The organism is Pedococcus sp. NPDC057267 (assembly GCF_042668795.1).
Lineage (GTDB): Bacteria > Actinomycetota > Actinomycetes > Actinomycetales > Dermatophilaceae > Pedococcus.
The window spans coordinates 1-43,282 of sequence record NZ_JBHUYG010000026.1 but is presented as its reverse complement, the minus strand read 5'-3'; the positions used below and the strand labels follow the sequence as shown (position 1 = coordinate 43,282).

Annotated in this window: 41 protein-coding genes; 14 read left to right on the top strand and 27 right to left on the bottom strand. The window is 73.1% G+C overall.

Features of this window, described 5'->3' with window-relative positions; translation table 11 throughout:
• The first annotated feature begins 29 nt into the window (after positions 1-29).
• Entirely contained in the window at positions 30-650 is a 621-nt protein-coding gene (locus ACFUC1_RS08065) for an L-threonylcarbamoyladenylate synthase (RefSeq protein ID WP_379118439.1), read from the top strand.
• 7 nt (positions 651-657) lie between these two features.
• Complete coding sequence (locus tag ACFUC1_RS08060) at positions 658-1,098, top strand: DUF5655 domain-containing protein (RefSeq protein ID WP_379118437.1); 441 nt, start codon at positions 658-660, stop codon at positions 1,096-1,098.
• On the opposite strand, the gene ACFUC1_RS08055 is transcribed toward ACFUC1_RS08060, so the two are convergent.
• From ACFUC1_RS08055 to ACFUC1_RS08045, 3 genes are read right to left on the bottom strand one after another with little or no spacing between them, the layout of a single operon-like run.
• A complete protein-coding gene (locus tag ACFUC1_RS08055; protein ID WP_379118435.1) occupies positions 1,095-1,949 on the bottom strand; it encodes a DUF72 domain-containing protein in 855 nt (284 codons plus the stop codon). The two genes, ACFUC1_RS08060 and ACFUC1_RS08055, sit on opposite strands and share 4 nt — an antisense overlap.
• Before the next feature lie 5 nt (positions 1,950-1,954).
• On the bottom strand, positions 1,955-2,797 hold the full coding sequence (locus ACFUC1_RS08050; RefSeq protein WP_379118433.1) for an aldo/keto reductase: 843 nt from the start codon (positions 2,795-2,797) through the stop codon (positions 1,955-1,957).
• Positions 2,798-2,819: 22 nt separating this feature from the next.
• A complete protein-coding gene (locus ACFUC1_RS08045) occupies positions 2,820-3,806 on the bottom strand; it encodes a MerR family transcriptional regulator (protein WP_379118431.1) in 987 nt (328 codons plus the stop codon).
• A gap of 218 nt (positions 3,807-4,024) precedes the next feature.
• Here ACFUC1_RS08045 and ACFUC1_RS08040 point away from each other — a divergent pair, with 218 nt between their 5' ends.
• Complete coding sequence (locus ACFUC1_RS08040; RefSeq protein WP_379118429.1) at positions 4,025-4,315, top strand: WhiB family transcriptional regulator; 291 nt, start codon at positions 4,025-4,027, stop codon at positions 4,313-4,315.
• Between the two features lie 16 nt (positions 4,316-4,331).
• Here the strand turns inward: ACFUC1_RS08040 and ACFUC1_RS08035 are convergent, their stop codons facing one another.
• A complete protein-coding gene (locus ACFUC1_RS08035) occupies positions 4,332-5,513 on the bottom strand; it encodes a methyltransferase domain-containing protein (RefSeq protein WP_379118427.1) in 1,182 nt (393 codons plus the stop codon).
• Between the two features lie 136 nt (positions 5,514-5,649).
• On the opposite strand from ACFUC1_RS08035, the gene ACFUC1_RS08030 reads away from it, so the two are divergent.
• The gene (locus tag ACFUC1_RS08030) at positions 5,650-5,949 is read left to right on the top strand and encodes a hypothetical protein (protein WP_379118425.1); all 300 of its coding nucleotides are present in this window, start codon (positions 5,650-5,652) and stop codon (positions 5,947-5,949) included.
• Positions 5,950-5,973: 24 nt separating this feature from the next.
• Here ACFUC1_RS08030 and ACFUC1_RS08025 read toward each other — a convergent pair whose 3' ends face one another.
• Together ACFUC1_RS08025 and ACFUC1_RS08020 are read right to left on the bottom strand one after the other, a co-directional pair.
• Entirely contained in the window at positions 5,974-6,309 is a 336-nt protein-coding gene (locus ACFUC1_RS08025) for a single-stranded DNA-binding protein (protein ID WP_379118423.1), read from the bottom strand.
• 136 nt (positions 6,310-6,445) lie between these two features.
• Positions 6,446-8,146, bottom strand: coding sequence for an HAD family acid phosphatase (locus ACFUC1_RS08020; protein ID WP_379118421.1), 1,701 nt, complete (start codon positions 8,144-8,146; stop codon positions 6,446-6,448).
• Positions 8,147-8,250: 104 nt separating this feature from the next.
• On the opposite strand from ACFUC1_RS08020, the gene ACFUC1_RS08015 reads away from it, so the two are divergent.
• The 4 genes from ACFUC1_RS08015 to ACFUC1_RS08000 all read left to right on the top strand — a co-directional run bounded on the left by ACFUC1_RS08015 (position 8,251) and on the right by ACFUC1_RS08000 (position 12,453).
• Positions 8,251-8,778 carry a GNAT family N-acetyltransferase gene (locus ACFUC1_RS08015; protein ID WP_379118419.1) on the top strand — a complete coding sequence of 176 codons (528 nt, stop codon included), beginning with the start codon at positions 8,251-8,253 and terminating at the stop codon, positions 8,776-8,778.
• A 333-nt stretch (positions 8,779-9,111) separates the two neighbouring features.
• A complete protein-coding gene (locus tag ACFUC1_RS08010; protein WP_379118417.1) occupies positions 9,112-10,293 on the top strand; it encodes a D-alanyl-D-alanine carboxypeptidase family protein in 1,182 nt (393 codons plus the stop codon).
• A gap of 79 nt (positions 10,294-10,372) precedes the next feature.
• Entirely contained in the window at positions 10,373-11,935 is a 1,563-nt protein-coding gene (locus tag ACFUC1_RS08005; protein ID WP_379118415.1) for an MFS transporter, read from the top strand.
• Positions 11,936-12,093: 158 nt separating this feature from the next.
• Entirely contained in the window at positions 12,094-12,453 is a 360-nt protein-coding gene (locus ACFUC1_RS08000; RefSeq protein ID WP_316008812.1) for an RNA polymerase-binding protein RbpA, read from the top strand.
• A gap of 75 nt (positions 12,454-12,528) precedes the next feature.
• Here the strand turns inward: ACFUC1_RS08000 and ACFUC1_RS07995 are convergent, their stop codons facing one another.
• The 6 genes from ACFUC1_RS07995 to ACFUC1_RS07970 form a co-directional block, all read right to left on the bottom strand.
• On the bottom strand, positions 12,529-13,011 hold the full coding sequence (locus ACFUC1_RS07995) for an FxsA family protein (RefSeq protein WP_379118413.1): 483 nt from the start codon (positions 13,009-13,011) through the stop codon (positions 12,529-12,531).
• A complete protein-coding gene (locus ACFUC1_RS07990) occupies positions 12,996-13,769 on the bottom strand; it encodes a polyprenol monophosphomannose synthase (protein WP_379118411.1) in 774 nt (257 codons plus the stop codon). Before ACFUC1_RS07990 ends, ACFUC1_RS07995 begins: the two co-directional genes overlap by 16 nt.
• Positions 13,762-15,402 carry an apolipoprotein N-acyltransferase gene (lnt, locus tag ACFUC1_RS07985; protein ID WP_379118409.1) on the bottom strand — a complete coding sequence of 547 codons (1,641 nt, stop codon included), beginning with the start codon at positions 15,400-15,402 and terminating at the stop codon, positions 13,762-13,764. Before lnt ends, ACFUC1_RS07990 begins: the two co-directional genes overlap by 8 nt.
• Before the next feature lie 431 nt (positions 15,403-15,833).
• Positions 15,834-16,229: a hotdog domain-containing protein gene (locus ACFUC1_RS07980; RefSeq protein WP_379118407.1), complete on the bottom strand. Its 396-nt coding sequence runs from the start codon at positions 16,227-16,229 to the stop codon at positions 15,834-15,836.
• The gene (locus tag ACFUC1_RS07975) at positions 16,226-17,005 is read right to left on the bottom strand and encodes an OAM dimerization domain-containing protein (RefSeq protein WP_379118405.1); all 780 of its coding nucleotides are present in this window, start codon (positions 17,003-17,005) and stop codon (positions 16,226-16,228) included. Before ACFUC1_RS07975 ends, ACFUC1_RS07980 begins: the two co-directional genes overlap by 4 nt.
• Positions 17,002-18,600 carry a lysine 5,6-aminomutase subunit alpha gene (locus ACFUC1_RS07970; protein WP_379118403.1) on the bottom strand — a complete coding sequence of 533 codons (1,599 nt, stop codon included), beginning with the start codon at positions 18,598-18,600 and terminating at the stop codon, positions 17,002-17,004. Before ACFUC1_RS07970 ends, ACFUC1_RS07975 begins: the two co-directional genes overlap by 4 nt.
• Positions 18,601-18,753: 153 nt before the next feature.
• Between ACFUC1_RS07970 and ACFUC1_RS07965 the strand changes: the two genes are divergently transcribed.
• The gene (locus ACFUC1_RS07965; RefSeq protein ID WP_379118401.1) at positions 18,754-19,176 is read left to right on the top strand and encodes a ChaB family protein; all 423 of its coding nucleotides are present in this window, start codon (positions 18,754-18,756) and stop codon (positions 19,174-19,176) included.
• On the opposite strand, the gene ACFUC1_RS07960 is transcribed toward ACFUC1_RS07965, so the two are convergent.
• From ACFUC1_RS07960 to ACFUC1_RS07935, 6 genes are all read right to left on the bottom strand, one after another.
• A complete protein-coding gene (locus ACFUC1_RS07960; RefSeq protein WP_379118399.1) occupies positions 19,173-20,063 on the bottom strand; it encodes a Gfo/Idh/MocA family protein in 891 nt (296 codons plus the stop codon). The genes ACFUC1_RS07965 and ACFUC1_RS07960 overlap by 4 nt on opposite strands.
• A 4-nt stretch (positions 20,064-20,067) precedes the next feature.
• On the bottom strand, positions 20,068-21,723 hold the full coding sequence (locus tag ACFUC1_RS07955) for an amidohydrolase (RefSeq protein ID WP_379118397.1): 1,656 nt from the start codon (positions 21,721-21,723) through the stop codon (positions 20,068-20,070).
• A 24-nt stretch (positions 21,724-21,747) separates the two neighbouring features.
• Positions 21,748-22,950, bottom strand: coding sequence for an acetate/propionate family kinase (locus tag ACFUC1_RS07950; protein WP_379118395.1), 1,203 nt, complete (start codon positions 22,948-22,950; stop codon positions 21,748-21,750).
• Positions 22,950-25,019, bottom strand: a complete 2,070-nt coding sequence (pta, locus tag ACFUC1_RS07945) for a phosphate acetyltransferase (protein WP_379118393.1) — start codon at positions 25,017-25,019, stop codon at positions 22,950-22,952. Before pta ends, ACFUC1_RS07950 begins: the two co-directional genes overlap by 1 nt.
• A 10-nt stretch (positions 25,020-25,029) precedes the next feature.
• Complete coding sequence (locus tag ACFUC1_RS07940; protein WP_379118391.1) at positions 25,030-27,504, bottom strand: phosphoketolase; 2,475 nt, start codon at positions 27,502-27,504, stop codon at positions 25,030-25,032.
• A gap of 75 nt (positions 27,505-27,579) precedes the next feature.
• On the bottom strand, positions 27,580-28,632 hold the full coding sequence (locus ACFUC1_RS07935; protein WP_379118389.1) for an L-erythro-3,5-diaminohexanoate dehydrogenase: 1,053 nt from the start codon (positions 28,630-28,632) through the stop codon (positions 27,580-27,582).
• A gap of 86 nt (positions 28,633-28,718) precedes the next feature.
• Here ACFUC1_RS07935 and ACFUC1_RS07930 point away from each other — a divergent pair, with 86 nt between their 5' ends.
• From ACFUC1_RS07930 to ybaK, 3 genes are all read left to right on the top strand, one after another.
• Positions 28,719-30,155 carry a KamA family radical SAM protein gene (locus tag ACFUC1_RS07930; protein WP_379118387.1) on the top strand — a complete coding sequence of 479 codons (1,437 nt, stop codon included), beginning with the start codon at positions 28,719-28,721 and terminating at the stop codon, positions 30,153-30,155.
• Positions 30,156-30,331: 176 nt separating this feature from the next.
• On the top strand, positions 30,332-30,928 hold the full coding sequence (locus tag ACFUC1_RS07925) for a biotin transporter BioY (protein ID WP_379118385.1): 597 nt from the start codon (positions 30,332-30,334) through the stop codon (positions 30,926-30,928).
• A 22-nt stretch (positions 30,929-30,950) separates the two neighbouring features.
• Complete coding sequence (gene ybaK / locus ACFUC1_RS07920; protein WP_379118383.1) at positions 30,951-31,439, top strand: Cys-tRNA(Pro) deacylase; 489 nt, start codon at positions 30,951-30,953, stop codon at positions 31,437-31,439.
• An 88-nt stretch (positions 31,440-31,527) separates the two neighbouring features.
• On the opposite strand, the gene ACFUC1_RS07915 is transcribed toward ybaK, so the two are convergent.
• Positions 31,528-31,950 carry an Lrp/AsnC family transcriptional regulator gene (locus tag ACFUC1_RS07915; RefSeq protein WP_379118381.1) on the bottom strand — a complete coding sequence of 141 codons (423 nt, stop codon included), beginning with the start codon at positions 31,948-31,950 and terminating at the stop codon, positions 31,528-31,530.
• Between the two features lie 38 nt (positions 31,951-31,988).
• Between ACFUC1_RS07915 and ACFUC1_RS07910 the strand changes: the two genes are divergently transcribed.
• Positions 31,989-32,930 (top strand): 5'-3' exonuclease H3TH domain-containing protein, encoded by a 942-nt coding sequence (locus ACFUC1_RS07910; protein WP_379118379.1) that lies wholly within the window; start codon positions 31,989-31,991, stop codon positions 32,928-32,930.
• Here ACFUC1_RS07910 and ACFUC1_RS07905 read toward each other — a convergent pair.
• The 8 genes from ACFUC1_RS07905 to ACFUC1_RS07870 form a co-directional block, all read right to left on the bottom strand.
• Positions 32,910-34,478 (bottom strand): MFS transporter, encoded by a 1,569-nt coding sequence (locus ACFUC1_RS07905; protein WP_379118377.1) that lies wholly within the window; start codon positions 34,476-34,478, stop codon positions 32,910-32,912. The genes ACFUC1_RS07910 and ACFUC1_RS07905 overlap by 21 nt on opposite strands.
• Positions 34,479-34,745: 267 nt before the next feature.
• Positions 34,746-37,634, bottom strand: a complete 2,889-nt coding sequence (locus tag ACFUC1_RS07900) for a DEAD/DEAH box helicase (RefSeq protein WP_379118375.1) — start codon at positions 37,632-37,634, stop codon at positions 34,746-34,748.
• A 9-nt stretch (positions 37,635-37,643) separates the two neighbouring features.
• Positions 37,644-38,561: a diacylglycerol/lipid kinase family protein gene (locus ACFUC1_RS07895; RefSeq protein WP_379118373.1), complete on the bottom strand. Its 918-nt coding sequence runs from the start codon at positions 38,559-38,561 to the stop codon at positions 37,644-37,646.
• Positions 38,562-38,570: 9 nt separating this feature from the next.
• Complete coding sequence (gene tatC, locus ACFUC1_RS07890) at positions 38,571-39,377, bottom strand: twin-arginine translocase subunit TatC (protein ID WP_379118371.1); 807 nt, start codon at positions 39,375-39,377, stop codon at positions 38,571-38,573.
• Between the two features lie 29 nt (positions 39,378-39,406).
• Positions 39,407-39,700 carry a Sec-independent protein translocase subunit TatA gene (gene tatA / locus ACFUC1_RS07885; protein ID WP_379118369.1) on the bottom strand — a complete coding sequence of 98 codons (294 nt, stop codon included), beginning with the start codon at positions 39,698-39,700 and terminating at the stop codon, positions 39,407-39,409.
• A 133-nt stretch (positions 39,701-39,833) separates the two neighbouring features.
• Positions 39,834-40,145: a hypothetical protein gene (locus tag ACFUC1_RS07880; RefSeq protein ID WP_379118367.1), complete on the bottom strand. Its 312-nt coding sequence runs from the start codon at positions 40,143-40,145 to the stop codon at positions 39,834-39,836.
• Positions 40,146-40,155: 10 nt separating this feature from the next.
• Positions 40,156-41,163, bottom strand: coding sequence for a helix-turn-helix transcriptional regulator (locus ACFUC1_RS07875; protein ID WP_379118365.1), 1,008 nt, complete (start codon positions 41,161-41,163; stop codon positions 40,156-40,158).
• The gene (locus tag ACFUC1_RS07870) at positions 41,160-42,146 is read right to left on the bottom strand and encodes a helix-turn-helix transcriptional regulator (RefSeq protein ID WP_379118364.1); all 987 of its coding nucleotides are present in this window, start codon (positions 42,144-42,146) and stop codon (positions 41,160-41,162) included. The genes ACFUC1_RS07875 and ACFUC1_RS07870 overlap by 4 nt, the downstream gene beginning before the upstream one ends.
• 53 nt (positions 42,147-42,199) lie before the next feature.
• On the opposite strand from ACFUC1_RS07870, the gene ACFUC1_RS07865 reads away from it, so the two are divergent.
• The coding region (locus ACFUC1_RS07865) for a DUF3866 family protein (protein WP_379118362.1) at positions 42,200-43,282 on the top strand (1,083 nt) is incomplete at its 3' end.

The window sequence follows — 43,282 nt, the reverse complement described above, 5'->3', positions numbered from 1 at the left end:
GCCCGGCACCGCGGCATACAGTTTCGGCCATGGCCCGCTACCTCGACGTCCACCCGGTCGACCCCCAGCCCCGGGCCATCGGGCAGGCGGTCGCCCTGATCCGCGAGGGCGGCCTCGTGGCGTACCCGACGGACTCCGGCTACGCGCTCGGCTGCGCCCTGGGCAACCAGGAGGGCAAGGAGCGGATCCTGCGCATCCGCCACCTCGACGAGCGGCACCACTTCACGCTCGTGTGCCGCGACTTCGCCCAGCTGGGGCAGCTCGCGCACATCGACAACGCGGTGTTCCGGGCGGTCAAGGCTGCGACGCCGGGGCCGTACACCTTCATCCTGCCCGGCACCAAGGAGGTGCCCCGCCGGCTGCTGCACCCCAAGAAGAAGACGGTCGGCGTGCGCATCCCCGACTCACGGGTCGTGCAGGCGCTGCTCGACGAGCTGGGGGAGCCGCTGCTGTCCAGCACCCTGATCCTGCCCGGGCACGAGGAGCCGATGACGGAGGGCTGGGTCGTCAAGGACGAGCTCGACCACCTCGTCGACGCGGTCATCGACTCGGGGGAGTGCGGCACCGAGCCGACCACCGTCGTCGACTACTCCGACGGGACGCCGGTCGTCACCCGGGTCGGCGCGGGGGACCCCACCCCGTTCGAGTGAGCCCGTCGTGGCGAAGTCACGTGCGCAGGAGCTCCCCGGAGGGGCCGAGGAGCTGTTCGCCGGTCATCCCGAGTCGCTCGAGGTGTACCGGGCCGTGCGCGGCGCGGTCGAGGAGCTGGGCGGCGCGCGCGAGCGGGTGACCCGCAGCCAGGTGGCGTGGGCCCGGCGCCGAGGCTTCGCGTACGCCTGGCGGCCGGGCCAGTACGTCCGCAGCACAGTGCCCCTGGTGCTCTCCGTGGCGCTGCCGCGACAGCTGACCCATCCCAGGGTGAAGGAGGTGGCGCACCCCTCGCCGGGGACCTGGATGCACCACCTGGAGCTGTCCGGCGCCGGTGATGTCGACGAGGAGGTGGTGGACCTCTTGCGGCAGGCCGCGGAGGCGGCCGGCCCGCAACAGCCGGGCGCCGCCTCGCCCGCCGCTCCCGGAGCACCGGAGACCGGGGCCTAGGGGGTGGGAGCCGCCGCCGTGGCGCGGTCGCCGAGCAGGTCGATGAGGCGCACCGCGTCGTAGGGCGCACGACCGTCTGCGTCGTTGTCGAAGTAGACGTAGGCGTCCTCACCCGAGGCCGTCCACCGGTGCAGCCGCTCGGCCCAGGACTCCAGCGTGGCGTCGGAGTACCCGCCTCCGTAGAGACGTCTCTCCCCGTGCAGCCGCACGTAGTGGAACGACGCCGTCCCGTCGCCGATGGTGGGGAACCGCCCGGCGGTGTCGGCGTGCACCATGGCCACGTCCTCGTCCCGCAGCAGCGCCCGCGCCTCGTCGGTGTCGAAGGAGGCGTGGCGTGGCTCGAGGGCGTGCCGCACGGGACGGTGCGTCCCGGGCTTGGTGAGGACCCGGTCATCGGTGAGCTTGTCGTCGTGCCGCCGGGCGAGGGCGGCCATGGCCGTCGTCGTGCGGGGGAGCAGGTCGAGGAAGTCCCGGACCAGCGTGGCGTCGAACTCCACCCACTCGGGGAGCTGCCACAGGATCGGGCCCAGGCTCGGCCCGAGCGCCAGCGGCCCCGAGGCGAAGAAGTTCGCCAGCCCCGTCTCCACCCCGCGCAGCCGTTTGAGGTGCGTGACGAAGCGCCCGCCCTTGACCGCCAGCGGGTAGCCGTCGGGCACAGCGCTGCGCCACGCGGCATACGTGCTGGGGCGGCGCAGCGAGTAGAACGAGGCGTTGACCTCGATCGACGTGACCCGTCCGGCGAGGTAGGCCAGCTCGTCGCGCTGGCGCAGGCCCTCGGGGTAGAAGTCGCCGCGCCACCGCGGGTACAGCCACCCGGACGTCCCCACCCAGGCCTGCCCCTGCCGGTCCACCGGCGCTACATCTCCTCGTGCGTGTCGGGGTCGCCGCCGAAGCGTCGCCCGTCGGCCCGCTCGAGGGCGCTGATCGCACCCACCTCGGCCTCGGTGAGCTCGAACCCGAGCACGTCGAGGTTCTCCGCCTGGCGCGCCGGCGTCCCCGACTTCGGCAGCGGCATCGAGCCGAGCTGGACGTGCCAACGCAGCACCACCTGCGCCGGGCTCACGCCGTGGGCCCGGGCCGCCTCGGCGACCGCCGGCTCGTGGAACGGCGTGGGGTTCTTGCCCAGCGGGCTCCAGGCCTGGGTGCGGATCCCCAGCTCCTCGTGGGTCGCCCGCAGCTGCTGCTGGGGGAAGTACGGGTGCAGCTCGACCTGGTTCAGCGCCGGTACGACGCCGGTGTCGTCGATGATGCGCTGGAGGTGCGCCCGGGTGAAGTTGCTGACGCCGATGGTGCGGACCAGGCCGTCGCGCTGGGCCTGGACGAGTGCCTGCCAGGCCTGCGGGTAGAGGTCCCGGCTGGGGTTGGGCCAGTGGATGAGTGCGACGTCGATCTGCTCGACCCCGAGGCGCTGGGCGGAGTCCGCGAGGGAGCGCAGCGCCAGGTCCTTGGCGTGGAACCGGCCGGGCACCTTGGTCGCCAGCCGCACCTCCTCGCGCGGGATGCCGCTGCGGCGCAGGGCCTCACCGACCTCGGCCTCGTTCTCGTAGTTCACCGCGCTGTCGAGGTAGCGGTAGCCGGCCTCGATCGCGCTCGTCATCGCCGCGATGCCCTCCTCCCCGCGCAGGGGGTAGGTGCCGAAGCCGATGAGGGGCACCGTGGTGCCGTCGTTGAGCTGGTAGGTGAGGTCCTGGGTCGCCATGGACACACCGTACGAGCACCGGTCAGGAACGCGACCCGGGAGGGTGCACCAGCAGGCTCGCGGCGGTGGCGAGGTCGTTCGCCCGGGCCACGGTTACGTGCGGCGAGACCGGGGGAGTGTTGTCGGGCCAGCCCGGGCCGCCGATGACGAGGAGCATCGGGTGGTCGATGACGTTGAGCGTCTGCCAGATCGGCTCGTTGCTCGCCCGGGACAGCGACGCCCACAGGAACACCCGGTCCGGGCGCCGGGTGCGCATCACCGAGCTCAGGGCGTGCGTGGGCATGCGCGGCCCGAGGTAGGAGACGCCGAGGCCCTGGCGGGCGAGCTCTGCCTGCAGCGCGAGGAGCGGCAGGTAGTGCTGCTCCTCGTCCGCGCTGGCCAGGATGACGTCCTGGTGGACCCGCTGGGGGCGGCTGGCCGCGATGACGGCCCGCAGCTCGGTGACGAGCATCTCGCTGGCCAGGTGCTCGGACTCCACGCCGAGCGTCCCGCTGCCCCACTGCTCCCCGATCTCGCGCATGGCCGGTGCGAAGACGTCGGTCCACGCGCTCACCAGGTCACGCTCGCGCAGCGTGGACTGGTACAGGCGCGACAGCGACTCGGGGTCGAGCGCCAGCGCCGCGCTGGTGATCGCCGCGACGCGCCCGCGGTCGCCGCCCACGTCGACCGGGTGGTCCTCGGCGGTCTCGATCTGCAGGCGCGTGGTGTCCATGGCGGACGCGACCCGGGCAGCGGACTGCGCCGGGACGCCCTTGTCGATGAAGCGGGACATGACCCGCACCCGGCGGATGTCCTCCTCGGAGTAGCGCCGGTGACCACCAGCGGTGCGCTGGGACGGGCCGACGCCGTAGCGCCGGTCCCACGTGCGCAACGTGGCCGTGGGGATGCCGAGACGGTCGGCCACCCGACCCACCGACCAGTCCAGGTCGGTGGAGGTCGTCGTGTCGGCGGTCGGTTCCGACGCCGGGCGCACGACGGCGTCCGGGTTGCGGTCGGTTCCGGAGGTCACGCGGTACCACTCCTCACAGTTGGCGACCGGTGTCCCTGTCGACGGGTTCCTGTCACCGTCTGCATGGTTCTCCGGGCATGCCCCACTCTAGAACTTATTCGAGGGTCTTGCATAGTGAAGCGGTTTTGCATAAGTTGCTGACACACACCTGAACAGGTTGTGCCAAGATTTTTCCGCACCGACGAAGTTCTCCACCAGCGAACAGGACGGGACACCCAATGGACGTGGGCAACATCAAGCGGCTGCCGAAGCCCCTCATGGACAACTACGACTGGCAGCTGGAGGGGGCGTGCCGGAGCAGCAGCCCGGACCAGTTCTTCTTCGGTGAGGCCGAGCGTGGCAAGCGCCGGATGGCCCGGGAGGCGGCGGCCAAGGCGCTGTGCGCCACGTGCCCGGTCGTGCAGGCGTGCCTGTCGCACGCGCTCAAGGTGCGCGAGCCGTACGGCGTCTGGGGTGGGACCACCCCGGAGGAGCGCGAGGTCATGGTGCGCCGCCAGGCTGCGGTCTGAGCGTCCGGTCACGGACTCACACCCGCTCGAGCAGGACCGCCACCTCGTGGTGGGAGCTCTGCGGGAACATGTCGAAGAGCCGTGCCGAGCGCACGCGCAGGGACGGCATGGCGGCAAGGTCGCGCGAGAGTGTCGTGACGTTGCAGCTGGAGTAGACGACGTGGCGCAGGTCGGGGGAGCGCTCGATCCGCCACGCGAGGTCGGCCCCGATGCCCCGCCGCGGGGGGTTGACGACGAGGACCTCGGGGGAGCCCGGTGTGGTTCCCGCCGGCTCGGAGGGTGTGGAAGCGTCCCGGGCCGGCCCGAGGTCCTGCGTCGCGTCACCCGTCTCGAAGACCGCGATCCCGGGCGCGGCGCCCATCTCCCGCGCGGTGCGGTTGGCGCTGTCGACGGCGGCGGGGGAGACCTCGACCCCGCGGACCGAGCCGACGGCGCCGGCGCGCAGGGCGTGCAGCGCGAAGCCGCCGACCCCGCAGTACAGGTCCCACAGGACCGTGGCGCGCAGGGTGGACACCCAGTCCGTCACCTGGCGGTACAGGCCGGTGGCGACCGTCGTGTTGGTCTGGAAGAAGCTCTGGGGGCGCAGGTGGAGTCCCACGCCGTCCACCCGCATCGTCAGCGAGTCGGCCTGGGTGAGGACGACCTCCTCGGGGCCCTCGAGCACGGCCTTGTGCTCCGGGAGCAGGTTGGCGGTGACGACCGTGGTCCCGGGGAGCGTCGTGCGCAGGTCGTCGAGCGCCTCGCGCAGGCGGGGGAGCTGCCCAGGTGAGCGCAGCACGAAACGGACCATGAGCTCGTCGTCGGGGGAGGCCGTCACCAGGATGTTCTTGAGCTCGCCCGAGCGGCGGCCCACGTCGTACGGCGTCAGGCCGCTGCGGGCGACGACACCCGGTAGCGCCCGGACGGCGGCGGCGAGCGCTGGTTCGTAGAGCCCGCACCGCGTGAGGTCCGCGACACCGCCGCGGCCGTCGAGGATGCCCAGCTCAGGGGCGCCACGGCGCCCGCCGACGACGAGCTTGGCCTTGTTGCGGAAGCCGGACTCCGGCCCGGAGAACGGTTCGAGCCACAGCGCCCCGTCGACGAGTGCGGCCAGTGCCGACCGCACGGACGCGTCCTTGTCGGCGAGCTGCACGGCATACGGGACGCCCATGGACGTGCACGAGCGGCACACCCCGGCATCGAAGTAGTCGCACTGCACCGGAGCAGGGTAGTGGCGACCCCGGCGGTCGTCGGAGCACCCGCTCTCCGAAACGCCGAAATGACATAATGTCGATTATCGGCGCGATATCTCCGTGAACCGTGCACCTTCCCGGCAGGCGCCTAGGCTCGTCACCGTGATCCGCAACCTCGTGCTCATCAGGATGGCTCCCGACGCAGCGGACGCCGACTGGGCGCTGCTGCGTGCCGGGCTCGACGGCGTCGCCTCACTCCGGATGCCGGGCCAGGTGTCGGTGCACGTCGGCCTGGACCTCGGGCTGCGGGCCGGCGGCTGGTCCGCCGCGATCAGCAACGACTGGGCCGACGCCGACGCCTACCGGGCCTACGACGTGGACCACGAGCACATCCGGTATCGCGCCATGATCGTGCAGGCTGCCGCAGAGGTGGCCCGGGTGCAGCTGTCGATCGACGGCTGAGTGCCCGGGGCCGCGCTCGTCGGCTCAGCGGCGGACGCGGCGCAGGGTCGTCGCCTCCACCTCGTACCGGCTGACGGCTCCGGACCCGGCGCGGAAGAACCGTCGCCGCAGCGCGCCCTCGACCTCGACCACGTCGCCGTCGGCCAGGCCGCGCGCGGTCCGGCGCACCCGGGTCGTCCAGCACGCGACGTCGATCGTGTCGACGCTGGCTGCCGCCTTCCGTGGCGCCCGACCCGTCCTCGGGACGACGAGGCGCAGCGACACCACCTCGTCCCCGCTGGGCAGCTCACGCTCCTGGCTGCCGCCGCTCACCCGGCCCACGAGGCGCACCTCGTTGGCCCACTCCCCTGTCTCGATCATGTGTTCGATGGTCCCGTCCGGGCCCGGGACGACACCAGCCGCGGCCGGATCCCCTGTGGACGGGGACCGGCCGCGGCTGGGCCTGTGGACGACTGCTTGGGTCCGTGGACGACTGCTCGAGGCAGCCGGCCGGGGGTCAGGGCAGGTAGTACATCGGGTTCGGCAGCTTGACCGTGCGGTCGGCGTGCCCGCCGATGAGGTCGCTGAACTGGTCGCCGAAGTTGGCCACGACGTCGTACCCGAGGTCGTCCTCGACGTGCTTGCGGACGGTCGACTTGTACTCGATCGTCGTGCAGCTCGGGTACGCCACGCAGTCCGACGTCGTCACCCAGGACGGCGGGGTCGAGCCGCTGACCCACTTGGTGAAGTAGGTCTCCGGCGTGAAGCCCTGGTAGCCGACCTTGGCGAGGTTCGCCAGGGTCGCGTCCTTCTGGGTGTCGTTGCGACCCGTGAGGCCGACGAGGGTGCAGCCGGCCTGAGCGGCCGCGTTGACGAGGTCGACCATGCCGGGCGTCGCCGGGAACCTGCCCTCGTTCACCCAGGGCGCCTGGGCGGCCGGGGTGAAGACGAAGTGCATGTCACCGACCTCCATGTTGTAGCCCCACAGGGTGGTGTCGTCGGCGTCGAGCACGACCGCCGGCTTGCGGCCCTCCTGCGCCTCGGTGGCGCAGGTCTGCAGCAGCCGGGTGCGCTGCTGCTTCTCGATCGTGGCCATCTCGGAGATGTAGCGCGAGGAGGTCGTGGCCGCCGTGCCGGTGCCCTTGGGGTCCCCGTAGTACGCGTAGACGGTCTTCTTGACCGAGTCGATGTTGGGGATGCCCTCACCACCCTGGGTCAGGCCGCTCGAGCCGTCCGGCTCCATGGTGAAGTGCGTCCGCGGTGCGAGCCACGGCTCCTTGACGCCGGGCAGGTCGGGCGACGGCAGGTAGTAGGTCGGGTTCGGCAGCTTGAGCCAGTGGTCGGCGTAGCCGCCCTGGAGGTCGGAGAACTGGTCGCCGACGTTGAGGGCGATGTCGTACCCGAGGTCCTGCTCGATGTGCTTGCGCGTGCCCGCCTTGTACTCGACGGTCGTGCACGTCGTCACGGCCGCGCAGGTGAGGTAGGCCGGCGGCGTCGTGCCGGAGTTGAACTTCGTGAAGTAGCGGTCCGCGGTGAATGCCGTGTACCCGACCTTCGCGAGGTTGCCGAGCGTGTGTGCCTTCTGGCTGTCGCTGCGCCCGGTGAGGCCGAAGACGGTGAAGCCCATGGCCTGGGCGTCGTTGACGAAGTCGACCATGCCTGGCACGGCGGGCATCTTCTCCCCGTCGATCCAGGGCTGCTGGGCCTGGGGGGTGAAGACGAACTTCATGTCCCCCACCTCCATCTGGTACGTCCACAGCGTCGTGTCGTCGGCGTCGAAGACGATGGCCGGCTTCTCGTGGTGGCGCTTGGCATCGGCGAGCAGGCGGGGCAGCTGCTGGCGCTCCCGGGCGAGGATGCCCGCCATCTCGCGCACGTACGGCGAGTCGGTCGGGTTCGCGGCACCGGTGCCCTTGGGGTCGCCGTAGTAGGCGTAGATGGTCTTCTTGACCGAGTCGATGTTGGGGATGCCCTCACCGCTCGTCGTGTAGCCACTGGACCCGTCGTCCTTCATGGTGAAGTGGGTCCGGGGTGAGAGCCGCTGGTCCCGCCGGTCCTGCTGGCCGTGGTGGTCGTCGGTGCCGTGGGCGCTGGCGGGGGCCGCCACGCAGACAGCGGCTGCGGTGAGTGCCAGGGTCGCGACGCCGGCGACCACCGCCCCTCGCCGGGTGCGGGGTGCGGTCGGGCCGACCCCTTCGTGGTGGATGGGTCGACTCATGTCACGAGCTCCTGACGGTCGTGCGGAGAGGGTGAACGCGGGAGGCTACGCAACCCCCTGACGTGCGCGGAAGTGACATCTGTCATGGGTGGCACACTCGCCCCATGGCACCCGCTCCCCCGCTCCCCTCCCCTGCCGGCGACCTCCTGCGTCCCCTGAGGGAGGAGGACGTCCCGGCCGTGCTGCACCTCAACGCCACGCACGTCGAGCTGCTGTCCCCCCTCGACGAGGCGAGGCTGCAGCGGCTGGTCGGGTGGAGCGAGCGCGCCGACGTCATCACGGCCGACGAGCAGGTGGCCGGGTTCGTCCTCACCTTCGGCCCGGGCAGCGCCTACGACTCGGAGAACTACCGCTGGTTCGCGCAGCGCTACGGCGACGGCTTCCTCTACCTCGACCGGATCGTCGTCGACGACAGGTTCCGCCGCCGCGGCCTGGCCTCGCAGGTCTACGACCTCGTGGAGGCGCGGGCGGCGGACTCCGGACGGCTGGCGCTCGAGGTGAACGTCGACCCGCCGAACGAGCCGTCCCTGGCGTTCCACCGGGCACGCGGCTTCGTCGAGGTCGGGACCCTTGGGCCGCGGGGCCACCAGGTCGCGCTGATGGTCAAGGAGCTCGCGCCCGGGCAGGAGTGACCGACCGGTCGACCCCCACTCGACCAAACGCAGGAGACGCGATCCGTGCAGGTCGGGCTAGGGTCCTGCACGATGGCAGTTCGTCCGCCGGCGGGTCCGGCGGCGGGGGTGGAGACAGGACGAGTCGTGGCGCGGTTGGGTGGACGCGCCGGCCTCGCGGCAGCAGCACTTGCGGCCGTGGCGCTGGCAGGGGTGGGACCGGCACACGCCGTGCCGGCAGCCTCATCGACACCGTTGGTCACACCAGCCACACCCACCACTGCTCCGCCCGGTCCCACGACGGGACCGAGCGGGGCGACCGGCACCGTGTCGACGCCGGGGTCGGGGCCGACGGTGGGGACGGGTGGCGTCAGCGGGAGGGCCGGAGCGACCCCCGGCGCCGCGGGCGAACGGACCCTCAGCGCCGCCGACGTCGCGGCCCAGGTCGCGAGGGCGGACGCACTGACCGCGGACCTCGGCCGCAGCAACGCCGGCATCGCGGCGGCGGCCGAGAAGCTGTCGCGCCTGGCGGTCCAGGCCAACGCCCTGCTGCAGCAGTACTCCGAGGCCAGCACGCAGGAGCGCGCCGCCCGCGCGGAATCCGCGCGGGACGTCGCGCTGTACCAGCGCCTGAGCAGCCAGATGGGCGAGGACCGCCGGGCCCTCGCGCAGTGGGCCTACCTCGCGTATGCCGGTACCGGCGGCACGATCACGGACGTGGGCGCGCTGCTCGACACCCTGGGCAAGCCGCCGGCCGAGGCCAGCGACAGCGCCGCGCAGCTGTCGTACCTGAGCGACCTGAGGGCGGGGGCGTTCGCGCGCGTACAGGACCAGACCGAGCTGCAGCGGTCGGCAGCCGTGCGTGCGGTCGAGGCCAGCACGCGGGCCACCGAGGCCGCCGCAGCCGCGAAGGCCGCCAAGGACCAGCTCGACGTGGTCATCGCCGAGCAGAGGTCGCAGCTCGAGACCACGAGGGCCCTGCACGCGGAGCAGGTCTCGACGGCAGGGCCCGTCGCCGGCCTGCTCCTGGGCAGCGGCGACCCGGTCGCGGTCGAGGCGTTCCGGCGCCTGCGCAAGGCCCTGGTCGTCCCCGGGGTGTCGGCGGACGGCTCGGTGAAGCCATGCAGCACCAACGAGACCGACTACCCCAACGGGCAGATCCCCGCGGCCGGCCTGTGCCCGCTCGTGGGTGACCCCAGCCAGAGCCTGCGACCGAGCGCGGCCGCGGCCTTCAACCAGATGAGCCTCGCGTACCAGAAGGACACCGGGAAGCCGCTGTGCATCACGGACTCCTACCGCTCGTACGCCGAGCAGGTGGCGGTCAAGGCAAGTCGCGGCAAGTGGGCGGCCGAGCCCGGTACGAGCGAGCACGGTCGCGGTCTCGCGGTCGACCTGTGCGGCGGGGTCGAGGACTTCGGCAACCCCGCCCACCTGTGGATGGTGCAGAACGCACCCCTCTACGGCTGGTTCCACCCGAACTGGGCCGAGCCGCAGGGCGCGTTGCCCGAGCCGTGGCACTGGGAGTTCGCCGGCTGACCCCGGGGAGCGACGCGCCCCCCGGGGTTTGGGTACCAATACGCATGGTCGCGCCGACCCGCTGTGCCACCCTTCACGCATGACGACACAGGCGTCCGCCCCGGACGCGCTCTACGCGGACACCGACCGGTACAAGCGCCCCTGGTACTGGTACGACTGGGCCAACTCCGCGTTCGTCACCACGGTCGGCACGGTGCTGTTCGGGCCGTACCTGACCACCGTCGCGAAGAAGGCTGCCTGCCCCGACCAGGACACCGACCTCAGGTGCGCCGTGAACCTGCACGTCGTCCCCGCTGCCGCCCACCTGCCGGGCTGGGTCTGGCGGGGAGGGCTGGCCCTGACGGTGCTGGGCCTGCTGCTCCTGGTCGCCGGTGTCGCCCAGCTCGTGCGCGACCGCCCCGCTCCCCTGCCGTTCGGCATCTCCCTCGGCGCCGTCGGCGTGGGCTCGGTCCTGCTGGTCCTGACCGCTCCGCTGGACCCCGGCTCGGTGGCGTCCTACACGGTGACCCTGTCGACCATCCTGTCCGCCGTCCTGCTCGTGCTCGTCGGGGCCATCGCCGACCGGACGCCGCGCCCCGCCCGGCTCCTCGGCGCGTTCGCCTGGACCGGCGCGGTGGCCGCGTCCCTGCTGTTCTTCCTCAACGGCCAGAACTGGCGCTTCGGCGCCGGGATGATGATCCTCGCCACCATCGCCCTCGGGTCCTCGCTCGTCGTCTACGACGCCATCCTGTGCCGCATCGCCAGCCCCGACGACCGTGACGAGGTCTCGTCCAAGGGCTGGGCCCTGGGGTACCTCGGCGGCGGGCTGCTGCTCGCCCTGAACCTGCTGGTCGTCTCGGCGCCAGGCCTCATCGGCGTGGACAAGGGCACGGCCGTGCGGATCAGCCTGATGTCGGCCGGCTTGTGGTGGGGCGTGTTCACGATCATCCCCGTCAAGGGCCTGTGGGACCTGCGGGGCGCCGGGATCCGCGGCAACGACGCCCCGACGGCGGGCATCGTGCGGGGCAGCTGGGTGCAGCTCGGCCACACGTTCCGCGACATGCGGGCCTTCCCGCAGACGCTGCTGTTCCTGGCGGCCTACCTGTTCTTCAACGACGGCATCCAGACCGTCATCACCTCGAGCAGCCTCTACGGCGCCGAGCAGCTCGAGTTCGAGCAGAGCCAGCTGATCGCCCTGATCCTCCTGGTGCAGTTCGTCGCCTTCGGCGGAGCGCTGCTCTTCGGCCGGCTGGCGCGCCGCCACGGCGCGTGGCGGACCGTCCTGGGGTCGCTCGTCGCCTGGTCGCTGATCGTCGTGGCCGCCTTCTTCCTCCCGGCCAGGGCGTTCGTCCCGTTCCTCGTCCTCGGGATCCTCATCGGCATCGTCCTGGGCGGCAGCCAGGCCCTGAGCCGGTCCCTGTTCAGCCAGCTGGTGCCGAAGGCGCGGGAGGCGGAGTTCTTCGCCTTCTACCAGGCGATGGAGCGCGGGACGTCGTGGTTCGGGACGCTGCTGTTCGGCCTCGTCCACCAGCTGACCGGCTCCTACCGCCCGGCGATCGTGGCGCTCATCGTCTTCTTCGTGGCCGGGTTCGTGCTCCTGCGCCGGGTCGACGTGCGCCAGGGAATCCTCGACGCCGGCAACGAGGTGCCCCAGGTCGTGTGATCTGCGTCACAGCAGCCAACGTCCCGACCTCGCAGTCCGTCCTCAGGGGTAGACGCAGCCGGAACATTCGGCCGATCCGCGGCGTTGACGACAACGAATCCCGGGAGCCCCGACCGAATCCGAGCGGGCAGGGACACCATACGTTGGGAGAACCCCTCATGGCAGAACGCACCCTCCGCGGCAGCCGGATGGTCTCGCACAGCCTGGAGACCGACGAGCACGTCGTGCCGAGCGAACGGCAGATCACCGCGTACGTGTGCCCGCAGGGGCACCGCACCGAGCTCCCCTTCTCGATCGAGGCCGAGATCCCGCCCACCTGGGAGTGCCGGTGCGGCGAGGAGGCCCGGCTGGTCGACGGCCCGGAGCCCGAGCACAAGCCGGTCAAGCACCAGCGGACCCACTGGGACATGCTCCTGGAGCGCCGCAGCATCCCCGAGCTCGAGGAGCTGCTCGAGGAGCGGCTGACGCTGCTGCGCGAGTCGCGTGGCGAGAAGCCGCGCCGCAAGCGCACCGCCTGACACGCACCACGAAGGCCGCGTCCCCGCCCGGGGCGCGGCCTTCGCCGTGTGTACGCGGCCTCCGCCGGGCCGGGCTCAGAGCACCTGGCCCTCGATGACGTCCGGCGGCCCTCCGCCGCGACCGCGGCCGCCGAAGAAGCCGCGAAGCACGCGGCGCGCCACCACCGCCTCGAGCGCCCGCCGGGCGAGTGGCCGGGTCACCGGCAGGATGAGGAAGAAGCCGACGACGTCGGTGAGGAAGCCCGGCGACAGCAGCAGCGTGCCCCCGACCAGGACGAGGGCCGCGTCAGCGAGCTGGCGGCTCGGCATCTGTCCGGTGTTCAGCGCGGTGACCAGGGCCCGCCATGCCCGGGCACCCTCCCGGCGGACCAGCCACGCGCCCAGCGCGGACTCCAGCAGCAGCAGGACCAGGGTCTGCCAGCCGCCGATGACCTTGCCCACGGCGATGATCGTCGCGATCTCCAGGATCGGGACGACCAGCAGCAGCACGAACACCACGGCGAGCCACCGCGGGCGGCGGCGGCGTCCGCGCGCAGCCGGTCCTACAGCTGGTGCCACGTGGCCTCCCTGCGGCGCAGCCGGCGCAGCTGGTCGGCCCGGTGGTGCACTCCCCACACGGTGATGCGCTGCAGCGACTCGCGCATGATGTCCCCGCTCATCTTGGAGTCGCCCACCTCGCGCTCGACGAAGGTGATGGGCACCTCGACGACCCGCATGCCGAGCAGGACCGCCCGGCGGGTGAGGTCGGTCTGGAACGAGTAGCCCTGCGAGGCCACGTCGTGCAGGCCGATCTTGCGCAGGGCGTCAGCGGTGTAGACGCGGTAACCGGCGGTCGCGTCGTTGACCGGCATGCCGAGCAGCACCCGGATGTACAGGTTGCCGCCCACCGACAGCGCCTTGCGGTGCAGCGGCCAGTTGACGACCGACCCGCCCCGCACCCAGCGGGACCCGATGACCAGGTCGGCGCCGTCTTGCACGGCGGAGAGGAGGGCCGGCAGCTGCTCGGGCTGGTGGGAGCCGTCGGCGTCCATCTCCACGACGGCGTCGTAGCCACGCTCGAGCGCCCAGGCGAACCCGGCGAGGTAGGCGCGGCCCAGGCCCTCCTTGCCGGCCCGGTGCAGCACGTGCACGAGCGGGTCGGCGGCCGCGAGCTCGTCGGCCACCTGGCCGGTGCCGTCGGGCGAGTTGTCGTCCAGGACGAGGATCTCGGCGGAGGGGACGGCGGCGCGCAGCCTGCGGACCACGACCGGCAGGTTCTCGCGCTCGTTGTAGGTGGGGATGCACACCAGCACCCGCTCGATCGTGCGGTCAGACAACGACGCGTTCCCTCTCGTGGTCGGCCGGCTCGGACGGGCCGGCGGCAGTGCGCCCGACCCTAGCGTTCCGGCGACCCAGCGACAGTCCCAACCCCAGCAGGAGCAGGGTGGCAAGCCCCGCGGCATACTCCGGCAGCGGTCCGATGCGGTCGGACGGGGTGACCTCCGTGCGCACGACCGGCGAGCCGTACCGGGCCGCCTGCGTGAACAACGAGGTCTTGTCGACGTACGTTCCGTCGGGGGCGATGAAGCCGCTCACGCCGACGGTGGACACGTGGACGATGGAGCGGCCGTGCTCGATCGCGCGGATCCGGCTGATCGCGAACTGCTGCTCGGACTCGGCGGTGAACCCGAAGGTCGCGTTGTTGGTCTGCACGGCCAGGACGCTGTCGCGTTTGCCCGGCTGCAGGGTCGAGTCCCGCATCAGGCCGTCGTAGGCGACCTCGAAGCAGATCGTCGGGACGATCCAGTACGGGCGGCTCCCGCTGACCGGGACCTCGAACGCGCCGGGTCGGTCCCCCTTGGTGAAGTCGCGGGCGACCAGGTCGACCTTGTCGCTGAAGTTCCGGAAGAACGAGCGGTACGGGATGTACTCGGCGAACGGGACCGGGTGCTGCTTGACGTACCGCTGGGGCGCGCCCCCGCCGGGGCGGTAGAAGAGCGAGGCGTTGGAGACGTACCGGCCGGGGCCGTCGAGGACCGCCCCGACGAGGACCGGAGCCCTGGCCGTCGCCACGGCCAGCCGGATGTCGGCGGCGGCGTCGAGGTTCTCCAGCGGGTCGATGTCGGAGGAGTTCTCCGGCCAGACGACCAGGGTCGGCGGGGTCGCCTCGTGGGCTGTGGCGCGCACGGTCGCCTGCACGTGGTTGTCGAGCACCTTGCGGCGCTCGGCGTTGAAGTCCAGGCCGGCCTTCGGGACGTTGCCCTGCACGAACAGGACCGAGACCCGGCGGCCGTCCGTGGGCGGCGTGGTGGCCACGGCTGCCACCGCGGGCGCCGCGGCAGCGAGCACCAGGAGCGCGGGGAGCCACCGCCCGGCGCGGGGGCCGCGGTGGCGCGGGCGGCCGAGCCGGTGGGTCAGCTCGCGGCCGAGGACGTGCAGGAGCACCCCGACGCAGGCGACCGCGAAGGTCAGCCCCGGCGCGCCGGCATACCGCGCGAAGGGCGCCAGCGGGCTGTCCGCCTGGCTGAACGCGAGCCTGGCCCAGGGGAAGCCGCCGAACGGAGTGGTCCCCCGCGACCACTCCTGGAGCACCCAGGCGAGCGGGACGACGGCGTAGGCCAGCGGCCGCCAGCGGGTGCCGAGCAGGGGCCGCTGGACGGCCGCGGTGAGCAGGCACATGGCGCCGAGGTACAGCGACTCCAGGACGGCGAGGGCGACCCAGGGCAGGTTGCCGACGTACACGCCGGTCCACGACAGGGTCGGCAGGAAGAAGCCGAGGCCGTGCGCCAGCCCGACCAGGGCGGCGAGCCGCCACCGCGCGCCGAGCACGGCTGCCGACAGCAGCGCCACCCCCACGGGGGCGAGCCACCAGTGGTCCGAGGTCGGGAAGGCCTGCGCCGTGAGCAGGCCCGACAGGACGGCGGCGAGGACCCGGGCCAGGGCGCGGGCACGACGGACGGTCGACGGCACGCCACCACGGTAGGACACGGCACGGCCCGCGCCGCCGTTGGGACCAGCAGGGGGCTGGCTGGGTGCCATCCCCACGCTGTTGTCTACTGAGCGCGCGGGCCGTGTCGTCGTCCACCACCGCGGCGAGGCGGGGTGTCAGCTCGGGTGGGCATGTGGTGCTGGCGGGCGGTGACTGCGCGCGCTCGTCACCGTGCATCACGTCCCCGTGCCCGGTGCTGGATCCCCCTGTCGCGGTCGTTGCGGTGAAACAACCGAGGGCCAACATACCCTCGCCACCTGCCGTGTCAAGCCACCTGACGGAAGCCCGTCAGCCCTTCGCCGCAGGTCATGCGGGCGCGCCAATTTGCTTGTGCTGCAGAGGATCTCCGTAAAGACTCCGTCAACTCGGCGTGTCGCGCGACGACACGCCGACCACGGTGTCCGAGGAGTGGTCAGGACGCGCGGGGCGGGACCACCACGACGCCGCGGGCGGTCGTCGCGACGACCGGCGGGTCCAGCACGTCGGCCGCGGACTCGCCCCGCTCGGGCGCCCCGCGTCCCACCACCCGGACCTCGAACTCCATCTCACGGCTGCGGGTGCCGGCCCGGACCAGCCGGGCCTCGATCTCGATGACGTCGCCGGCGCGGACCGGTGCCTTGAACTGGACGTCGGAGTAGCTCGCGAACAGGCCCTCGTCACCGTCGGTGCGGATGCACATCTCGGTGGCGACGTCCCCGAAGGCGGCGAGGGAGTACGCCCCGTCGACGAGGTTGCCCGCGTAGTGGGCGTGCGAGTACGGGACGTAGCGGCGGTGGGTGACGGTCGTGCCGACCTCGGGGCTGGTCATCGCTTCTCCTTGGGCTGGGCGAGGGCGTGCACGAGGTAGCTGGCCACCTCGCCGGGGGTGGTGCCGCGGCCGAAGATGCGGTCGACGCCGAGGCGCTGGGCCGACCCCTCCTCGAACCGGGGACCGCCGACCACGAGCAGGGGCACCTGCCCGGCCGGGTAGGCCTCGCGGAACGCGGCGCTCATCGCCGTCGTGTTGTGGATGTGGGCGTCCTTCTGGGTGACGACCTGGCTCACCATGACGGCGTCGGCCTTCTCCGCCCGGGCCCGCTCCACGAGCTCGGGCACGAGGACCTGGGCGCCGAGGTTCACCACCTTGATCTCGCGGTAGTACTCCAGGCCCTTCTCCCCCGCGAAGCCCTTGATGTTGAGGATCGCGTCGATGCCGACCGTGTGGGCGTCGGTGCCGATGCAGGCGCCGACGACGACGAGCTTGCGCCGCAGCCGGGACTTGATCGCCGCGTTGACCTCCTTGGGGCTCAGCAGCGGGAACTCGCGCTCGACCACCTCGACCTCGCGCAGGTCGACGAGGTGCTTCACGCTGCCGTAGACGACGAAGAAGGTGAAGTCGGGGCCCATCGCCTTGGCGTGCACGAGCAGAGCCGGCTCGAGGCCCATCTTCGCGGCCAGCTGCAGCGCGGCGCCCTCGGCCCGCTTGTCGTGCGGGACGGGCAGCGTGAAGGACACCTGCACCATGCCGTCGCCGGTGGTGTCGCCGTAGGGCCGGACGATGTCGGGGGTGCGGCGGGTGGCGCCGCCGGCGGTGGGGGTGCTCACGTGGTCTCCCCCGTCTCGAGCAGGGTCACGGCCGGGTTGTCGTAGCCCTCGGCCCGGCGCACCACGCCGTCCAGGCCCTTGCCCGCGGTCGCCGGCCGCTTCATGAGGCCGAACGTGCCGTCGGCGATCGCGGCCAGCAGCGGCGGGTCCCCGGCGGTGTCGCTGTCGTGGACGATCGCGTCGAGCAGGTCGACGGCCTCCCCCAGGACCTGCCGGGCGCGCGTCTGGATGAAGCCGTCCCGCGGCGGGTGGAAGTCCTCGGTGAGCCCGCCGGCCGCGTTGAGCACGTAGCGCACGTTCTGCAGGGCGAGGTCGCGGTCGGACAGGAACGGCGTCACCACGGCCTCGGTCATCATGCCGACGAGCAGGATGCCCTGGCCGGTCATGGCGCCCACGAGGTTGAAGAACCCGTCGAGCAGGTAGCCGCGGAACACGTCGCCGGTCATGTGCTTGGTCGGCGGCATCCACTTCAGCGGCGCGTCCGGGAAGAGCTGGCGGGCGAGCAGCGCGTGCGCGAGCTCCATCCGGAAGCTGTCGGGCAGGTCCGGGTTGATCTCGAACGCGTGTCCGAGGCCGAGCTGCCAGTCCTCGAGCCCGGCCTCCTTGGCGAAGTACTCGTTGAGCAGCTGGCTGACGGTGACGGTGTGCGCGGCCTCGACGGCGTCGGCGGTGGTGAGGTAGTTGTCCTCGCCGGTGTTGATGATGATGCCGGCGCGGGCGTGTATCTGGCGGCTGAACCGCTGGTCGACGAAGGTGCGGACCGGGTTGATGTCGCGGAAGAGGATGCCGTACATCGAGTCGTTGAGCATCATGTCGAGCCGCTCGAGCCCCGCCAGGGTGGCGATCTCGGGCATGCACAGCCCGGACGCGTAGTTGGTGAGCCGGATGTAGCGGCCGAGCTCCTTGGACGTCTCGTCCAGGGCCGCGCGCATGAGGCGGAAGTTCTCCTGGGTGGCGTACGTGCCGGCATACCCCTCGCGGGTGGCGCCCTCGGGCACGTAGTCGAGCAGGGACTGCCCGGTCGAGCGGATCACGGCGATGATGTCGGCGCCCTCGCGCGCGGCCGCCTGGGCCTGCGGTATGTCCTCGTAGATGTCGCCGGTGGCGACGATGAGGTAGATCCACGGCCGCTGCTCGGGGTCGCCGTGGCGTCGGATGAGCCGGTCGCGGGCGGCCCGCTGCCGGTCGATGGTGCGTATGCCGCGTGCGACGGCCGAGCGCGCCGCCTTCTGCGCGCGGGTGGCGTCGCGGCCCTCCGGGAGCCGGAAGGTGACCGAACCGCTGGCCGACTTCTGCGCGAGCGTCAGCAGGTCCTCGGCCTCCCCGCGGCGCAGGGCGTCGAAGACGGGGGTCGTGACGCCGTGCTCGAGGCCGACGTCCGCACCCACCCGGTCGACCAGGTGGTTGACCCACGGCACGCGCTCGTGGTCGGCGCCGGCGAGTCCCGCCAGGCGCAGGGTCGCTCGCTCCACCGACACGGTGGTGTGCTCCTGGGCCATCCGGACGACCGGTCGGCCGGCCTTGCGGGCCAACGAGCGGGCCTTCCGGACGGTGGCGGGATCGAGGTCGAGGACAGGCTTGACACGGGAGGACACACGCCGAATCTAGCAGTGGAGAGCAGGATTTCCGGTCATGGTGGGTTGGAGCCGCAAATCCTCTGGCGCTCCGCACCTCCAGGTCGCCAATTCAGGCGGCCGCGGCGATGCTGGGCGTGACGCCGCACCGCGCGGCGGGGACGGGAGGCGGTCGTGCCGAAGACGACGAGGTCGGGCCGGGCGAAGGACAGCGAGCTGCCGAGCACGCTGCAGCGCTCGGACCAGAAGGCCAAGGACACCTACGCGCAGACGTACGACTCGGCGGCGGAGCAGTACGACAGCGAGGAGCGGGCCCAGCGCACGGCGTACGCGGCGTTGAAGCACACCCACGAGAAGGTCGGCGACCACTGGGAGCCGAAGGAGGAGCACGGCCCGTCCGACGCCCACGCCGAGCAGGGCTACGGCTCGTCCGCGCCGACGGCGGGTGGCGTCGACGCCAACGCCACCAAGGAGCACCTGCTCGAGCTCGCCCGTCGGCTCGATGTCCGGGGTCGTTCCCGGATGACCAAGGCGGAGCTGGTCGAGGCGCTGCAGAAGGCCAACGACCGGGCCTCCGCCCAGGCCCGCGGGAACTAGGAGGGCAGCCGCTCGAGGACGCGCTCGGCGAGAGCGACCGCGGCCACGCCGTCGTCAGCGGTGACCCTGGCCGCCGCCCCGGTGAGGGCGGCGTCCCTCAGCTCGCGGGCCTGACGCAGGTAGGGGTCCTCGCCCTCGACCGGTTCGTCGCTGCTCGCCCCGTCCGCCGACGTGTCGTGGGCGGTCGAGCCCCGGGAGCCGGTGACGGCGTATGCCGTCGCGAACGGCGTGCCCAGCGGCCCCCAGGTGGCCTCGACGGTCGTCGTGACACCCGATTCGTGCGCCAGGACCGCGCGGACGGACCGCTGCCGGGGGTCGAGGGCCTGGGCCGTCACGGCGCGGACCGGCCCGAAGAGCCACAGCGCCTGGTCGAGGTCGTGCAGCATCAGGTCGAGCACCACTCCCCCGGACCGGGCGCCGTCGTGGAACCAGGTGTCGTCCGGTGGGGCCTGGACCTGCCGGGTGAACCGCGCGTGCTCCACGATGCCGAGGACCCCGGTGGACACCCGGGCCCAGAGCGCCTCGTAGGCGGGGAACCAGCGCACGACGTGGGCGGGCAGGAGCGGCACCCCCGCCTGTCGGGCCGCGTCCACGAGCGCCTGCGCGCCGTGCGCCGTGCGGGCGAGCGGCTTCTCGCAGATGACGGGTAGGCGGGCTGCCACGGCGGCCAGCACGACCTCCTCGTGGGTGTCGGTGGGCGAGCACACGTCGACCAGGTCGCTCGTCGCGAGCAGCGCGTCGAGGTCGGCGGCCACCGCCGTGCCGTGGCGCTCGGCGAACTCCGTCGGCGGGCGACGGGAGTGGACGAGGACATCCGCGCCGAGCTCCTGCCAGGCCCGCACGTGGGGCACGGCGATGGCGCCCGCACCCACGACGCCGACCCGCACCGGGTCAGCCCGCGGTCGAGGGAGTGAGGGCCCCGGTGTCGTGCACGACGCGCCCCCGGACCGACGTGCGCAGGCAGACCGGCAGCGGTGCGCCCGGCGAGAGGTCCGGCAGCCCGGGGGTGCCGGACCGGGGATCCGTGGACCAGGTCTGGATCCGGTCGTCGGGGGCCTGGACGACGAGGTCGCCCACCTGCCAGACCGCGAACGTCGCCGGCAGGCCCAGGTCGAGGTAGCCGCGGTCGTCGAAGCCGGCGGCCCGCCACCCGCCGCGGGTGTGCGCGAGGAACGCCGAGCGGGCCGAGACCCGCTGGGACTCGTCGTGGTGGTTGACGCAGGCGCGCACGGCCTCCCACGGCGCGAACGGGGTGACCGGCGAGTCGGACCCCAGCGCGAGGGTCATGCCGGCGGCCATCATCCAGGCGAACGGGTTCATCGGGCCGGCGTCGCCCTCACCCCGGCCGTGGACGCGGTCGGCGCCCAGCCGCGCGGCATACATGCCGGAGTCCCCGCCCCAGAAGGCGTCGAACGCAGGCTGGACCGAGGCCGAGACGCCGAGGCGGGCCAGCCGCTCGATGCCGTCCCGCGAGACCATCTCGAGGTGCTCGAGGCGGTGCCGGGCGCGGGCCACGACCGGTGCCCCCACGAGCTCGGCCGCCGCCTCGAAGCCGGCCACGGCGGTGTCGACGCCGGCGTCGCCGATGACGTGGAAACCGGCCTGCAGCCCGGCGAGGGAGCAGGCGGCGACGTGGTCGCGGACCTGCTCGACGGTGAGGTAGGCGTTGCCGGTGTGCCCCTCGCGGTCGGCATAGGGCCGGCGCAGGTGCGCGGTGCGCGAGCCGACGGACCCGTCGATGTTGAGGTCGCCGGCGAGCCCGTGCGCGCCGCGGAGGGCGGCCACGTCGCGGGCCTCCTGCTCGTCGGACACGAGCTGGGCCCAGTAGCCGATCGTCTGCGGGCCGTCGCCGCGCTCCCCCGCCGCCAGCACCTCGGCGAAGTCGTCGGTGCCCGACAGGGTGCGGCCGCCGTTCTCGTGGACCAGGCCGATGCCGGCCGCGGCGGCGGTCCGCAGTGCCAGGTCGATGTCCGCCTGCCGCTGGGCCGGGGTGACCGCGGCGTTGAAGGCCTCGCGGGCGGCGTGGTGGGCGTCGCGGGTGACGAGGCCCTCGCCCTCCCAGCCGGGCAGGTCGCGGGCACCGGACGCGGTCGCCAGCGCCGAGGAGATGACGGCCGAGTGGCCGTCGACCCGGGGGCTGTAGACGACGCCGCCGTAGGTGGCCCGGTCGAGCTCGGCGCCGGTGTGCGGGCGGCCGTCGGCCCAGTTGCCCTGGTCCCAGTTGGGGGCGTAGACCGGACGCCCACGCTCGCGTCGGGCGGCGTCCTCGATCCGGCTCAGGGCCTCGGCCACGCTGCGGGCGGTCCCGAGGTCCACCCCGCGCAGGCCCGCACCCGTCTGCGACACGTGGGCGTGCGCGTCGACGAACGCGGGCGTGACGAGCGCCCCGTCGAGCTCGACGACTTCGTCGACGGCGCCGGCGTGCACGGCCGCCGCGTCGTCGCCGCCGATCCAGGCGATGGTGCCGGTCGCGTCGTCGACGACCATCGCGTTCGCGAAGGGGTCGATGGGGGTGTAGACGAATCCGCCGCGGTACAGGGTGGTCACGGTCCGCACCCTATGCGCCGGGGGCTACCGGCCGTCCCGCTCCCCCAGCACCTCGAGGCAGGCGCGGGCGATCTCCAGCTCCTCGTTCGTCGGGACGACCATGCCGACGACCCGGCTCTGGGGCGTGGTGACGACCCGCTCGGCCGGACCGTCGTCGTTGGCGGCGGTGTCCAGCTCGACGCCCAGGACGTCGAGCCGGCCGAGGACAGCCCCGCGCACGGCGGCGCTGTGCTCGCCGATGCCGCCGGTGAAGACGATCGCGTCCACCCGGCCGAGGGCCGCGGCATACGCCCCGACGTACTTGCGCAGCCGGTACGTCATGACGTCGAAGGCCAGGGCGGCGTCGGCGTCGCCGGACCCCCGGCGCTGCTCGACCTCCCGCAGGTCCGCGATGCCGGTGAGCCCCTTCAGCCCGCTCTCGTGGTTGAGCGCCCTGTCGTATGCCGTCGCGTCCAGGCCCGCGGCGCGGGACAGGTAGGCGCCCAGGGCCGGGTCGAGGTCGCCGGGCCGGGTGCCCATGACCAGGCCCTCGAGCGGCGAGAGCCCCATCGACGTGTCGACGCTGCGCCCGCCCTCGACGGCGCACGCGCTCGCGCCGTTGCCGAGGTGGAGCACGACGAGGTTGGTGTCGTCCGGCTCCCTCCCGAGGACCTCGCAGGCGCGCCGCGAGACGAACGCGAACGACGTCCCGTGGAAGCCGTAGCGGCGCACCCGGTGCCGCTCGCGCCACTCGCGCGGCACGGCATACGTGTGGGCGTGCGGCGGCAGCGTCTGGTGGAAGGCGGTGTCGAACACGGCGACCTGCGGCAGGTCCGGGAAGGCGCGGAGTGCCGTCTCGATGCCCTCGAGGTTGGCGGGGTTGTGCAGGGGGGCCAACGGCGCCAGGTCGCGGACCGCCTGCAGCACGTGGTCGTCGACGAGGACGGGCTCGCTGAACCGGGCACCCCCGTGGACGACGCGGTGGCCGATGGCGACGGGGGGCTCGGCGTCGAGGTCCGGGCCGTGGTCCCGCAGCGCCTGCTGCGCGGCTGCGAGGGCGGCGGCGTGGTCGGGCACGGACACGTCCTGCTCGTGCGTCCCGTCACCGGTGGTGTGCCGCAGGTGGCCCTCGCCGCCGATCCGCTCGACGAGGCCGGTCGCGGCCGTCTCGCCGCTGGCCCCGTCGACGACCTGGTACTTCAGGGACGAGGAGCCGGCGTTGAGGACCAGGACCCGGTTGCCGGCCATCAGTCGCCGGCCTGGATCGCGGTGATGGCGATGGTGTTGACGATGTCGCGCACGAGGGCACCTCGGGACAGGTCGTTGACCGGGCGGTTGAGGCCCTGCAGGACCGGCCCGATGGCGACGGCCGACGCGCTGCGCTGGACGGCCTTGTAGGTGTTGTTGCCGGTGTTGAGGTCGGGGAAGACGAGCACGGTGGCGCGTCCCGCGACCGTGCTGCCCTCGAGCTTGGTGGCGGCCACGTGGGGGTCGACGGCGGCGTCGTACTGGATCGGCCCCTCGACGAGCAGGTCGGGCTCGCGCTCGCGCACCAGTGCCGTCGCGGCCCGCACCTTCTCGACGTCGGCTCCGGTGCCGGACCCGCCGGTGGAGTACGACAGCATCGCCACCCGCGGTTCGATGCCGAAGCGCTGGGCGGTGCTGGCCGAGGAGATCGCGATGTCGGCGAGCTGCTCTGCGGTCGGGTCGGGGTTCACCGCGCAGTCGCCGTAGACGAGCACCCGGTCCGCCAGGCACATGAGGAACACGCTGGAGACGATGTGGACGCCGGGGGCGGTCCGCACGACCTCGAGCGCGGGGCGGATCGTGTGGGCGGTGGTCGTGACCGAGCCGGAGACCATGCCGTCGGCCAGCCCGTCGTGGACCATCATCGTGCCGAAGTAGGCGCCGTCGGCGACGAGGTCGAGTGCCTGGTCGAGGGTGACGCCCTTGTGGGCGCGCAGGGCGGCGTACTCGCGGGCGAAGCGCACGCGCCACGGACTCGTCAGGGGGTCGACCACGTCGACGCCGGTGAGGTCGACGCCCGCGGCACGCGCGGCCTCGTGCACGTCGTCCGGGTCGCCCAGCAGCGTGATGCGCGCGATGCCGGCGCTGCGGACCCGCTCGGTGGCGAGCAGGATGCGCGGCTCGGTCCCCTCGGGCAGGACGATGTGCGCCCCGGTCGCCCGGGCCCGCTCGACGAGCTGGTGCTCGAACATGAGCGGCGTGACGGCCCCCTCGCCGTCGCCGGGGTGGGCGGGCAGGGCGGGCCAGTCCTCGGGCCCGAAGGCCTCGTCGACGAGGGCGACGGCCGCCTCGATCTTGCGGGTCGCGTCGGCGGTGATCCGGCCCCGCGCCTGGCCGAGGGCGGTGGCGGTCGTCATGGTCCCGCCCTCGCTCGCGATGACGGGCAGGCGCACGTCGAGGCCCTCGATGAGGCGGCGCACCTGCGGGGTCAGGGCGAACCCTCCGTTGAGGACCAGTCCCGACAGCGAGGGGAAGGTGCTGGAGCGGTGGGCGAGCAGGGTGCCCAGCACGACGTCCTCCCGGTCCCCGGGGACGATGACGACGCCGCCCTCGATGAGGCGGTCGAGCACGTGCGGCATGGTCATGGCGGCCACGACGAGGCCGAGGCACTCGCGGTCCAGCAGGCCGTCGTCTCCGTGCACGACGGTGCCCCTGCACGCCTCGAGCAGGTCGCGGACGGTGGGCGCGCGCAGCAGCGGCGTCTCGGGCAGGACGTGCACCGAGGCAGGCGCGACGCGCCGGCCCAGCACCTCGGCGGTCCGCGCCAGCCGGTCGCGCGGCACCTGGTTGGCGACGACCCCCGCCACGTGCGCGTGCTGCTCACGGGCGGCGGTGATGGCGAGCTCGGCGGTGGTGGCGACGTCCTCGGGGTCGCGTCCGACCGCGGGCTCGACGAGCAGCATGCGCGCACCGAGGTTCGCCGCGATGCGCGCGTTCACGGCGAACTCGGTCGGGGCGGCCACGTCGGTGAAGTCGGATCCCACGACGAGCACCGTGTCGTGGTCGCGCGCCACCTCGTGGAACCGGTCGACGATCGTGCTCATCGCCCGGTCGGGGTCGGCGTGCACCTCGTCGTAGGTGACCCCGCAGGCGCGCTCCGCCGTCGTGGTGGTCGACGGGAGCAGCGAGAGCAGCGTCTCCACGAGCACGTCGGCCTCGCCCGCGCGGACCACGGGCCGGTAGACCGTGACCCGGCCGGCGCGCCGGGCGAGCCGGTGCAGCAGGCCGACGGCCACGGCGGACTTGCCCGACCGCGCCTCCGTCCCGGCGAGGTAGATGCTGCTCGGCATGCCGCCGAACCTACCGGCCGGCGGTGGCGGACGCCCCCTTCCAGGTCCAGCTCGCGATGTCGGGCAGGTCGGCGAGGTTCTCCCGGATGTACGCCTCGTGCTCCGCCAGCCGCTGGTCGCACAGGTCCTTGAGCTCGCGCCACCCCGCCGGCCGGGTCCGCGCGCGCCGCAGGACCTCCTTGGCGAGGTGGAAGCGGCTCATCCGGTTGAGCACGACCATGTCGAACGGCGTGGTGGTCGTGCCCTGCTCGCTGAACCCGCGGACGTGGAAGCGGCCCGGGTTGGCCCGGCCGTGGATGAGCTGGTGGATGGCCCGCGGGTAGCCGTGGAACGCGAAGACGACGTGCCGCTCCGGCGTGAAGACGTCCTCGAAGTGGCTGTCCGAGAACCCGTTCGGGTGGTCGTTCTCCGGGATCAGCGTCATCAGGTCGATGACGTTGACGAAGCGCACCTTGAGGTCGGGCACGTGGTCGCGCAGCAGCTCGACGGCGGCGAGCGCCTCCTGGGTGGGCACGTCGCCGGCGCAGGCCAGCACGATGTCCGGATCCTCGTCGGGGCCGCACGTGCTGGCCCACTCCCACATCGACGCACCGGCCGAGCAGGCGCGGGCGGCCTCCTCGAGCGAGAGGTACTGCAGGTGCTTCTGCTTGTCGACGACGACGAGGTTGACGTGGTCGGTCCCCGACAGGCAGTGCTCGGAGATCCACAGGGCGGTGTTGGCGTCCGGCGGGAGGAACACCCGCACCACGCCCGGCGCCAGCGGCAGCAGGCAGTCGATGAGGCCCGGCCCCTGGTGGGAGAACCCGTTGTGGTCGTTGCGCCAGCAGGTGGACGTCAACAGGATGTTGAGCGAGGACACCGACTCGCGCCACGGCAGCTCCTGCGCGTGCTGGAGCCACTTCACGTGCTGCACCGCCATCGAGGCGGAGACCATCGCGAACGCCTCGTACGTCGCGAACATCCCGTGCCGCCCGGACAGCAGGTAGCCCTCCAGCCAGCCCTGGCACAGGTGCTCGCTCAGCACCTCCATGACCCGGCCGTCGGGCCCGAGGTGGTCGTCGGTGTCCCGCAACCACCCCATGAAGCACCGGTCGGTCACCTCGAACACCGGCTGCAGCCGGTTGCTCGCCGTCTCGTCCGGGGAGAACAGCCGGAAGGTGCCGCCCCCGTCGGGCCGCGCCGTCGCGGCATACAGGTCGCGCAGGAGGCGACCGGTCGTGATGGTGTTCTCGACCATCTCCCGGCCACGGCCGTCGGGGCTGACCTGCACCTCGTACTGCGACAGCTCCGGCATCGGCAGCGGCGTGCGCAGCCTCCCGCCGTTGGCGTACGGCGTCGCCGACATCCGCAGGTCGCCCTCGGGGGCGAGCGCCCGCAGCTCGGGGACGAGCCGGCCGTCGCCGTCGAAGAGCTCCTCGGGCCGGTAGCCGCGCATCCACTCCTCGAGCATCCGCAGGTGCTCGGGGTTCTCGGCCAGGCCGGCCAGCGGCACCTGGTGGGCGAGGTTGGTTCCCTCGACCTGCTTGCCGTCGACGACGGCTGGGCCGGTCCACCCCTTGGGGGTCCGGAGCACGATCGCCGGCCACGCGGCCCGGTGGTCGCCCAGGTCGCGCCCGCTCCCGCTGCCCTCCCCGGAGCCGGCCCGGCCGTCCCCGTCGCCGTCCCCGGAACCCGTCCGGGCGGCGTCCTGGATCTCGCGGATCCGGTCGTGCGCCCGCGCCAGCGCCTCCCGGAAGGCCGGGAACACCTCGCGCGGGTCGTCACCCGCCACGACGACCGGGTCCCAGCCCTGGCTGCGCAGGTACGCCTCGACGTCCTCGTCCTCGGTGCGACCGAGGACGGTGGGGCCGGCGATCTTGTACCCGTTGAGGTGCAGGATCGGCAGCACGGCGCCGTCCCGGCGCGGGTTGAGGAAGTGCGGCAGCCGCCAGGACGCGGCCAACGGGCCGGTCTCGGCCTCCCCGTCGCCGACGACGCACGCCACGACGAGGTCGGGGTGGTCGAACGCCGCCCCGGCCGCGTGCACGAGCGCGTACCCGAGCTCGCCGCCCTCGTGGATGCTCCCCGGCGTCTGGACGCTGACGTGGCTGGGCACGCCACCCGGGGAGGAGAACTGGCGGAACAGGCGCAGCACCCCGGCCGCGTCGTCACCCACCTGCGGGTAGACCTCCGAGTACGTCCCCTCCAGCCACGCGGCCGCCACGAGGGCGGGGCCGCCGTGGCCGGGGCCGGTGACGTAGAGCCAGCTCGACCCGGTCTCGCGGATCCGCCGGTTGACCAGGGCGTAGACCATCGACAGCCCCGGGCTGGTCCCCCAGTGCCCGAGCAGGCGTGGCTTGGTGTGCTCCACGCGGAGCGGCTCGGTGAGGAGCGCGTTCTCACGCAGGTAGATCTGCCCGACCGTGAGGTAGTTGGCCGCAGCCCACCACCGCAGGTCGAGCTCGAGGTCCTCCGCGGCGTATCCCGGCGTCACGTCAGCAGGCATACCCCGCATCCGACCACGGGACGGCGCCCACGTCCACGGGTCCGAGGACCTTGCCCGCGGGGCCCGGGATGTGCCTCAGTCGTCCAGCCGCGACTCGAACAGGCGCCGCACAGCGTCGTTGCCGCGCAGCAGGTCGAGGGCGTATGCCGCGTGGCCGGGCACGTAGCCGTTGCCCACCAGCATGCGCACGTCGGCCGCGACCCCCTCGGCGCCGAGCGCAGCCGCGGCGAAGTTGGTGGCCATCGAGAAGAAGATGATCGTGCCGCCCTGGGCCGTCGAGAGGATGGCCGGCTGCTCGCAGCCGGGGACGTCCACGCAGACGACGGTCACGTCCGCCGGGCCGCCGGCGTCAGCCACGGCCTCGGAGAGACCGAGCGGGCTGCGGGCGTCGGCGACCACGACCGCGTCGGCCAGGCCCGTCCCGGCGAGCAGGTCCGCCTCGCGCTGGACGGGGACGACGGCGATGCGCCGGCCGGCCCCCGCGTCGGCGGCTGCGGCGAGCGACAGCGAGCCGGACTTCCCGGCCCCGCCGAGGACGGCCACGGTGGGCGCATGGCCGCGCGCGGCATACTCCCCCACCACCCGCGACACCAGCGCCGGTGCGCCGCAGACGTCCATGACCATGAGGGCGAGGTCCGGGCTGAGGTCGTCGGGCAGCTTCGCGGCGATGGACCGGCCGAAGAGGATCGCGTGCCCGGCGGCGGGCACCCGCTCGGAGCGTCCGTCCCAGCGCGCGAGGCCGTCGGTGAGGAGCAGCGGCGTCAACGACAGGGAGACCAGCGTCGCGACCCGGTCCCCCGGCGCCAGGCCGAGGGGCGACTCGGGGCCGACCTCCTCGACGGTGCCGATGAGCATGCCGCCGGAGCCGGTGACGGGGTTCTGCATCTTGCCCCGGGTGGCGACGATGTCGAGGACCTCGGCGCGGACCGCCGCGCCGTCGCCGGCGTGCTTGTCGTGCAGCTGGCGGTAGGAGGCGGCGTCGAGGTTGAGCGTCTCGACCGCGATCCGCACCTCGTCCGGCCACAGCTCGGGGCGGGCGTCGAGGCGCTGCGCGCCCTGGGGCAGTGAGGCGCCCGCGGGCTCGAGCACGCGGTGCAGGCCGACCGGGGACGAGGGGGTGTCCGGCACAGAATCTCCCATCAAGAGCGACACGCGACGCAAATACTGCGGCGACTGGTCGTGTTCGGTGGAACTTCTCCCGTATCCTGCCATGCATGAGCGCGACGATCGAGCAGCCCTACGCGTACCGCCACCGCGAGCTGGTGGAGCCGGACTGGACCCGCCTGCCCGGGTGGAAGGACGTCACCGCGCAGGACTGGGCCAGCGCCCAGTGGCAGCGCGCCCACTGCGTCAAGAACGTGCGCCAGCTGCGCGAGCTCATGGGCGACCTGCTCACGGAGGCCTTCTACGCCGACCTCGAGCGCGACCAGGCCGAGCGTGCCACGATGTCGATGCTCGTCCCGCCGCAGATGATGAACACGATGGTCCCGGCGACCGACGGCGCCATGCCGGCCGCCGGCGCGGAGTTCACGCGGGCGTTCTACGCCGACCCGGTGCGCCGCTACATGCTCCCCGTCTTCAGCGACCGCCGCACCGACTGGCCGTCCCACCCCCACGCCACCCGCGACAGCCTGCACGAGCACGACATGTGGGTGGCCGAGGGCCTCACCCACCGCTACCCCACCAAGGTGCTCGCCGAGCTGCTGCCGACCTGCCCGCAGTACTGCGGCCACTGCACCCGCATGGACCTCGTCGGCAACTCCACGCCCGTCGTGGACAAGCTCAAGCTCGTGGGCAAGCCCGTCGACCGGTACGCCGCGATGCTGGCCTACCTGCAGCAGACGCCGCAGGTGCGCGACGTCGTCGTCTCCGGCGGCGACGTGGCGAACATGCCGTGGAAGAACCTCGAGGGCTTCGTCGACAAGCTGCTCGAGATCGACAACATCCGCGACATCCGGCTCGCGACCAAGGCACTCATGGGCCTGCCGCAGCACTGGCTGCAGCCGGACGTCGTCGAGGGCGTCGGCCGCGTCGCGAAGAAGGCCCACGACCGGGGCGTGTCGCTCGCGATCCACACCCACGTCAACAACGCCCAGTCGGTGACGCCGCTGGTCGCCGAGGCAGCCCGCACCATGCTCGAGGTCGGGGTGCGCGACGTGCGCAACCAGGGCGTGCTCATGCGCGGCGTCAACGACACCCCCGAGCAGCTGCTCGACCTGTGCTTCGCCCTCGCCGACGACGCGATGATCACGCCGTACTACTTCTACATGTGCGACATGATCCCGTTCGCCGAGCACTGGCGGCTCTCGCTGGCCGAGGCCCAGCACCTGCAGCACTCGATCATGGGCTACCTGCCCGGGTTCTCGACGCCGCGCATCGTGTGCGACGTGCCGTTCGTGGGCAAGCGCTGGGTGCACCAGGTCGACCAGTACGACACCGAGAAGGGCATGTCCTTCTGGCGCAAGAACTACCGGACCTCGATCGAGGGCGCGGACACCGAGGCGCTGTCGCGCGACTACGTCTACTACGACCCGATCTACACCCTCCCCGAGTCGGGCCAGCAGTGGTGGCGCGAGCAGGGCGGCCACGAGGAGGCCCACGAGGCGGCGGTCGTCGCCGCGGCCGCGAGCCGCGAGGCCTCCCTCGTCTGACCGCCCTCTCCGCGGCAACACGGCAGTTGCTGGCAAGAAACGGCAGTTCACAAGCCCCGTTTCACGCCAGCAACTGCCGTTTTGCGTGGCGGGGTCGACGGCCGCGCGCGGTGGTGTGACGTGGTCGACGTGAGACGTCGGTATGCGTGGTGCAGGCCGTTCGCTAGGTTGCTCCCGTGACTGCCATCGCCCTCCCCCGCAAGCGTGTCCTGGCCGACGCCATCGCCGTGTCCGGCAAGGCGTCGCTCGTCCGTGACGCCGTCCTCGTCCTCGCCGGCACCGGGCTCGTCGCCCTGTCCGCGCAGGCCTCGGTCCCGCTGCCGTGGACCCCTGTCCCGCTCAGCCTCCAGACCTTCGCGGTCCTGCTCACCGGCGCCTCGCTCGGCTTCGTGCGCGGCGGCCTGAGCGTGCTGCTCTACCTGGCCGCCGGCATGGCCGGTGTCGGCTGGTTCGCCGAGGGCCGGTCGGGGTGGCAGTTCGCCTCCTTCGGCTACCTCGTCGGGTTCGTCGTGGCCGCGGCCCTCGTGGGCAAGCTCGCCGAGCGCGGCGGTGACCGCACGGTCCTGCGCACTGCCGGCACGATGCTGCTCGGCAACGCGGTCATCTACGTGCTCGGTGTCGGCTGGCTCATGGGCTACGCGCACGTCGGGCTGGCCAAGGGCCTGGCGCTGGGCTTCACCCCCTTCGTCGTCGGCGACCTCATCAAGACGGCCGTCGCAGCCGGCGTGCTGCCGGCCACGTGGTCGCTCGTCAACCGCTTCGGCCGCGGCTGACCCCTCCCGTCGGGACCCGACCGTGGCGAAGCGTCGTGAGGCCGCCGGCACCCCGGCGACGACCACGCTGACCCGGCTCGGGATCGCGTACGACCTGCACCCCTACGAGCACGACCCCGCCGCCCCGTCCTACGGGCTCGAGGCCGCCGAGGCCCTCGGCGTCCCGCCCGCGCACGTCTTCAAGACGCTGCTGGTGCAGGGCGAGCGGGGTCTTGCCGTCGGGGTGGTCCCGGTCGACCGGACCCTCGACCTCAAGGCCGTCGCCGGCGCCCTCGGCCTGAAGAAGGTGGCGATGGCCGACCCGGCCGCCGCCGAGCGCTCCACCGGGTACGTCGTCGGCGGCATCTCGCCCGTCGGCCAGAAGCGGGCGCTCCCCACCGTGGTCGACGAGTCCGCCGCGTCGCTCGACCGCGTCTACGTGTCCGGTGGTCGCCGCGGCCTTGACCTCTCGCTCGACCCGGCCGACCTGGTGCGGGTCACGGGCGGGACGTTCGCCCCGATCGCCCGCTGAGCCGGACCGCGCCCGTACCAACGGTGGCCCGGCACACCTCGGGTCGTCGTCCCGCGCGTTGCCGCGCAACCCTTGTCGAGCGGGGTCGCTACTCCCAGGGGGTCGAGAGGACGACCGTGGTGCGGGTGGCCACGTTGGCCGTGGCACGGATCCGTGCCAGGAGCTCCTCGAGGTCGCCGGGGGCGCGCACCCTCGCCTTGAGGATGTAGTTCTCGTCGCCGGCCACCGAGTGGCACGCCTCGAGCTCGGGGAAGCCGTGCAGCCGTTCGGGGATGTCGTCGGGTGCCGCCGGGTCGAGCGGCGTGATCGAGACGAATGCCGTGAGCGGCAGGTCGAGCGCAGTGGGGTCCACCACCGCGGCATACCCCTTGATGACGCCGCGTTCCTCCAGCCGGCGCACGCGCTGGTGCACCGCGGACGTGGACAGGCCCATGGCCTTGCCGAGGTCGGTGTAGCTCATCCGGCCGTCAGAGCGCAGCAGGTCGACGATGCGACGGTCGAGGTCTTCCACGAGCACAGCGTAGAGGGGGCCGTGGCAGCATGTCCGCCATGACCACGCCCGGCTCCCCTGGCCGACTGCTGCTGCTCGACTCCGCCTCGCTGTACTTCAGGGCCTTCTTCGGGGTGCCGGACCAGCGCAAGGACCCTGCACAGCCGCCCACGAACGCGATCCGCGGCTTCCTGGACATGCTCGCCTCGCTCGTGACGCAGTTCGAGCCGACGCACCTCGTCGCCTGCTGGGACAACGACTGGCGCCCCCAGTTCCGGGTCGACGCCATCCCGACCTACAAGACGCACCGCCTCGCCGACGGCGGCGTCGAGGAGGAGCAGGTCCCCGACGACCTGTCGCCCCAGGTCCCGGTCATCGCCGACGCCCTGGCCGCCCTCGGCATCCCGCGGCTCGGCGCCGACGGGTACGAGGCGGACGACGTCATCGGCACGCTCACGGCGCGGCACAAGGGGTCGATGGCCGTCGACGTCGTGACGGGCGACCGCGACCTGTTCCAGCTCGTCGACGACGCAGCCGGCGTGCGCGTGGTCTACACGGCTCGCGGGGGCGTGCGCGACCCCGACCTCGTCGACCAGGCCTTCCTCCTCGCGAAGTACGCCGTCCCCGACGGCCCGTCGTACGCCGACATGGCGGTCCTGCGCGGCGACACCAGCGACGGGTTGCCCGGGGTGGCCGGCATCGGCGAGAAGACCGCGGCGAAGCTCATCACCACCTACGGCTCGCTGGCTGCCCTGCGCGAGGCGCTCGAGGGTGGTGACCCCGCCCTCAAGGGTGCCCAGCGCGCCCGGCTGGAGGCGGGCGCGGCCTACCTCGACGTCGCGCCCAGGGTCGTCCAGGTGGCACCCGACGCACCGGTGCCCCACGTCGACACGAGCCTGCCGACGGAGGTGGCCGACCCGGCGCTGCTGAGCCGGGTCGCCAGCGAGTTCGGCGTGACCAGCTCGGTCAACCGGATCCTGTCAGCCCTCGGCCTGGGCTGACCGGGGGGTACCGCCCGGACGTCCGTGGCCGTCGGACGACGCCAGGCCGCGTGACCCGGCGGGCGGGCGGTCCGGGCCGTCGCCTGCGTCCGGCTGGCCGTCCCCGTCGGCCCGCGCCGAACGCCGACGCGCCAGCAGGTCCACGGCACTGGCCAGGAGGGCCAGGGCGGCGAGACCGGTTGCGACGAGCAGCGCCCGCGAGGCCGCGGAGGCCGGGCTGCCGTCCCCCACCAGGGTGAAGAAGACGGTGCCGACCAGCGCGATTCCCGCGGCGGTGCCGATCCTCTGCCCGGTCTGCAGGACGCCCCCGGCGGTGCCGGCCTGCTCCACCGGGACCTCGGCCAGCGTGAGCGTGACGTTGGGCGAGATCACCATGCCGCTGCCGAGCCCCGCGACGAGCAGCGGCCCGGCGAGGTACCAGCCCGTGCCGGTGCGGGCGTGGTCGAGCACGACCGCGGCGCCCACGAGCCCGGCGACCACCAGCGCGAGCCCCAGGGTGACCAGGGACCGCCCGAAGCGGCCGACGAGGCGACCGCCGACGAACGACGTCACCGCTGAACCCAACGCGAACGGGGTCACCGCGAGCCCCGCCACGAGCGCCGAGTAGTGCAGGGCCCGCTGGAAGAAGATCGTCAGGACGAAGAAGATGCCCGTGAAGGCCGAGAAGTACACCAGGGCCACCGCAGCGCCCGAGGAGTAGCCGGGCAGCCCGAACAGGCGCAGGTCGACCAGCGGCGTACGGCCACGACGGGCGTACGCCCTCTCCCACAGCACGAACGCGAGCACGACGGCGGCTCCGACCGCCGCCCACCACGCCGGGACGCTGCGACCGCCCGACTGTCCGTGGCCGGTCTCGACGAGTGGCAGCAGCAGCGCCAGCACACCCGCGCCGAGCAGCACCGTCCCGAGCGGGTCGAGGTCCTCCCGCCGACGCTCCCTGGCGCTCGGCGCGGGCAGCCAGCGCATCGCCAGGACCACGGCCGCCACGACGACGGGCAGGTTGACGAAGAAGACCCAGCGCCAGCCCGTGTCGGCACCGACCGCGGAGATGATGAGGCCGCCGGTGACGGGCCCGACGGCGGTGGACAGGCCGATGGTCGCTCCGAGCATCCCGAAGGCTCGCCCCCGCTCGGCCCCGCGGAAGAGCTCCTGGATGAGGCCGGACACCTGCGGGTTGAGCATGCCGCCGCCGACGCCCTGCAGGAGCCGCGCCGCCACGAGCACCGCGCTGCCGGTAGCCAGGCCGCACAGCAGGCTCCCCACCCCGAACACGACGACCCCGGCGACGAACATGCGGCGGCGCCCCGTCGCGTCACCGACGCGGCCGGACGGAACGAGGGCCAGGCCGAAGGCGAGGGCGTAGCCGGAGACGACCCACTGCAGGTCACTGGTCGGGGCGTGCAGCCCGCGCTCGATCGACGGCAGGGCCACGTTGACGATGCTCACGTCGAGCAGGGTCATGAAGCCCGCGACGAGGCAGACCGCCAGGGCGCGCCACCGGCGTGGGTCGGGGGTGTCGGTCGTGGGTGCGGGTGCCGGTTCGCTCACCGTCCCACCCTCCGTCGCGCCCCCTGACCCGGCAACCCGGGGAGGGGCGTCCACCCCCCGGTCGCGCGCATGAGGGCGTGCCGTCCCTGCTGCTGGTGGCGGTCCAGGTCCGCGGCGCAGGGTGAGGAGCGGGAAAGCGCAGGGTGAGGGGCGGGAAAGCGCAGGGTGAGGGGCAGGAGGGCGGGAAGACGTTCATCCGGCGAACCTGGCCGGGTCCACCGACACCACGGCGTCCGGCACCGCTGCCGTCCCTCGACGTCGCGGGGGCTAGTCGAGCCGGTCCGCGGCCACCACGCCTCGCATGACGGCGTCGACGGCCTTGCGCGACGTCGTGCGCAGGTGCGGCTCGGGCGCGGCGTCACCGATCTGGCCGAGGAGGTCGACGACCTGCTTGCACCGCCGCACGAAGTCGCCGGCAGCCATGTCCGAGCCGCGCAGCACCTCCTCGAGCCGGCGGCCGCTCGCCCACCGGTGCATCATCCAGGCCATCCCGGCGTCGGGGTCGCCGGTCAGCGGCAGGCCGAGGTCGCGCTCCCTGTCCTCGAGCTCGGACCACAGCCGGGTCATCTCGCGCACGGCCTCGGCCACCTCGTCGGTGGGCATGCGCGGGCTGACGTCGGTCTCGTCTCGACGCGGCTCGTGGATGAGCGCCGAGACGACGGCCGCGAGCCCGGCGGGGTCCAGCCTCTTCCAGACCCCGAGGCGCAGGCACTCCGCGGCCAGCAGGTCCTTCTCGGTGTACAGCCGGCGCAGGTGCTCGCCCTGCTCGGTGACGGCGGAGCCGTCGTCGGACAGGTAGCCCATCTCCGACAGCAGGGTGCAGATCCGGTCGAAGGTCCGGGCGACGGAGTTGGTGCGGCCTTTCACCTTGCGCTGGAGCCCGACCGTCTCACGCTTCAGCCGCCACCACCGCTCGGCCCACCGGGCGTGCTCCTCGCGGTCCGGGCACTGGTGGCACGGGTGCGCGCGCATCCTGCGACGCAGGTCGGCGACCCGCTCGTCCTCCGTGACGCCGTGCCCGGCGCCTCCCCCAGCGCCTGCCCCGCCGCCCCGCTTCGGCGGCGGGTCGTGCGGCACCGCGATGCGCAGGGTGGTGGCGAGGTCGCGACGGGCCTTCGGGCTCTTGGCGTTGAAGTGCGGAGGCACCTTGGCGGTGGTGACCGGCTCGACGGGGGCGGGCACGTCCGTGAGGGTGAGGCGCACCAGGTGCTTGTCCTCGGTGACCACCGACGGCAGGGTCGTCTCGCCGCGGTGCGTGCGCGCCGGCTCGACGACCACGGCCCAGCCCGCCCGGCGACCGGCAGGGATCTTGATGACGTCGCCGATCCGCAAGGACTCCAGCGAGATCGCTGCCGCCGCCCGCCTGCTGGCCGACCGTGCCTTGGCGCCCTCCTTCTCGACCTGCGCGATCTCGCGCCGCAGTGCGGCATACTCGGCGAAGTCGCCGAGGTGGCACTGCATCGCCTCGGCGTACCCCTCGAGTCCCTCCTCGTTGCGGCGGACCGAGCGGGCGATCCCGACGACGGCGCGGTCGGCCTGGAACTGCGCGAACGACGTCTCGAGGATCTCCCGGGCGGTCTCGCGGCCGACCTGGGCCACGAGGTTGACGGCCATGTTGTAGGTCGGGCGGAAGGACGAGCGCAGGGGGTACGTGCGGGTGGAGGCGAGCCCGGCCACGGCCATGGGGTCCATGCCGCGGTTCCACTGCACGAGCGCGTGGCCCTCGACGTCGATCCCCCGGCGGCCGGCGCGCCCGGTGAGCTGGGTGTACTCCGCCGGCGTCACGTCGGCGTGGGTCTCGCCGTTGAACTTGACGAGCTTCTCGACCACGACGGTCCGGGCCGGCATGTTGATGCCCAGCGCGAGCGTCTCGGTCGCGAAGACCATCTTGGTGCGCCCGGCGGTGAAGAGCTCCTCCACGATCTCCCGGAAGGTCGGCAGCATCCCCGCGTGGTGGGCCGCGAAGCCGCGGGTGAGCCCGTCCACGAAGTCCCAGTAGCCGAGCACGCCGAGGTCCTCGTCCGCCAGGGACGACACCCGCTCCTCGACGACCCGGCGGATCCGGTCGCCCTCGTCCTCGGGGATGAGCCGCACGCCGTCGCGGAGCAGCTGGCCGACCGCGGCCTCGCACCCGACCCGGCTGAAGATGAACGTGATCGCCGGCAGCAGGCCGTCGCGCTCGAGGCGGCGCACGACCTCCGAGCGGGTCGCTCCCCCACCGGGACGACCACCGGAGCCGCCCATGACGCGGGCCGACGGCGCGGCACCGCCACCGTTGCCGCCGGGGCCTCCCGGGGCCTGCCGGCCGCCGCCGCGGCCCTGGCGGTCCCCACCGCGCCCATACGGGTCGCCGCCCCGCCCACGTCCCCCGCGGCCGCCGGAGTCCCAGCCGCTGCGCTGCTCGGTCGTGCGGATGGCCTGGAGCAGCTCGGGGTTGACCCTCGTCGCGCCGTCACCGGTGGCCGGGGCCGACGCCTCGTCGACGAACAGGTCGTACATGCCCTGCCCGACCATCATGTGCTGCCACAGCGGCACCGGGCGGTGCTCGGCGACGATGACGTCGACGCCGCCACGGACCTCCGACAGCCACGCCCCGAACTCCTCGGCGTTGCTGACCGTGGCCGACAGCGACACCACCTGCACGTCCTGCGGCAGGTGGATGATGACCTCCTCCCAGACGGCCCCGCGGAACCGGTCGGCGAGGTAGTGCACCTCGTCCATGACCACGAACCCGAGCCCGCGCAGGGTGGTCGACCCGGCATACATCATGTTGCGCAGGACCTCGGTGGTCATGACGACGACGGGCGCCTCGCCGTTGACCGAGGAGTCGCCGGTGAGCAGCCCGACGTTCGCGGCGCCGTGCTGGCGGACCAGGTCGTTGTACTTCTGGTTCGACAGCGCCTTGATCGGCGTCGTGTAGAACGCCTTGCGTCCCGTCGCCATCGCCAGGTGCACCGCGAACTCGCCGACGATGGTCTTGCCCGCGCCGGTGGGCGCGGCGACCAGCACGCCGCGACCGGACTCGACGGCTGCGCAGGCCTCCTCCTGGAACGGGTCGAGCGGGAAGTCCAGCGTGTCCGCGAAGGCGGTGAGCTGGGGCCCACGACGGGCCGCACGCTGGACCGACGCGGCATACCTCTCGGCGGGGGTGGCCATGGGGCGAGACTACGTGGCGGGTGGCGTCAGCACCGTCAGGGCACCCGGCACGGTCTCCAGGGTGAGGGGCAGCGGGGCGAACCGCTCCCCGTCGGCGTATGCCACGATGCCGTCCGCCTCGAGCGTCACCTCGCGCCCGCGCAGCACCTCCACGGCCGGGTGGCCGAGGTGGCGGCCGGAGAAGACCTTGGGGAAGACCTTGAGGAACTCGATGGTGCTGATCTCGTGCAGGACGACCACGTCGGCCAGCCCGTCGTCGAACCGGGCGTCCGGCGCGACCCGCATGCCACCGCCGTAGGACGGCCCGTTGGCCACGACGACGAGCATCGCCCGCGTCTCGTGCCGCACCCCGTCGACGGTGACGGCGTACGGGATCGCGTGGAAGAGCGGCAGCTCGCGCAGGATGGCGAGGTTGTAGCGCATCTGCCCCTTGGGCCACGGCCAGGTGTTGGCGCGCTCGTTGACGAGCGAGTCGAACCCGGCACCCAGCACGCCCGCATACCACCGGTGGACCCCGTGGACGTCGGTGTGGCGCACCGCGTCGATGCTGCGCGGGACGCCGGTCGTGACGAGGTCGGCCGCCCGCACGGGGTCGTGCACCGGCAGGCCGAGGCCGCGGGCGACGTCGTTCCCCGTGCCCGCCGCGATGACGGCCAGCGGCGTCTTGCTCTCGGCCGCGAGGTTCACCCCGAGGTGGACCATCCCGTCGCCGCCGACGACGGCCAGCACGTCCAGGCCCTGCGCGATGGCGCCGAGGGCACGGTCGCGGGCGGCGGCATACGTCTCGTCGGAGAGGTCGAGGACCTCGTGGCCGGCCGCCCGCAGGCGGTGCGCGACCTCGAGCCCGAGGCTCATGCCGCGGTTCTTGCCCGAGGTCGGGTTGACGACCAGGCCGACCCGCCTGGCGCCTGTGGGGAGGGATGCCACGCGCGGAGGCTACAGGCTCGAGGCCTCGTCGTCGGCCACGTCCGCCCACTCGGGACGGGCCCGCCGACGGCCGCGCTCGATCAGCTTGGCCACCCCGATCGCCGCGAAGTAGAGGACGACGAGCGGGCCGGCCATGAGGAACATCGTGAACGCGTCCGGGGTCGGGGTCAGGATCGCCGAGAGCACGAAGATGCCGAAGACCGCCGGGCGCCACGCCTTGACCATCGCCGAGGAGGGCAGCACCCCGATCGCGCTGAGCGCGACGAGGAAGACCGGCATGAGGAACGCCCCACCGAAGGCCAGGATGAACCGGGTGACGAACGAGAAGTAGTCCGACACCTGCTGGATGTTCGAGGCCCCCGACGGCGTGAAGCCGTACAGCACGGCGAGCACCTTCGGCAGCACCCAGTAGGCCAGGGCGCACCCCGCGAGGAACAGCGGCACCGTGGCCGCGATGAACGCCAGCGAGATGCGCCGTTCCTTCTTGGTGAGGCCCGGGACGATGAACGCCCACAGCTGGTACAGCCACACGGGGCTGGCGACGATGACGCCGGCGAAGATCGAGATGCTCAGCTGCTGGGAGAACGCCGCGGTGGCGTTGCCGAAGTTGAGGCTGATCGCACTGCCCGGGTGCGCGTTCTTGTAGTCGTTGAACGGCGCGGCGAGCCGGCCGTAGATCTCGGGGTAGTAGATCCAGCCCAGCACCGACAGGACCAGGACCGCGATCGCCGCGATGACGACGCGCCGGCGCAGCTCGCGCAGGTGGTCCGCGAGAGACATCCGCCCGTCGGGGTTTCGGGCACGGCGGAACGCCATCGTGGGCAGGGTGGGCGTGTCGGTCGAGGTCAGGCTGCGCCGGAGGAGTTGTCCGTACGGGGCGAGTTGTCCTCACGCACCGGCGAGGTGCCGGCGGCGTCGGTCTCGGTGCCGGGCACGGTCTCGCCCTTGACGGTCTCGCGGCTCGCGGCGCTCTTGCCGTTCTTGCTGTCGTTCTTCATCTCGTCCACCTCGGACTTGAAGATGCGCATCGAGCGCCCGATCGAGCGTGCCGCGTCCGGGAGCCGCCGGAAGCCGAAGAGAACGATGAGCAACACGATCAGGATGATCAGGTGCCATCCCTCGAACAGTCCGCGTCCCATGGTGGTTCGTTCCCTTCAGCCGGGTGCCCGGCGTGGTGTGGTGCTGTGTCGTGGCCAGTCTAGGCGGCGCGCCACCATCGGTGGTGCGCCGTCCACGTGGCGCGTCGTGGGTGTCGGCGCCCGGGTCGGCGCCTCAGTCCAGGTGTCGCGCCCAGGCCGGTCGGCGGGCCGCCTGTCGGGCCCGTCGCTCCTGCCTCAACGAGGCACGGGTGCGTTCGCGTTCCCGGCGCAGCAGGCGCGGGTCGCCGAACAGGTCCGGGGTGGGCGGCGCCGAGCGGTCGCGGAGGCGGTCCGCCGCCGCCTCGAGCGCGGACACGGTGTCCGAGGCCCGGGTCAGCTCGGCGTTCAGCTCCTTGAACTGCCCCCAGACGGCCCACGCCCGCGAGGCGAGGTACACCACCGCCACGACCACGAGCAGCGCCCAGATGAGCACCCACCACCACATGCGGCCGACCCTACCGGTCCGCCGCCGTGGCGTCCGGATCCGCCCCGTATGCCGCCAGCGCCTCGCGCGCCCCCTGGGCCACCGCGGTGGCGACCTCGACGGGGGCGACGACCGTGCCGCCGCCGCCCAGGCGCCACAGGAGCCGCCGCAGCCACAGGGTGTCAGCGGTGCGCAGCGTCACCGTCTGTGACCCGTCGGGGGCGTCCTGCACCGACTCGACCGGGTAGTAGTCGCTGACCCAGCGCGCGCCGGGCTCGAGCCGCAGGGTCACCAGGGTGTCGTCGGGGCGTGGGGTGAACGCTCCGGCGTCGAGGTCGCGCAGCTGGGCGTCGGGCGGCGGCGTGCCGTCGACGTCGAGCACCTCCAAGGCCGTGATGCGGTCCATCCGGAAGGTGCGCGTGTCCTGGGCGCGGTGGCACCAGCCCTCGAGGTACCAGCGCGAGTCGAGGTTGACCACGCGCATGGGGTCGACGTCGCGCTCGGTCGACTCGTCCCGGCTGGGCACGAGGTAGGTCAGGTGCACGCGGCGGTGCTGCTCCACGGCGCGGCGGGCGTCGGCGAGCAGCTGGGCCTCCACGCCCTCGTCGATCGCGACCTGCACCCGGGCGGCGGCCTCGCTGCTGGCGCCGGTCGCCTCCTCGAGCTTGGCCATGGCCCGCTCGATCGCGTCCCGCTCCCCCAGCCCGGGGACGCTGGCGAGGGCGCGCAGGCCCACCATCAGGGTGAGGGCCTCGTCGCGGCCGAGGCGCAGCGGGCGGGCGATGGTGTCGGCGTTGCTGACGAAGACGCGGCCGCCCTCCCACTCGGCGTCGATGAGCTCGTCGGGCATCTGGCCGTAGCCGCACAGGTAGAGCAGCCGAAGGTCGGTCTCGAGCTGCTCGGGGCTGATGCCGAGGTCGGCGGCGGCCTGGTCGACGTCGATGCCCTGGCGGTTGACCAGCCACGGGACCATCGTGAGCAGGCGGCCGAGCCGGTCGGTCGCGGTCTCCTGCGGCGGGCGTGGTGGGCGCGCGCTCATGCGGCACCACCGTGCGCCGCGAGGGCACCCTGCAGCCGGGCGACGACGAGGTCGCGCACCTCTGCGGGCTCCTCCACCACCACGTCGGCTCCGTACCCGGTGACCTCGTCCGCCAGGGCGTCGTCGTCGGTGAAGGGCACCTCGAGGTGGGTCCAGTCCCCCGCGTCGGTGCTGGTCGTGGCCCGCCGGCGCAGGGTGTGCCCGCGCCCCGCCCGCACCCGCACCCGTGCGGTCCGCGGCCGCTGCTCCCCCACCGTGGTCCGGATCATCTCCTGCGCTCGGTGGTCCTCGGGCACGGTGTAGGGCTCGGCCCGCCGCACCTCGGTGACCGCGCCGTCGATCCGCGACAGCCGGAACACCCGGGGTGCCTCCCGGTCGAGGTCGAAGCCGGTGAGGTACCACCGGCCGTGCCACGAGGCGAGGCCCCAGGGCTGCACCCGCCGCTCCTGCACCTCCCCGGCACCGCCCGTGCGGTAGCCGAACCGGATGGTGCGCTGCCCCACGACGGCGTTCTTCACGGCCTCGAAGGCGGGCTCGCGGGTGCCCAGGCGCGGCTCGATGCCGACGAGGGAGTCGCCGTCGCGCTCGATCCCGGACGCCTTGAGCTTGCGCAGCGCCTGCGCCGCCGGGCCCGCCAGCGAGGCGTGCGCCCAGGTGCGGCTGGCCAGGCCGAGCACGGCCAGCTCGTCGGGCTCGAACGCCACGTCCGGCAGGGCGTACTCGCGCTGGTCGATGCGGTAGCCGACCTCGTCGTCCCAGAGGCCGCCGATGTCCTCGGTCACGAGCGGGATGCCGAGCTCGCGCAGCTCGTCCTTGTCGCGCTCGAACATGCGGTCGAAGGCCTCGTCGGTCTTGGCGTCGCCGTACTGCGGCACGACGTCGCGGATCCGCGACTTGGGCAGCGGGCGCCGGGTGTACAGCAGGCAGAGGACGAGGTTGAGCAGCCGCTCGGTCTTCGCCGCAGGGCCGGTGGGTGAGCTCACCGGCCCGACGCTACCGGAGTGGCGGCCTGCCGCCGGTGGCTACTCTGCGTGTCGTGATGCAGTGGCGCGAGGGTGTCGTCGAGCAGGTCCGCGACCGCTGGCCGGGGTCGGTGGAGTATGCCGTGCGCCTCGTCGGGGCCGGCGACGGGGAGACCGTGCGCGCACTCGCCTACACGGCCCTCGTCGGTGAGCCGGAGGTCGGCGACCGCGTGCTGCTCAACGCCTCCGCCCTGCTGCGCGGCCTCGGCACCGGCGGCCTCGCCTTCGTCGTGGCGGCGCCCGACCGCCTCCCGGCCGACCCGCCCACCCAGGACGGCCACATCGTCAAGGCCCGCTACACCCCCCAGCAGCAGATGTTCATGGCGGTCGACGAGCAGGACAGCCCCCACCACGAGACCCTCACGTCGGGACCGGCGGTCGACGTCGAGCTCGACGGCATGCCGGTCGTCGTCGCGGACCTGCACTCGGCCCTGCCGGCGGTGCTGGCCGGGATCCGCGCCGAGCGACCGGGCGCCGTGGTCGCCTACGTCATGACCGACGGCGGGGCGCTGCCGGTCGCGTTCTCACGCACCGTCACCGCCCTGCGCGACGCCGGCTGGCTGGCCGGGACCGTCACCGTCGGGCAGGCCTACGGCGGCGACCACGAGGCGGTGACCCTGCACAGCGGCCTGCTGGCAGCCCGGCACGTCCTCGGGGCGGACGTCGCCGTCGTCACGCAGGGGCCCGGCAACGTCGGCACCGGCACCCGGTGGGGGTACACCGGGGTCGCGGCCGGGGAGGCGCTCAACGCGGCCGTCACCCTGCACGGTCGTGGGGTGGCGGCCCTGCGCGTCTCCGACGCCGACCCGCGCCCCCGGCACCGCGGTGTCTCCCACCACAGCACGACGGCATACGGGCGCATCTGCCTGGTCCCCGCGGACCTCGTCGCGATCGCTCCGTCGGACGCCTTCGAGGACCTCGTGCTGCGGCAGGCGCAGGACCTCGTGGCGGAGGCGTCGGGGCCCGCGGTCGTGGTGCAGGTCGAGGGCGACGGCCTTGACGAGGCACTGGCCACGTCGCCCGTGCGGCTGTCGACCATGGGCCGTGGCGTCGAGCAGGACCGCGCCGCCTTCCGGTACAGCGCAGCAGCCGGGCGG

Coding starts and splice junctions, on each gene's coding strand:
- ACFUC1_RS08065 (WP_379118439.1), top strand. CDS start 30: ATGGCCCGCTACCTCGACGTCCACCCGGTCGACCCCCAGCCCCGGGCC.
- ACFUC1_RS08050 (WP_379118433.1), bottom strand. CDS start 2,797: ATGGCGACCCAGGACCTCACCTACCAGCTCAACGACGGCACCACGGTG.
- ACFUC1_RS08040 (WP_379118429.1), top strand. CDS start 4,025: ATGGACGTGGGCAACATCAAGCGGCTGCCGAAGCCCCTCATGGACAAC.
- ACFUC1_RS08025 (WP_379118423.1), bottom strand. CDS start 6,309: ATGATCGAGACAGGGGAGTGGGCCAACGAGGTGCGCCTCGTGGGCCGG.
- ACFUC1_RS08020 (WP_379118421.1), bottom strand. CDS start 8,146: ATGAGTCGACCCATCCACCACGAAGGGGTCGGCCCGACCGCACCCCGC.
- ACFUC1_RS08015 (WP_379118419.1), top strand. CDS start 8,251: ATGGCACCCGCTCCCCCGCTCCCCTCCCCTGCCGGCGACCTCCTGCGT.
- ACFUC1_RS08005 (WP_379118415.1), top strand. CDS start 10,373: ATGACGACACAGGCGTCCGCCCCGGACGCGCTCTACGCGGACACCGAC.
- ACFUC1_RS08000 (WP_316008812.1), top strand. CDS start 12,094: ATGGCAGAACGCACCCTCCGCGGCAGCCGGATGGTCTCGCACAGCCTG.
- ACFUC1_RS07980 (WP_379118407.1), bottom strand. CDS start 16,229: ATGACCAGCCCCGAGGTCGGCACGACCGTCACCCACCGCCGCTACGTC.
- ACFUC1_RS07950 (WP_379118395.1), bottom strand. CDS start 22,950: ATGGCCGGCAACCGGGTCCTGGTCCTCAACGCCGGCTCCTCGTCCCTG.
- pta (WP_379118393.1), bottom strand. CDS start 25,019: ATGCCGAGCAGCATCTACCTCGCCGGGACGGAGGCGCGGTCGGGCAAG.
- ACFUC1_RS07940 (WP_379118391.1), bottom strand. CDS start 27,504: ATGCCTGCTGACGTGACGCCGGGATACGCCGCGGAGGACCTCGAGCTC.
- ACFUC1_RS07930 (WP_379118387.1), top strand. CDS start 28,719: ATGAGCGCGACGATCGAGCAGCCCTACGCGTACCGCCACCGCGAGCTG.
- ACFUC1_RS07910 (WP_379118379.1), top strand. CDS start 31,989: ATGACCACGCCCGGCTCCCCTGGCCGACTGCTGCTGCTCGACTCCGCC.
- ACFUC1_RS07900 (WP_379118375.1), bottom strand. CDS start 37,634: ATGGCCACCCCCGCCGAGAGGTATGCCGCGTCGGTCCAGCGTGCGGCC.
- tatC (WP_379118371.1), bottom strand. CDS start 39,377: ATGGCGTTCCGCCGTGCCCGAAACCCCGACGGGCGGATGTCTCTCGCG.
- tatA (WP_379118369.1), bottom strand. CDS start 39,700: ATGGGACGCGGACTGTTCGAGGGATGGCACCTGATCATCCTGATCGTG.
- ACFUC1_RS07880 (WP_379118367.1), bottom strand. CDS start 40,145: ATGTGGTGGTGGGTGCTCATCTGGGCGCTGCTCGTGGTCGTGGCGGTG.
- ACFUC1_RS07875 (WP_379118365.1), bottom strand. CDS start 41,163: ATGAGCGCGCGCCCACCACGCCCGCCGCAGGAGACCGCGACCGACCGG.